The organism is Maritimibacter harenae (genome assembly GCF_009882975.1).
Taxonomy (GTDB): Bacteria; Pseudomonadota; Alphaproteobacteria; order Rhodobacterales; family Rhodobacteraceae; genus Maritimibacter; species Maritimibacter harenae.
Map to the genome: position 1 here is coordinate 1 of NZ_WTUX01000069.1, position 49,317 is coordinate 49,317.

Below are 49,317 nucleotides of genomic sequence, written 5' to 3' on the forward strand. Positions count from 1 at the left end.
CCGCCGTCAGCGTCGTCTTCCCGTGGTCAACGTGGCCGATGGTGCCGATGTTGACGTGCGGTTTGGAGCGTTCAAACTTTTCCTTAGCCATGATGGCCTCCTTTGTCTTTGGCGGTGCGTCCTGCGACGCACCCTACGGTGGGTAGGGTGCGGGGCCTCCCCCGCACCGCTGCTTATGCGTACTTGGCCTGGATCTCTTCCGAGATGTTCGACGGCACCGGTTCGTAGTGATCGAACTGCATCGTGAACTGCGCACGGCCCGAGGACATCGAGCGCAGCGTGTTGATGTAGCCGAACATGTTGGCCAGCGGCACGAAGGCCTGGATCGCCACGGCGTTGCCGCGGGGCGCCTGCCCCGACACCTGCCCGCGACGCGAGGTCAGGTCACCGATGATCGAGCCGGTGTATTCCTCCGGCGTGATCACCTCGACCTTCATCATCGGCTCCAGCAGCTTCGCGCCAGCCTTGCGAAGACCTTCGCGCATGCACATCCGCGAGGCGATCTCGAAGGCGAGAACCGAGGAGTCCACGTCGTGGTACTTGCCGTCCACGAGGGCCACCTTGAAGTCGATGACCGGGAAGCCGGCGAGCGGACCGGAGTCCATGACCGAGTTGATGCCCTTCTCGACGCCCGGAATGTATTCCTTGGGCACCGAGCCACCGACGATGCGGCTCTCGAACGAGTAGCCTTCGCCCGGCTCGGTCGGCGAGATGATCATCTTCACTTCGGCGAACTGACCCGAACCACCCGACTGCTTCTTGTGGGTGTAGGTGTGTTCGATCTCGTGACCGATGGTCTCACGATACGCAACCTGCGGCGCACCGATGTTCGCCTCGACCTTGAACTCCCGCTTGAGGCGGTCGACGAGGATGTCGAGGTGAAGTTCGCCCATGCCCTTCATGATCGTCTGACCGGACTCGAGGTCGGTCTCGACGCGGAAGGACGGGTCCTCGGCGGCCAGACGGGCCAGGCCCTGCGACATCTTTTCCTGGTCGGCCTTGGTCTTGGGCTCGACGGCGATCTCGATGACCGGATCGGGGAACGTCATGGTTTCGAGGACGACCTGCGCGTTGGAGGCGCAGAGCGTGTCACCGGTGGTGGTCTCTTTCAGACCGGCCAGCGCGATGATGTCACCCGCGAATGCCTCTTCGATCTCTTCCCGGTCGTTCGAGTGCATCATCATCATACGACCGATGCGCTCTTTCTTGCCCTTGGTCGAGTTCATGATGTTGTCGCCCTTGCGCAGGACGCCCGAGTAGATCCGGGTGAAGGTCAACGAGCCGACGAAGGGGTCGTTCATGATCTTGAACGCCAGCGCCGAGAACGCCATGTCGTCGTCCGCGCGGCGGGCGATGTTCCGGGTCTCGGTTTCGTCGTCCGGCGCGAAGCCCATGTAGTCGACCACGTCGAGCGGGCTCGGCAGGTAGTCGACGACCGCGTTGAGCAGCGGCTGAACGCCCTTGTTCTTGAACGCGGAGCCGCCCAGCACCGGCACGAAGCTCAGCGACAGGGTGCCTTTGCGGATCAGGCTGCGCAGGGTCGGAACGTCGGGCTCTTCGCCTTCGAGGTACGCCATCATCGCGTCGTCGTCTTGCTCGACGGCGTTCTCGATGAGGTGCGAGCGCCACTCTTCGGCGGTGTCCTTGAGCTCGTCACGGATCGGCTGACGGACCCAGGAGGCGCCCAGGTCTTCGCCCTGCCAGACCCACTCTTCCATGGTGACCAGGTCGACGATGCCTTCGAGCTTGTCCTCGGCACCGATCGGGAAGTTCACCGGAACCGGGGTCGCGCCCGTGCGGTCCTTGATCATCTGCACGCAGTTGAAGAAGTCGGCGCCGATCTTGTCCATCTTGTTGACGAACACGAGGCGCGGAACTTCGTAACGGTCGGCCTGACGCCACACCGTTTCGGTCTGCGGCTCGACACCGGCGTTGCCGTCGAGCAGCGCGACGGCGCCGTCGAGGACGGCCAGCGAACGCTCGACTTCGATGGTGAAGTCGACGTGGCCGGGGGTGTCGATGATGTTGTAGCGGAACTTGGTGTCATCCGTGCCTTCGGCGGTCGGATCTTCCTGCCACTGCCAGAAGGTGGTGGTCGCAGCCGAGGTGATGGTGATGCCCCGCTCCTGCTCCTGCTCCATCCAGTCCATCGTCGCGGCACCGTCATGCACCTCGCCGATCTTGTGCGACCGGCCGGTGTAATAAAGGATGCGCTCCGTGGTCGTGGTCTTGCCGGCATCGATGTGAGCCATGATGCCGAAGTTACGGTAGCGTTCGAGGGGATAGACGCGTGCCATTTGAATGGGCCTCTCGTGTCGAGTGTTACCAGCGGTAATGGCTGAACGCTTTGTTCGCGTCGGCCATCTTGTGGGTGTCTTCGCGCTTCTTCACGGCGGTGCCGCGACCGTTCACCGCGTCGAGCAGTTCACCGGCCAGGCGTTCTTCCATCGTGTTTTCGTTGCGGCCACGGCAGGCAGTGATCAGCCAGCGGATCGCAAGCGCTTCGCGGCGCTCGGGGCGCACTTCGACCGGCACCTGGTAGGTGGCGCCGCCAACCCGGCGGGAGCGGACCTCGACCGACGGTTTGATGTTGTCGAGCGCTTCGTGGAAGATTTCCACCGGCGCGCGCTTCACCTTGTCTTCGACGCGCGTCAGCGCGTTGTAGACGATCTTCTCGGCGGCGGATTTCTTGCCGTCGACCATGAGGTTGTTCATGAACTTGGTGAGAACCTTGTCGCCATACTTGGCGTCAGGCAGAATTTCGCGCTTCTCAGCAGCGTGACGACGGGACATTCCAGTCTCTCCTTACTTCGGACGCTTGGCGCCGTACTTCGAACGACGCTGCTTACGATCTTTGACGCCCTGGGTATCCAGAACACCGCGCAGGATGTGGTAGCGGACACCCGGAAGGTCTTTCACACGGCCGCCGCGGATGAGCACAACCGAGTGCTCCTGCAGGTTGTGGCTTTCACCGGGGATGTAGCTGATCACCTCGTAACCGTTCGTCAGGCGCACCTTGGCAACCTTACGCATGGCCGAGTTCGGCTTCTTCGGCGTCGTCGTGTAGACGCGCGTGCAGACGCCACGCTTCTGGGGGCAGGACTCCAGGTGCACCGACTTGGAGCGTTTCGTTTTCGGCTGACGCGGTTTGCGGATCAGCTGTTGGATCGTTGGCATTGGGCTCGTTTCCCCGTGTTGCAACACATTGTTGATGGGGCGCGCGCCCCGTTTCATCTCAATTTGCGCTTCGCGCGTCCGCAAAACGCAGAATACCGCACCCGCCCCAGTCAGCCGGGGCGACGCGGTGGTTATCTCAGAGGATCGGGGCGCTTGGCGCCCGGATCGTGGCCACTTCAGTTCTGTAAACGGACGCGCGGAGACAGTTCCCCTGTTGTCCGGGTGCGCGCCGTATATGGGGAGTCGTATGCCTTGTCAACGCTCATGGGCCAGAATCCAGCGGCCCACGGCGAAAAGCGCGCAAAGCTTGCACATGCGGGGATTTGCCCGGATAGTTTTACCCATTCGCGGGCCCGAGGCAAGCCGCCCGCGTCAGGACGAGGCACCCGGGCCATGACGGTCGTTTCCATCCCCCTCAGCGCCGTCCGCCGGGCTTGTCCGGGCGGGTTCCGCGGCTGATGGCACCGGTCGAGGACAGCGTCGCCATCCTGTCGCAGCGCAACGAGGGGCCGTTCCTGCTCGAATGGATCGCCTGGTACCGGATGCTGGGCTTCGACCGTATCGTGGTGATCCACAACGACTGCACCGATCATTCGCCCCAGCTCCTGCGACTACTGGAGCGCGAGGGCATCGTCTTCCAGAAGAAGCACGAGCCTGACCCGGACCGCCCGCCGCAGCCGCAGGCGCACCGCAAGGTCGCGCGCCTTCCGGTTGTGAAAAGTGCGCAGTGGGCCTTCGTCTGCGACGCCGACGAGTTCCTGGTGATTCACCCGGGCGACGGGCTGCTGGCCGACCTGATCGCGGCCTGGCCCGCGGGGGCCGAGGCGATGACGATCCATTGGAAGATCTACGGCACCGACGGGGCAGAGGCGTGGACCGATCAGCTCGTCCATCGCTCCACCACCCGCTGCGCGGCCCCGCAGGCGCAACAGAACACGCAGTTCAAGTCGCTCACCCGCCACCCGTCGCACTGGCACTGGCTGCGCTCGCATGGGCCCATCGGGTGGCGCGGACCGGGCCCCTGGGCCGAGGACGACCCGCGCGTGGTGCGCGCGGATGGCACGCCGTTTCCCGGCTACAATGCCGATGGTGCGCCCCTCAATGGGACCGGGCGGGAGGAGATCACCCATGCTCTTGCGCAGGTGAACCACTACGCGCTGCAATCACGCGAGCGCTTCGCCCTGAAGGAAGGCACCCGCAGCGCGGCGGCGCATCTGGACCGCTACTCCGAGGATTTCTTCCGGCGCTTCGATCACAACGGGGACGACGACCCGGTGGCGCTGAAATACGCTGCGCGCTTCGACGCGGAACATGCCGCGCTGAGGGCGATCCCGGGGGTCCTGCGGCTCCACCACCTGTGCTGCGCGGATTACCTTGCCGCCATCGCCGCCAAGCTCGGACGTCCGGAGGCGGCCTATCCGGCCATCGCCGTCCACCGCGAGACGGCGGCGGCACTTCCGCGCCACGCCACGCCCGCCGGGGATTAGTGGATGCGCGCGCCCTGCGCCTCGATGGCCGCCTGCACCCGGCCGATGTCGACATCCGCCAGCGCACAACCCGCCTTCACCGAGAGCGCGGCGGCGACGCCGGCCCCCTGCCCCGCCACGGCGCAGCAGGCCATGTTGCGCGTCGCGGCATGGGCGATGCGGTCGCCCCCGATGGCGCGACCCGCGACCAGCAGGTTCTCGACCTTCTTGGGCAGCATGGCCCGGTAGGGGATCTGCATGTAGCGCCCCGTGGTGGGCAGGATCAGCACGCCGTAGCCGTCGATGAATTCCGGGTAGATGCCGATCGTGTCGTCGAACCGGCCCTCGTGGCGCACGTCGGCCTCGGTCATGTTGTAGACCGCGTCGATCTTGCGGGTATCCCGGATGCCGATGGACATGCCGAAGTTGCGCAGGCGCACGCCCTCGCAGCCCGGCGTGTAGCGGCGCAGCGCGTCGATGGCCTGCATCGCCTGGCGCCGCCCCTCGATCTCGAACCGGGTCAGGCTGTCGGGGTCCGTCCCGTCGCAGCCGGCAAGGTGGACGAGGTTCATGTAGGTCATCTCACCGCTGTCGTGCACCGCGCCCCAGGTGCCGCCGATGGTGTTGAGATGCGCCGGGATATGTCCCTCGTCGATGGCCTGCGCGAAGGGCTTGCGCAGGAACGGCGAGAACATGGCGTCTTCCTTGCCGTCCGTCTCGACCTCCCACTCCCCGGTGGACCAGTCCTTGTAGGTCTGCGGGTCGGCCGCGACACCCGCCATGAAAGCGCGCTTGTCGACGCCGGCGAGGTGGAACATGACGCTTGCCGCCTGCATCTCTTCGACCGGGGTCTTGTGGGTGGGCGCACCCGCGCGGTGGGCCACGTCCGCATCGCCCGTGGCGTCGATCACCCGGCGCGCGAGGATCGCCTCGCGGCCCGCCTTGGATTCGACGACCACGCCCGCGATCGCGTCGCCGTCCATGATCGGGGCCACGAACTGCCGGTGGAGCATCGGGTGGATGCCCGCCTCCTCGACCAGCGCGTCGGCCACGAGCTTGAACCCTTCACTGTCGAGCTCGTAGCTCAGCGACTGGCTTTCTGGCACCGCCGCGCCCATCGCCTTGGCACGCTCTTCGAATTCCCAGCCGATCCCGCCGGACTCGACAGTCTTTTCATGCCGGTACCAGGCAAAGCCTTCGACGCCGACCACGGTGATGTTGCCGCCGAAACAGCCGAAGCGTTCGAGCAACGTGACCGAGACGCCCTCGCGCGCGGCGGCGAGCGCGGCGGCCAGCCCGCCGGGGCCCGAGCCGACGACGAGCACGTCGGTTTCGTGGATGACCGGGGTTTGCCGTGCGGGTTCATCCACCGTCTTCTGCGCCATCGCGTGTTGCCTCCCTGTCGTGCCGTGCGGCCACCCGGCCGCGATTGAGCCGGGTTTGCATCACGGCCCGACCCCATAGGCAAGCCGCGATTTCGCAACGTCAAGCCACGCAACGAAAAAGCCCCGCCGAGGGGCGGGGCTTTTCCTTGTCCTGTCAATGCGATCAGGGCTGCTCGTCGTCGCCCGTTTCCGGGGTTTCGACCAGGCCGCTGTCGCCGAACGGATCGGCTTCGGCTTCCGGACCCGCCAGAGCCGCCGCCGCTTCGGCCTCGGCCCGCGCTTCCTCGATGACCTTGCGGTCCCGCTCCTGCGCGATGTGGCGCACCTTCATGGTCGCGCCGCCGGTGCCCGCAGGGATCAACCGGCCGACGATGACGTTCTCTTTCAGGCCGACAAGCTTGTCGCGCTTGCCCTGCACCGAGGCTTCGGTGAGCACACGGGTCGTTTCCTGGAACGACGCCGCCGAGATGAACGACCGGGTCTGGAGCGAAGCCTTGGTGATCCCGAGCAGGATCGGCTGCCCCTCGGCCGGGCGTGCACCCTTGGCCAGAGCCTTCTCGTTCGCCGCGTCGAACTCGGCCTTGTCGACATGCTCGCCCTTGAGAAGGGTGGTCTCGCCCGAGTCCATGATCTCCCATTTCTGGAGCATCTGGCGCACGATGACCTCGATGTGCTTGTCGTTGATCTTCACGCCCTGCAGTCGATAGACGTCCTGCACCTCGTTGATCATGTACTCGGCCAGCGCCTCGACGCCCATGATGGCGAGAATGTCATGGGGGGCAGGGTTGCCGTCCATGATGTACTCGCCCTTCTGGATGAAGTCGCCCTCGGCCACCGGGATGTGTTTACCCTTCGGAACCATGTATTCCACGGTCTCCAGGTTCTCATCCGACGGCTCGATCGCGATACGGCGCTTGTTCTTGTAGTCGCGGCCGAAGCGCACGTAACCATCGACTTCGGCGATGATCGCGTGATCCTTCGGACGACGGGCTTCGAAGAGTTCGGCCACACGCGGCAGACCGCCGGTGATGTCCTTCGTCTTCGCCCCTTCACGCGGGATACGCGCGACCACGTCACCGGCCTGCACCTCGGCCCCGTCTTCGACCGACAGAATGGCGTCGACCGACATCGGGTAGGTGATCGGGTTGCCCTGATCGTTGCGCACAGGCTCACCGTCCTCACCCACGAGGATGAGTTCCGGCTTGAGGTCCGACCCTTTCGGGGCGGCGCGCCAGTCGGTCACGATCTTCTGGGTCATGCCGGTCGCGTCGTCGGTTTCGTCGCGCACCGAGATGCCCGAAACGAGGTCGACGAACTTCACCGTGCCACCCGCTTCCGCGATGATCGGCAGGGTGTAGGGGTCCCATTCGAACAGCTTGTCGCCGCGTGCGATCTTCTGCTTGTCCTCGACGAACAGCTTGGAGCCGTAGCCGGGCTTGTAGCTCGCACGTTCCACGCCGTTCTCATCCATGACCGCGACCTGCATGTTGCGGCCCATGATGATGAGCTCACCCGCCGCGTTGGTCAGGGTGTTGGCGTTGCGGAACTCGATCGTGCCTTCCTGACCGGCTTCCTGGAACGACTGCTGGCCACCCTGGGCAATGCCGCCGATGTGGAAGGTCCGCATCGTCAGCTGGGTGCCCGGTTCACCGATCGACTGCGCCGCGATGATGCCGACGGCTTCGCCGACGTTCACCTTGGTGCCACGCGCAAGGTCACGGCCATAGCAGTTGGCGCAGACGCCCTCTTCGGCTTCACAGGTCAGCGGGCTGCGGATCCGGATGGACGCGACGCCCGCCTCCTCGACCGCATCGGCCTTGCGCTCGTCGATCAGCTCGCCCTTCGCCAGGACGATCTCGCCGGTCGCCGGATCGGTCACGTCGTCGGCCGCGACACGGCCGAGGATACGCTCGGCCAGCGTGGCGACGACTTCACCGTCGTTGACCGCCGCGCTCGCGGTGATCGCGTTCTCGGTGCCGCAGTCGTTCTGACGCACGATGCAGTCCTGCGCCACGTCGACAAGACGACGGGTCAGGTACCCCGAGTTCGCGGTCTTCAGCGCGGTATCGGCCAGACCCTTACGGGCGCCGTGGGTCGAGTTGAAGTACTCGAGCACGGTGAGGCCTTCCTTGAAGTTCGAGATGATCGGCGTTTCGATGATCTCGCCCGACGGCTTGGCCATCAGGCCGCGCATCCCGCCCAGCTGCTTCATCTGGGCCGGCGAACCCCGCGCACCGGAGTGCGACATCATGTAGACCGAGTTCGGCTCCATCTCGGCGCCCGCGTCGTCGTAACGCACGGCCGAGATTTCGCCCATCATCGCGTCGGCGACCTGGTCGGAACACTTCGACCAGGCATCGACCACCTTGTTGTACTTCTCGCCAAGGGTGATGAGGCCGTCCATGTACTGCTGTTCGAATTCCTTCACTTGCTCGCGGACGCTGTCCACGATGGTCCACTTGGAATCCGGGATGACCATGTCGTCCTTGCCGAACGAGATGCCGGCCTTGAACGCTTCCTTGAAGCCCATCGACATGATCTGGTCACAGAAGATGACCGACTCCTTCTGACCGCAGTAGCGGTAGACGGTGTCGATGACCTGCTGCACCTCTTTCTTGCGGAGCAGGCGGTTGACCAGGTCGAACGGCGCCTTGGCGTTGAGCGGCAGAAGCGCGCCCAGGAGCATCCGGCCCGGCGTCGTGTCGTAGCGCTTGTAGATTTCCTGGCCGGTCTCGTCGATCTGCTTGATGCGGGCCTGGACCTTGGAGTGTAGGTGCACCTCGCCCGCGTCGAGCGCGTGACGCACTTCGTCCACGTCCGAGAAGATCATGCCTTCCCCGACCATGCCCTCGCGCTCCATCGTGATGTAGTAGAGGCCCAGGATCATGTCCTGCGACGGCACGATGATCGGCGCGCCGTTGGCGGGCGACAGCACGTTGTTGGTCGACATCATCAGCACACGCGCTTCAAGCTGGGCTTCCAGCGAGAGCGGCACGTGAACGGCCATCTGGTCACCGTCGAAGTCGGCGTTGAAGGCCGAGCAGACGAGCGGGTGAAGCTGGATGGCCTTGCCTTCGATGAGGATCGGCTCGAACGCCTGGATGCCAAGACGGTGCAGCGTGGGCGCGCGGTTCAGCAGAACCGGGTGCTCACGGATGACTTCGTCGAGGATGTCCCAGACCTCTGGGCGTTCCTTCTCGACCAGTTTCTTCGCCTGCTTCACGGTCGACGACAGGCCCTTGGCCTCCAGCCGCGAATAGATGAACGGCTTGAAGAGCTCGAGCGCCATCTTCTTGGGCAGGCCGCACTGGTGCAGCTTGAGCTCCGGGCCGGTCACGATGACCGAACGGCCCGAGAAGTCGACCCGCTTACCCAGAAGGTTCTGGCGGAAGCGGCCCTGCTTGCCCTTGAGCATGTCCGACAGCGACTTCAGCGGGCGCTTGTTGGCGCCGGTGATGACGCGGCCGCGGCGGCCGTTGTCGAAGAGCGCGTCGACGGATTCCTGGAGCATCCGCTTTTCGTTGCGCACGATGATGTCCGGCGCACGAAGCTCGATCAGGCGCTTCAGGCGGTTGTTCCGGTTGATGACGCGGCGATACAGGTCGTTGAGGTCCGACGTGGCGAACCGGCCGCCGTCCAGCGGGACGAGCGGGCGCAGTTCCGGCGGAATGACCGGGATCACGGTGAGGATCATCCACTCCGGGCGGTTGCCGGATTCGATGAAGTTCTCGACGACCTTGAGGCGCTTGATGATCTTCTTCGGCTTCAGCTCGCCGGTGGCCTCGGCCAGGTCGGCGCGCAGCTGCTCGGCCTCGCTCTCGAGGTCGATCATCGAGAGCATTTCGCGGATCGCTTCAGCGCCGATGTTGGCGGTGAAGGCGTCCATGCCGTAGGTGTCCTGCGCGTCGAGGAATTCCTCCTCGGTCATCAGCTGGCCGTACTGCAGGTCGGTCAGACCCGGCTCGATCACCACGTAGTTCTCGAAGTAGAGAATCCGCTCGAGATCGCGCAGCGTCATGTCCAGCATGAGGCCGATGCGGCTGGGCAGCGACTTCAGGAACCAGATGTGGGCGACGGGCGCGGCCAGCTCGATGTGGCCCATCCGTTCGCGGCGCACCTTCTGGAGCGTCACCTCGACACCGCATTTCTCGCAGACGACGCCGCGATACTTCATGCGCTTGTATTTGCCGCAAAGGCATTCGTAGTCCTTGATCGGCCCGAAGATACGGGCGCAGAACAGGCCGTCACGTTCCGGCTTGAACGTCCGGTAGTTGATCGTCTCGGGCTTCTTGATCTCGCCATACGACCACGACAGGATCCGTTCCGGCGACGCGAGGCTCACCTTGATCTCGTCGAAGATCTTCTGGGAAGCCAGCGGGTTGAACGGGTTGGTTGTGAGTTCCTGGTTCATTTTGAATCCTCAAATCTGTGCGGAAAGTGGGGTGGCGGGCCGAAGCCCGCCGGGTCCGTGGATCACTCCACGTCGTCCTCCCCTTCCACATCCAGGAGTTCCATGTTGAGGCCGAGACCCCGGACTTCCTTCACGAGCACGTTGAAGCTTTCCGGCACGCCGGCTTCGAAGTTGTCCTCGCCCTTGACGATCGACTCGTAGACCTTGGTGCGGCCCGCGACGTCGTCCGACTTGACGGTGAGCATCTCCTGCAGCGTGTAGGCGGCGCCGTAGGCTTCGAGCGCCCAGACTTCCATTTCCCCGAAGCGCTGACCGCCGAACTGGGCCTTGCCGCCCAGCGGCTGCTGGGTGACGAGGCTGTAGGGCCCGGTCGAACGCGCGTGGATCTTGTCGTCCACGAGGTGGTGAAGCTTGAGCAGGTACTTGACGCCCACGGTGACCGGACGCGCGAACTGCTCGCCGGTGCGGCCATCATAGAGAACCGACTGGCCGGACTGGTCGAAGCCGGCGCGCACGAGCGCGTCGTTGACCTCGGGCTCCTTCGCGCCGTCGAAGACCGGCGTCGCGATCGGAACACCACGGGTCACGTTCGACGCCGCCTCGACGAGGCGCTCTTCGTCCATGTCCGCGATCCCGTCCTCGTAGACGTCGTCGCCATAGGCCAGGCGCATCGCATCACGCACCGGGGTCAGGTCGCCGGAGCGGCGGTATTCACCGAGCGCTTCGTCGATCTGGATGCCCAGGCCGCGCGAGGCCCAACCCATGTGGGTCTCGAGGATCTGCCCGACGTTCATCCGCGACGGCACGCCGAGCGGGTTGAGGCAGAAGTCGACCGGGGTACCGTCCTGAAGGAACGGCATGTCTTCCATCGGCACGACGCGCGAGATGACACCCTTGTTGCCGTGACGGCCGGCCATCTTGTCGCCCGGCTGAAGCTTGCGCTTCACGGCGATGAAGACCTTGACCATCTTCATCACGCCCGGCGGCAGGTCGTCGCCACGACGGACCTTCTCGACCTTGTCCTCGAAGCGGTGCTCGAGGGCACGCTTCTGGGCCTCGTACTGGCTGTGCAGCGCCTCGACCTGCTGGGCGTCGGTCTCGTCCTCGAGGGCGAGCTGCCACCACTGGCCGCGGCTCAGGCTTTCCAGCAGGTCCGCGGTGATCTCGGACCCCGCCTTGACGCCTTTCGGCCCCTTCACGGCGGTCTTGCCTTCGATCATCGTGCGCAGGCGCGCAAAGATGTTGCGCTCGAGAATGGCAAGCTCGTCGTCCCGGTCACGGGCCAGACGCTCGACTTCCTCACGCTCGATCTGAAGTGCACGCTCGTCCTTCTCGACACCGTGACGATTGAAGACACGCACTTCCACGACGGTGCCGTAGTCGCCCGGCTTCACCCGCAGCGAGGTGTCGCGCACGTCGGAGGCCTTTTCACCGAAGATGGCGCGGAGCAGTTTCTCCTCCGGCGTCATCGGGCTTTCGCCCTTCGGGGTGATCTTGCCCACGAGAATGTCGCCCGGCTCCACGTCGGCGCCGATGTAGACGATGCCCGCCTCGTCGAGGTTGCGCAGGGCTTCCTCGCCGACGTTCGGGATGTCGCGGGTGATCTCTTCCGGCCCGAGCTTGGTGTCACGGGCGGCGACTTCGAATTCCTCGATGTGGATCGAGGTGAAGACGTCGTCACGCGCGATGCGCTCGGAGATCAGGATCGAGTCCTCGTAGTTGTAGCCGTTCCACGGCATGAACGCGACGACCACGTTCTTGCCGAGCGCCAGTTCCCCCATGTCGGTGGACGGACCATCGGCGATGACTTCGCCTTTCTCGACGGACTGGCCGACCTTCACCAGCGGACGCTGGTTGATGGCGGTGTTCTGGTTCGAACGCTGGAACTTGCGCATCCGGTAGATGTCGACGCCCGGGTCGCCGACCTCGAGGTCGGCGGTGGCGCGCACGACGATCCGGGTGGCGTCCACCTGGTCGATCACGCCGGCCCGCTTGGCCTGGATGGCCGCGCCGGAGTCGATGGCGACCTTGCCCTCGATGCCGGTGCCCACGAGCGGGGCTTCGGCACGCAGCAGCGGCACGGCCTGCTTCTGCATGTTCGAGCCCATCAGAGCGCGGTTCGCGTCGTCGTTTTCGAGGAACGGGATGAGCGAGGCCGCGACCGACACCAGCTGCTTCGGCGAGACGTCGATCAGGTCCACGTTCTCGACCGGGGCCAGGGTGTATTCACCGGACTGGCGGGTGTTGACCATCTCGTTGACGAACTTGCCCTCTTCATCGAGCTGCGCGTTCGCCTGCGCCACGGTGTGACGCATTTCCTCGGTCGCCGACATGTAGGTCACGTCGTCGGACACCTTGCCTCCCTCGACCTTGCGGTAGGGGGTTTCGATGAAGCCGTACTTGTTGACCCGCGCGAAGGAGGCGAGGTTGTTGATCAGGCCGATGTTCGGACCTTCCGGCGTCTCGATCGGGCACATCCGGCCGTAGTGGGTCGGGTGCACGTCGCGCACTTCGAAGCCCGCGCGTTCACGCGTCAGGCCGCCCGGCCCGAGCGCCGAGAGGCGCCGCTTGTGCGACACTTCCGAAAGCGGGTTGGTCTGGTCCATGAACTGCGACAGCTGCGAGGAGCCGAAGAATTCGCGCACCGCGGCCGCGGCCGGTTTCGCGTTGATCAGGTCCTGCGGCATGACGGTGTCGATCTCGACCGACGACATGCGCTCCTTGATCGCGCGCTCCATGCGCAGGAGGCCGACGCGGTACTGGTTCTCCATCAGTTCGCCGACCGAACGCACACGACGGTTGCCGAGGTGGTCGATGTCGTCCACTTCGCCCTTGCCGTCACGCAGTTCCACCAGCGCCTTCACACAGGCGACGATGTCTTCCTTGCGCAGCGTGCGCTGGGTGTCCTCGGCGTCGAGCGCGAGGCGCATGTTCATCTTCACCCGGCCCACGGCGGACAGGTCGTAACGCTCGCTGTCGAAGAAGAGCTGGTCGAACAGGGTCGACGCGGCTTCGACGGTGGGCGGTTCGCCCGGACGCATGACGCGGTAGATGTCCATGAGCGCGGTGTCGCGGTTCATGTTCTTGTCCGCGGCCATCGTGTTGCGGATGTAGGGGCCGACCGTGACGTTGTCGATGTCGAGCACCGGGATGTCGGTGATGCCCGCGTCGATCAGGTCCTTCACCGAACCGCCGATCAGGTCGCCGTCCTTGTCGTACTCGAGCGTCAGCTCGTCACCGGCCTCGACGTAGATCGCGCCGGTTTCCTCGTTGATGATGTCCTTGGCCACGTAGCGGCCCACGATCGCGTCGAAGGGAACGAGGATGTTCTCGACCTTGCCCTCGTCGATGAGCTTCTTGACCGCGCGCGGGGTGACCTTCTTGCCGGCTTCGAACAGGATCTCGCCGCTGTCGCCGTCGACGATGTCCATGTTCGGACGGGTGCCGCGGATGCGCTCGGGGAAGAACTTCGTCTTCCAGCCCTTGTTCTTCTCCAGCGTGTAGTCGACCGTGTTGTAATAGGCATCCATGATGCCTTCCTGGTCGAGACCCAGCGCATAGAGCAGGGTCGTCACCGGGAGCTTCCGGCGGCGGTCGATGCGCGCGAAGACGATGTCCTTGGCGTCGAATTCGAAGTCGAGCCACGAGCCGCGGTAGGGAATGATGCGGCAGGCGAAGAGCAGCTTGCCCGAAGCGTGCGTCTTGCCCTTGTCGTGGTCGAAGAACACGCCCGGCGAGCGGTGCATCTGGGAAACGATGACGCGCTCGGTGCCGTTCACCACGAAGGTGCCGTTCGGGGTCATCAGGGGCATGTCGCCCATGAAGACGTCCTGTTCCTTGATGTCCTTCACGGACTTGGCGCCGGTGTCCTCGTCCACGTCGAACACGATCAGGCGCAGGGTGACCTTCAGCGGCGCGCTGTAAGTCATGTCGCGCTGCTGGCACTCTTCCACGTCGTACTTGGGGTGCTCGAGTTCGTAGCGGACGAATTCCAGCGTCGCCGTCTCGTTGAAATCCGAGATCGGGAAGACCGACTGGAACACACCCTTGATGCCTTCGCCGTCCATCGGCTCGGGCTGGTCACCGGAATTGAGAAACAGGTCGTACGAGGCCTTCTGGACCTCGATCAGGTTCGGCATCTCCAGCACTTCGCGGATTTTGCCGTAGTATTTGCGAAGACGTTTCTGGCCGAGATAGGACGTCGCCATAAGGTATGCACCTTTTCAGTTTTCTCACTGACACGCAGGGCCGCCGGGGCACCGGCCTGCATGCCGCTCGAAACGGGGGTTCGGATCCATACCTGGAAACCCTCCCACAGGTTTCCGCCCGATCCGTGAACCGCGCCTTGGAGAGGGTCACCGGGCCGCGCCCGCGAATGGCCCTCGCCAAGACAGGTTCGGCTGGGCCCGGAAAATCCGGACCCAGCCTCGATATCACAGGGTGGGCATGCCCACCTGGACCTTAGGCCAGCTCGACTTCGGCGCCAGCGCCTTCCAGCTTGCCCTTGATGTCTTCGGCTTCCGCCTTGTCGACACCTTCCTTGATCTTGCCGCCGGCTTCGACCAGTTCCTTGGCTTCTTTCAGGCCAAGACCGGTGATGCCGCGAACTTCCTTGATGACGGCAATCTTGTTGCCACCAGCCGACTTGAGAACGACGTCGAATTCCGTCTTCTCTTCTTCGGCGGCGCCACCGGCGTCGCCGGCCGGGCCGGCCATCATGACGGCGCCGCCGGAGGCGGGCTCGATGCCGTATTCTTCTTTCAGGATTTCTTTCAGTTCCTGAGCTTCGAGAAGGGTCAGACCCACGATCTCTTCAGCAAGTTTCTTCAGATCAGCCATTGTACTGTTTCCGTTCTAGTCAGATGTGTTCCAACGTCTGCGTTTGCAACGCTACGTCGGCCTCTTGATTGCTTACGCAGCCTTGTCCTCGATCGTGGACAGGATGGATGCGATGTTCGAAGCAGGGGCGCCAATGGCACCGGCGATGTTCGACGCGGGCGCACCGATGCAGGACGCGATCTGAGCAAGCAGCTCTTCGCGCGACGGCATCTGTGCGACACGGCCGACACCAGCGGTGTCGAGTGCCTCCCCGCCCATAGCACCACCAAGGATCTTGAGTTTCTCATTACCCTTGGCGTACTTGTCCATGACCTTGGCCGCAGCCACGGGGTCTTCGGAATAGGCGAGTACGGTCATGCCCGTCAGGTAATCGGCGATCGAAGCCGCCTCTTTGCCTTCAAGGGCGATCTTGGCAAGCCTGTTCTTGGCAACACGCACCGAACCACCCGCTTCACGCATCTGCGCGCGGAGGTCCTGCATTTCAGCAACCGTGAGACCTTCGTAGTGGGCAACCACGACGACGCCAGAGCTTTCGAAGATCTGGCCGAGTTCGTCGACCACTTTCTCTTTCTGGGCTCTATCCACAGTTTCACTCCAAGTATGGAAGGTGTGACCCTTCCGGCTCATGTTTCACCGGATGCGAAGCACCCGATGGTCGGGTCCTTACGGGTCCATCCAAGATCACCCGAGGCGCCTGGCGGCGACCCGAAGAAATCTGGTCTTTTCCCGTCTCAGGCAGGATTTATGGATTGCTCCACCCACCGTCTCGGACGAATCGTCAGGCGCACTGACAGCATCAGCACACCGGACCGGGCGGGGTTTAGAGGGAAAAAGTCGGATTGTGAAGGGGGAAAATGCCACAGGCGCGTGATCAGCGATCACCCGCAGCCCGTCACCCCCGGAATGTTCGATCAGTATATCAGCTCGGGCGCGGCGCGGCGAGGAAAAACTGGGATGCCCCCTGCCCCGCGCCCGGGCATGGACGGGCCCGAAGGCCCGCCCGACGCATCTGCGGATTACAGTCCGAGACGCGAATTCAGCTCGGCCAGCGCCTCGGCCGACAGGGTCAGCGACCCCTCGCGCGTGGCAGCCAGCGCGGCATAGGCGTCGCCGAATTCTTCTTCGAGCTGGTCGACGATGGCGCGCGCCGCGTCGAGCTCTTCCTGGTAGGCCTCCTGCTCTTCTTCGCTGATCTCGCCATCGTCATCATCGTCAAAGAGTTCGAGCATGGCCTCTTCGGTGATGTCTTCGAGGGTGGCGACCTCCTGGCGGGCAACGTTGACGTCCTGGATGTCGTCGATCGTGAGGCCACCCGTCTGCTGGTAGGCGTAGAGACGGCCCGGCATGCTGTCGGGATCGGCGTTCTCGAGACCGTTCTGGCTGGCGTTCGAGGCATTGAGGCCTTTCAGCTCGGACGAAATCTCACCCCACTGGCCACCGCTGCGCGCGTCGGCCATCATTTGGCCGTGGCCGTTGCCGCCGGCGTTCGCATGCGCCGCAGCGGAAGCGCCGCCGCCATTGCCGTTTCCGTTGCCACCCGGCTCGGCCAGCAGCGCGGACGGGGCCGCGGCCATCGTGGTCGCTGCGGCGAGCGCGAAGATCTTTGTGAGAGAGTTGGTCATCTTTTCCTCCATTATCGCCCGGCGTCCGAAGCACGACCGAGCTCTTATTTGCGTGAGTGTGGATGCACCCGTAACGCGTTGGAGTCGCGAGGGTTCATCGTGACCGCATTGGCACGCAAAGATGGCAAAAAAACGCCCGTTCGGATGCCCTTCGTCGGAAGGTTCCCGCCGATCAAAAAGAAAGGCGCCCGAAGGCGCCTTCCATTTATTCGCAATGTGAGCAGGCTCAGTTGCCGGTCGCGCTTTCGACGCTGACCGAGACGCCCGGGCCCATCGTCGAAGAAAGCGAAACCTTCTTCATGTAGGAGCCCTTGGCACCGGCCGGCTTGGCCTTGGAGACGGCGTCCACGAAGGCGCGCACGTTCTCGACCAGCTTGCCCTCGTCGAACGAGGCCTTGCCGATACCGGCGTGGACGACGCCCGCCTTCTCGACCTTGAACTGGACCTCGCCGCCCTTGGCGGCTTCGACGGCTTCCTTGACGTCCATCGTCACCGTGCCGACCTTCGGGTTCGGCATCAGGTTGCGCGGGCCGAGCACTTTGCCCAGGCGGCCGACGATCGGCATCATGTCAGGGGTCGCGATGCAGCGGTCGAAGTTGATTTCGCCGTTCTGCACGGTTTCCATCAGGTCTTCGGCGCCGACGATATCGGCCCCGGCAGCCTTGGCTTCTTCCGCCTTGTCACCGCGGGCGAACACGGCGACGCGAACGTCCTTGCCGGTGCCGTTGGGCAGCGAAACCTTGCCACGGACCATCTGGTCGGCGTGGCGCGGGTCGACGCCGAGGTTCATCGCGATCTCGACCGATTCATCGAACTTCGCCGAGGCGTTGGACTTCACCAGCGCGACAGCTTCTTCGACGGTCAGGTTCTCTTTGCCGGCGAAAGCTTCGCGGGCGGCACGGGTGCGTTTTCCAAGCTTTGCCATCTTACTTCACCTCGATGCCCATGGAGCGGGCGGAGCCCAGGATGATCTGCATCGCCGACTCGACGTCGTTCGCGTTCAGGTCCTTCATCTTCGCTTCCGCGATTTCCTTGACCTGCGCGGCGGTCACGGTGCCCACGGTCTCACGACCCGGGGTGTTCGCGCCCGACTTCAGCTTGGCGGCCTTCTTCAGGAAATAAGACGCGGGGGGCGTCTTGATGTCCATCGTGAAGGACTTGTCCTGGTAGTAGGTGATCTCGGTGGGGCAAGGCGCACCCTGCTCCATCTCCTGCGTCTTGGCGTTGAACGCCTTGCAGAATTCCATGATGTTGATGCCGCGCTGACCCAGGGCGGGGCCCACGGGCGGCGACGGGTTGGCTTGACCTGCAGGGATCTGCAGCTTCATCTTGCCAGCAAGTTTCTTGGCCATCGGCCATCTCCTTTTCCAACAGCTTCCGGACGCGTCCGTCAGCTTTTGTTGCCGTGGTCCGGTCCGGACGTCGCGACGCCCTCGCCTCCCACATAGAACAGACAGGGCGAACCTGTCGGTTGCCCTGCGTGGCGCGCTCTTAAAGCGTCAGGCGCGGCTTGGCAAGGGATTCGGACCGATCGTCACCGCGCGGCGAGCCGGTCCCAGGCCCAGTCGGTATCGCCGTCCTCCCGGGCCACCAGCATGATCGCGACATCGCCCGACGCCGGGTCCATCCGCACGTCCGCGGCGAAGCCGTAGTCGCCGCCGGAATGGCCGACGATCCCCGCCTCGACCTCGATCCCCATGCCGTAACCCTGGCCCATTGGATCCGTCAGCAGCACATCCAGCATATCGGCCGACAGCACGCGCCCGGCGAAGAGCGCGGTATAGAACCGGGCAAGGTCCCGGGCCGACGAGATCACGCCGCCGTCGCCGAACCCCTGCCCCTCGTAATACGCGCGCACATGGGTGCGCCCGGCGTGGCCCGTCACAACGTCGTCCGGCAGCGGACGTGAGCCGAAGACGAAGCTGTCGGTCATCCCGGCAGGCCGGAACACCCGGTCGGCGAGCACCCGGGCATAGGGCTGGCCGGTCACGGCCTCGAGGATCAGGCCCAGCATCACGTAGTTGGTGTTGGAATAGTCGAAGCCCTCCCTCGGCGCGAAAAGCGGCCCGTCGTCCGTCGCGTAGTGAAGCGCGGCCTCCGTGCGCTGCACGCCGTCGCGGTCGTCCAGCGCGTCGGACAGGTAATCGTCGGTGTAGTAATCCGGCAGGCCGCTCGTCATGGTGAGGAGATGACGGATCGTCACCCCGCGCATTCCGCCGAAGCCGTCCACGATCCCGCCGACCAGATGCCGCGCGGCCGTGGTGTCGAGGTCGAGGCGCCCCTCCTCCACCAATCGCAGCACCGCGCAGGCCGTGAAGATCTTGCCGACGGAGGCCACGGGAAAGCGGGTCGCCGCGTCCATGCCGTCGCCCCGCACCTCGGTCCTGGCCACCCCGTCGATCACGGCGTGGCGCACCATCGCGGCTTCGTGCGCGATGAGCGGCATGGGCAGGAACGCGAGGATCAGGACAAGGACGGCACGCAAGGCAGGGCTCCGGGGATTCGACACCCGGTCAGGATACAGAGGCGCGGCCGGCCCGGGCCCGGAAAACAGACGCCCGAAACGAAAAAAGCGCCGGGACCCCGGCGCTTTCCGTGATGTTCGCAGCCTGACGGCTACAATTACGCCTGCTTGGAAACCTGCGTGTATTCCAGCTCGACCGGCGTGGCGCGGCCGAAGATTGATACCGACACCTTGAGGCGCTGGTTGTCCTCGTCGACGCCCTCGACCATCCCGTCGAAGCCCTCGAACGGTCCGTCGGTGACGTTGACCTTCTCGCCGATCTCGAAAGTGATGAGCGTGCGCGGTGCCTCGACCCCTTCCTCGACGCGGCCCAGGATCGCCTCGACCTCGGCATCACGCATCGGCATCGGCCGGCCCTGCGGACCCAGGAAGCCGGTGACGCGGTTGATGCCATTGATGAGGTGATAGCCCTCGTCGGACATCTCCATGTGGACGAGCACGTAGCCCGGCATGAAGCGGCGCTCGGTCGAGACCTTCTTGCCCCGGCGGACCTCGATCACTTCCTCGGTCGGGACCAGGACCTCGTCGATCTCTTCCTCGAGACCGGCCTCGGCCACGGAGGTCTTGATCTGCTCGGCGATCTTCTTCTCGAAGTTCGAGAGAACGCTCACCGAATACCACCGTTTCGCCATTTTGCATGTCCTGTTCTTGTGGGGGCCAGGGCCGCCAATTTCGCAAACCGCCCCCGAGATAAAAAAACCGGCGTGCAACTCGAATCATTGCACGCCTTGGGGGAATGGCGCTTCGTCTACCCCCGCGCGCACGGTTTTTCAAGCCCGCCGCATCGGACCGCGTGATGCTGGAAGCCGATGCCGGGGTCGGACCCTGCGGGCGCGTCCGCCGGCGGTCGTGCGGATCAGCCGAAGAAGCCGAGGATTCCGGTCAGGCCCGAGCGGATCCCGAGATCCACGAGCGAGAAGAACAGCGCGACAAGCGCGGTCAGCGCGATCACCATGCCGGAAGTCACCAGCACCTCGCGGCGCGTCGGCCAGGTGACCTTGGACACCTCCGAGCGGACCTGCTGGATGAACTGAAGCGGGTTGGTCTTTGCCATGGATCTGCCTTCTCGCGGAACAGGGGGCAGATACGCCAAGCCCGGCGCCTTTTCAACCCGTCTCGTCCCGCGAGCCTCCGATCAGCGGCGGAAGCGCGTCTGCTGGGCGAGCCGGTCGTAGGGATCGGCACGCATCCGGTCGCGCATGTCGCAGTTCACCGCGTGGGGCGCGTTGAAGTCACCCGCGTCGGTGGAGCGCGCCCAGGGGCGGCCGGCCGACAGGTGCCGGGCGATTCCCTCACCGGGGTGCAGGACGGGTTCGGCCTGCAGCGGGGGCTCCACGCGGGCGCCGTCCGCAGCCGGGGCGCGGCGCGACAGGGCGAAGATCACGGCAAGGACGCCGAAGAGGACGGACAGGCCGATGAGCGCACGGGCGCTGTCGATCACCATGCCGTCCACGAACGGCACCGGGATCACGGCGGCGCTGTTCTCGGCAAAGACCGCGTTGACGGCGAAGCCTGCGGCCAGCCCGAGGGCGAGGATGCAGCGGTTGCTGGAGAAGCGGCCCGCCGGCGGCTCGGTACGCGTTTGGGCGCGCGCCATGACGGGGGCAACGGGTGTTTCATCTTCCACCACCGGGGCGGGAGCGGCGGCCGGAGCAGTGCGCGCCGCAAGCCGGCCCAGCGGACTGTCGGGCGCAATGGTGCGCGACAGCGGCGCATCGGGGGTTTCGGTCGTGAGCATGTCTTCGGTGTCCATCTTCTTGTTCGCACCTCCCTGGACTTGGATCCGGGCCCTGGTTTTTCTGGATGCCGTTGCGGCACGGCCCGGTTTGGTGAACTTCTTGGTCAGGCCGAGCAGCGCGAGCGCGGCGGCGACGAGCCAGACCTGCATGCGCTGTTTTTCGGCCGCGCCGTCGGCGGCCAGGGCGACGGCGCGCCCTTCGAGAAACGGGGACAGGTAGAAGAACCCGTCGGCCTTGGTCAGCCCCTGCTCCGCGATCGCCTGGGACACCAGGCCCGACATGAAATCGCCGGACTTGGCGAAACCGCCGAGACTCAGCACCGGGTCGGTGCCGCGAAAGCTCAGGACCCGGTCCGACATCGTCGCGACGAAGCGGTCCTTTTCTTCCTGGGTGAGCACGATGGCGGCCCGCACCGCACGCGACCCGGCGTCGTCCCCGAGGCCGAACAGCATGTAGAGGTAACGCGGCGCACCCGGCACGCCGTCGGCGTGGGACAGGAGTTCGTAGTTGTAGTCGGTGTTGATCCAGCCGGTGAGGCTCACTTCGTCGGCCGGGCCGACGTGACGGGCGGGATCGAAGGCCGAGAGGTCGACCCGGTCGGGCGCCCCGATGGTCAGCGCGGCCTCGCGCGCCGCCTGCACTTCGAGCGCATCGGTGTAAAGGGCATGCCCGAGATAGCCCACGCCACCCGCCATCGGGACGTAGGCCCACCAGGGCAAGAAAAAGAACAGCACGATCAATCTTTTCACGACTGACCCCGTAAGCAAGCAGAACCAGGGTCAGTTGAGCGCGCAACTGGGGCGCGAATGGGGCAAGGTCTGGGAATTACCGGGGGGAGATCGTCGGAAAAGGTAAGGTTTTCCGGAAGGTTTTGGCAGGGGCAGCAGGGTTCGAACCCGCGACCTACGGTTTTGGAGACCGTCGCTCTACCAGCTGAGCTATACCCCTATGGCCGGGCTTGGGGAATAAGCCAAGCCGTCATGGCTTTCAAGGGGGTTTTCGACACGCTTGGCGGATCATGGGGCCCATGCTAATCGCCATGCGATGAGCGCATGCGATTTCTCGGTTTTCGACACGGGGCCCTGGCTGCCCGGCGGGCCCGAACGGCTGGGCCCGGCCCGCCATGTGCCCACCATGCTGGGCTACGAGGAAGAGCTGCTTCTGCACTGGCTGGGGGCCGAATGGGTACGCGGCGAGGGCGCGGTCGTGGACCTGGGCCCGTTCGCCGGTGGATCGACAGCGCGGTTGGCCGAGGGGCTGCGGGCCTCGGGGCGACGGGTGGAGATTCACGCCTACGACCGCTTCGGCGCGGACGACCGGCTGAAACGCACCATGCTCTACCCTGCGGGAATCGCCCCCTTCGAGGGGCGCGACATCCTTCCGGCGTTCAAGATGCTGCTGGCGGACTGGATGGACGGGATCACGCTGCACCGGGGCGATCTGCGCGAGGCCGGCTGGACCGGAGAGCCGATCGAGGTGTTGGTGGTCGACGCGTCGAAATCCACCGAAACGCTCGATGCCATCGCGCGGGTCTTCTACCCGGCGCTGCGGCCGGGGTCGGTCGTCGTGCAGTGCGGCGCGCTGCATTGGCGGGAACCGTGGGTCATGGCGCAGATGGTCCTTCTGCGCGACTGGCTCGTGCCGCTGGCCCATGTGCATGACACCACGATGGTCTTCGGCTGCACCGCGTCCCTCACAGCGGCCGCGTTGGAGCAGGCGCGCACCGATACGCTGTCCGATGCCGCCCTCGCCGCGATCCTGAAGTCGGGCCGTGCCTGGTACGAGGCCTTCGGCCTGTCCGACCGGCTGGAAGACGCGCTAGCGGCCATCGACCGCGCCCCCGGCGTGCGGGAGGCGTGGAAGATGGTGCCGCCCGCCTGAGCCTCAGAACAGGCCCAGCGCCATCATCACGAGCCCGACGACCGCCACGACCCAGGCAAGCGTGCGCAGGCCGGGGATGCCGGTGAGGTAGAGCGGAAGGTAGGCGAGCCGCGCGATCACGAAGACCGCCGCACCGGTCGCGACGTCCACGTCGCGCACCACGGCGAGGAGCGCGAGCAGAATGAAGATCGGCAGGCTTTCCTGCCAGTTCGCAAGCGCCCGGCGGGCCCGCCCGACCAGCGGCGGCGCCGGCGGCAGGTCATCCCGCCCTCCCATGTGACGCGACACCCCCTCGGTCGGGAAATACAGAAGGGTGGGGGTGAAGACATAGATCGCGTGCAGCACGATGGCCGCGAGTATCCAGCTCAACATGGGAATTCCTCCGATACGTTTGTGCGGTCAGGCTAACGCGGATCGGTCAGGAGGGAACCCGGTAATCCCGGAGTGTCGCGCCGAAACGGCCGACACGGGGCGCGCGGCCTAGAAGGCCAGCTTGAAGTAGAGCGCTTCGAAATTGTTCTCCATCCCGGCGCCGCCGCAGAACGCCATGACGCCGTCCGTCGTCCCGTCCACGCGCCCGCCCGAGATGATCGAAGCGCCCTCGATCCCGTCGGCGTCGGAGGTGAAGCTCACGTCGCCGGACGCGATGATCTGGCCGCCGTACATCTTCAGGTACTGCGGAAAATTGACGCCGCCCTTGGTGACGATCTGCGCCCCGCCGCCCGGCGCGCAATTGTCGTTCTTGCCGATCTGGACGCCGGAGGCGCCGGAAATCGAGGATGTGTCGGTATTGGTGTTCACGATGGTGGTGTTCTCCAGAACGACATTCTCGCCGAACTGGAGTTTGCAGTTGGTCCAGATCACCACGTCCTTCAGGACGGTCGCCGCATGGATCTTGGCGCTCTGGGACGAGGTCGAACACGCGATGACATGCGTGCGGTGCGGAGTGAACTGGGTGTCGTCGAGCTTGGCGGTGCGGTCCACGTCGAGCGACAGCAGCCCCGAGTCGATCCAGCTCCGGAAATAGGGCGACGTGGGATTCAGCACCCCGCTGATGATGTCGTCGATCCGTCCCAGGATACGGAGCTGGTAGGACCCGTCGCGCAGCGCCGCGGACAGGCCGGGGTTCGAAGAAAGCCCGTCGCTGGGCAGCACGACGTCGCGCCGGTCGGGCATGGACACGATCGATTTGGTCTCGAATTCGTTGCCGGTGTTGAAGGACGCGGCCGTGTTGGAGTGGATGCAGAAGCCGGACTTGAAGACGTTGTTCGACGTGAACTCGACGATGTCGTCGCCCACGACCCCTTCCCGGAAACAGGTCGGAATGTATGTCTCGAAGACGGCCGGACGCCGGATGTTCCAGTCGTCCTGTCCCACGAGCCGCAGGAGCACGGTGTTCAGGCTGTTGCCGCGCTCGGCGAGGCGGCCGGTGTCCACGAGCACCGCGTCACGCGACCCGGCGTCGATGTCGAACGACTGGGTGTCGGCGTCCCAATGACCGAAGTAGATGTCCTCCGCGCGCAGCACGTCGCCATAGCGCTCGGGCGGCATCGCGGTGTTGGCGACCGAAAGAGCCACGGATTTCGCGGTGCTGACGTCTTCCGTTTCACGGGTCACGAGCGCGGCATGGGCGGCCGAGTCCGCCGCGACCTGCAGGTGCGTGTTCATGCGGTAGGCGTTCGCCACGTCCAGCGCGATCGCCCCGACCGCGACCGTTGCCATGAACAGGTACAGTCCGAAGACGGTCACCGACCCGTGGTCACGTCGCCAGAACGATGTGATCCGCGGTGACATGATCAGGTCCAGTCTTCGATGACGTGACCTGCACTCGCCGACAATGTCAGGTCCGTGATCTGCTTGAAGAGGTTGAAGAAGATGAGGTCGCTGGCCGGGTACGACACCGACGTCGTCACCACGCCCGCCGTGATTGCGGAGTCGACCACCGCGTTGGGCAGCTTCCCGGAAATGCGCTGCATGACGTAGTTTTCCGCGTCGACCTCGGAGCTGAGCCGGCCGATCGACAGGTTGCGGTTGGCATCCTGGATGGCGCGCAGCACCTCGTTCTGGCTGAAATAGAGCACCGTGACGTTCACGATCAGGCAGAACATCGCCACCACGACCGGCACCCAGAGGATGAACTCGACTGTCGCGCTTCCCCGCGTGTCACGCGCGAAGGACCGAAGCCCGAGCGCACCTTTCGCACGAAACTTACTGAACATTGTCGTCTCTTCTTCTTGGCCGCGACCCATGCCCCCGAACCGCGTTCCGAGAGGTCGATGCGGCGCCTGATCAATAGTGGTTGCATGACATTGCGGCAGGAACTTGGCCGCTTCACATCAATGCCGCACTTGGCGACACATTGTCGCCCCACCTTAATTCCATTTATTTCAATGCTTTGCGCAGGAACGCCCCGAACTTGCCCAAATTACGCCAAGCTTCCTTCATGATCCGGATCGGCGAAACATAATTGAGACGCAAAATGCGCCGCCACACCGATTCCCGCTTGTCCAGTATCCTTGCGGAGGTCGGCGCCGGATCTCGCTCGGCCGGTCGGCATTCCTCGCCCTGAAAGCAAGAAGGCCGGAGCGTTCGCCCCGGCCTTCCCGACTGTCCCATGTTCCGCGCTTACTGCCCGGCGATCAACCCCATGCTTTCGAGCTTGAGGATCACCTGGTGGGCGCAGTTGTCCACGTCGACGTTCTCCGTCTCGACGCGCAGCTCGGGGGTCTGCGGTTCGTCGTAGGGGTCGGAGATGCCGGTGAACTCCTTGATCTTGCCTTCGCGGGCGAGCTTGTAGAGCCCCTTGCGGTCGCGCCGTTCGCACTCTTCCAGTGAGGTGGCCACGTGGACCTCGACGAAGGCGCCGTATTGCTCGATCTCCTCGCGCACGTGGCGGCGGGTGGCCGCGTAGGGCGCGATGGGGGCGCAGATGGCGATGCCGCCGTTCTTGGTGATCTCGCTCGCCACGTAACCGATCCGCTTGATGTTCAGGTCCCGGTGCTCTTTCGAGAAGCCCAGCTCGGAGCTGAGGTTCTTGCGCACGATATCACCGTCCAGGAGCGTCACGGGGCGCCCGCCCATCTCCATCAGCTTGACCATGAGCGCGTTGGCGATGGTCGACTTGCCGGAGCCCGACAGGCCAGTGAAGAACACGGTGAAACCCTGCTGCGAGCGCGGGGGCTTCGTGCGGCGCAATTCGCGGACCACCTCGGGGAACGAGAACCACTCGGGGATCTCGAGGCCTTCCTGGAGACGGCGGCGCAGCTCGGTGCCCGAGATGTTGAGGATGGTGACGTCGTCCTTGTCCTCGATCTCGTCGGCCGGTTCGTACTGCGCGCGTTCCTGCACGTAGACCATGTGTTTGAAATCGACCATCTCGATGCCGATCTCGTCCTGGTGCTCGCGGAACAGGTCCTGCGCGTCGTAGGGGCCGTAGAAATCCTCGCCGGCCGAGTTCTTGCCGGGGCCCGCGTGGTCGCGGCCCACGATCATGTGGGTGCAGCCGTGGTTGCGGCGGATGAGCCCGTGCCAGACCGCCTCGCGCGGGCCGGCCATGCGCATGGCGAGGTTGAGAAGGCTCATCGAGGTGGTCGAGGCCGGGTACTTGTCCAGCACCGCCTCGTAGCAGCGCACGCGGGTGAAGTGGTCGACGTCGCCCGGCTTGGTCATGCCCACGACCGGGTGGATGAGCAGGTTTGCCTGCGCTTCCTTGGCGGCGCGGAAAGTCAGCTCCTGGTGCGCGCGGTGGAGCGGGTTGCGCGTCTGGAAGGCCACGACGCGGCGCCAGCCCACCTTGCGGAAGTAGGCGCGCAGTTCGTTGGGCGTGTCGCGGCGGGCGCGGAAGTCGTAATGCACCGGCTGCTGGATGCCGGTCACGGGGCCGCCGAGATAGACCTTGCCGGCCGCGTTGTGCAGGTAGTTCACCGCCGGGTGCGCCTCGTCATCCGCGCCGAAAACCTTCTCGGCCTCGCGCGCCTTGTTGGGCACCCAGTTGTCGGTGACGGTCATGGTGGCGAGGATCACGCCCTCCTGGTCGCGCAGCGCGATGTCCTGCCCTTCCTCGAGCGAGGCTGCGAAATCCTCGGACACGTCGAGCGTGATCGGCATCGGCCAGAGCGTGCCGTCGGCAAGACGCATGTTCTCGACCACGCCGTCGTAGTCGGCTTCGGACAGGAACCCCTTCAGCGGATTGAAGCCCCCGTTCATCAGGAGTTCCAGATCGCAGATCTGGCGCGGGGTCAGGTCCCAGCTCACGAGATCGCCGGCCTCCACCTTCAGCTTCTGGGCGGATTCGTAGGAGACGTAGAGTTCGGGAATGGGGGCCAGGTTGGGCAACATCGTCAAATGCCTTTTTGCTTGATCGGATCGAAGGCGGTGCTTGGATTTTCGGGGGCATCTACTCCCCCGCTTTCCCCGAAAGCAAGGGCCCGCCATGAAAGAGGGACGCCATTGCCACATTACCGCCGCTCGCGTGATGTCATCCTTCGCAGGACGCGCCGCGAAGGACCGCAAGGCGCGCGCAGGGCGGCCGCCAAGGAACGCGGTTCCGCACCCGCGCGGCCGGGACCGCCTATTGGACGTGGCCGGAGAGGCGCGGGACGGCTTTGAGCGCGGGCGCCGGGGTGCTACCGATGGCCATGACGCGGCCGGGGGACGCCGCGGACCGGAAGGCAAGGGGACCGGGAATGAAGATCGCAGTGGCCGGGATCGGCTATGTCGGACTGTCCGTCGCCGTCCTCCTGGCGCAGCGGCACAGCGTCGTCGCGCTCGACATCGACGCCGACCGGGTGGCGCAGGTGAACCGGCGCGAAAGCCCGATTTCCGACGAAGAGATCGGCGCCTACCTGCGCGACAAGCCGCTAGACCTCACCGCGACCACGGATGCCGAGACCGCGATGGCGGATGCCGCGTTCATCGTCGTCTCCACCCCCACCGACTACGACCCGGTGACGAACAACTTCGACACGCGGTCGGTCGAGGCGGTGATCGCGGATGCCCGGCGCATCAATCCGACGGCCACCATCGTCATCAAGTCGACCGTCCCCGTGGGCTACACCGCCGGGCTGCGCGACAGCATGGACGTGGGGAACATCATCTTCTCGCCCGAATTCCTGCGCGAAGGCCGCGCGCTTCACGACAACCTGCACCCCTCGCGCATCGTGGTCGGAGGGGGCGCACCCATCGCGCAGGACTTCGCGGACCTCCTGAAGGCGGGCGCGCTCGACCCGGACGTCCCCGTCCTCATCACCGGCAGCACCGAGGCCGAGGCGATCAAGCTTTTCGCGAACACCTATCTCGCAATGCGCGTCGCGTTCTTCAACGAACTGGACAGCTACGCGCTGGCCAACGGCATCGACCCGCGCGTGATCATCGAAGGCGTCGGGCTCGATGCGCGCATCGGCACGCATTACAACAACCCCTCGTTCGGCTATGGCGGCTACTGCCTGCCCAAGGACACCAAGCAACTCCTGGCCAACTACACCGCCGTGCCGCAGAACCTGATCCGCGCCATCGTGGACGCCAACACCACGCGCAAGGATTTCCTGGCCGAGCGTATTCAGGCCCTGGGGCCGCAGGTGGTCGGCATCTACCGGCTGGTGATGAAATCGGGCTCGGACAATTTCCGGCAAAGCTCGATCCAGGGCATCATGAAGCGGCTCAAGGCAAAGGGGATCGAGGTCATCGTCTACGAGCCGGAGCTGCCCGGGCCCACCTTCTTCAATTCGCGCGTCGAGCCGGACCTTGCGGCCTTCAAGCAAGCCGCGGACGTGATCGTCGCGAACCGGCTTCACCCGGACATTTCGGACGTGCCGGACAAGGTGTTCACGCGCGACCTGTTCGGAGGCGACACATGATGCGTGGCGTTGATGCTTGCGGGCGGGGTCCGCTTCGTTGCACACTCCCCATACAACTTTAACGGGAAAAGGACTTTTCAGCACATGCCCCCCAAATTCGGCACGAGCGGTCTTCGCGGCCTCGTCACCGAGCTGACACCGGAGCTGGTCGGCGACCATGTCCGCGCCTTCCTCGCGGCTTGTCCGCATGGCGGGGCGGTGCACGTGGGCCGCGACCTGCGCGCGTCCTCGCCGGACATCGCGGACGTGGTGATCGACGCGGTGCGCGCGACCGGGCTGGAAGCGGTCGATTGCGGAGCCGTGCCGACCCCCGCGCTGGCGCTGGAGGCGATGGCGCAGGGGCATGGGGCCGTGATGATCACCGGGTCGCACATTCCGGCGGATCGCAACGGGCTGAAGTTCTACGTGCCGACGGGCGAGATCGGGAAGGACGACGAGTCGGCGATCCAGGCCAACCTCGGCGCGACACCTACAAGGGGGCCGCGTGGAGGGCTGGCCCGGTCGTCCGACACGATGGCCGCCTACGTTGCGCGCTACGAACGGGCCTTCGGGCCAGGAGCGCTGTCGGGGCTCAGGATCGGGATCTACGAACACAGCTCGGTCGCGCGTGACGCCATGCGCGACGTCGTCGCCGCCCTTGGCGCGACCCCGGTGCCGCTGGCGCGGTCCGAAACCTTCATTCCCGTGGACACCGAAGCGGTCGACCCGGAGGTGCGCGCGCAGATCGTGGCATGGTGCGCCGAGCACGCGCTGGATGCCGTCATCTCCACCGACGGGGATGCGGACCGTCCGCTGGTCGCGGATGCCGCGGGGCGCGTGGTGCCCGGGGATGTCCTTGGCGCGCTGACCGCGCGGGCGCTCGGCGCGGAGGTGATCTGCACGCCGGTCTCCTCCAATTCGATGATCGACCGGATGCCGGAGTTCGCCCGGATCGAAAAGACCCGCATCGGATCGCCTTTCGTCATCGCGGCGATGGAGACGGTGCGCGCCGCGAATCCAGACGCACGGGTCGTGGGGTACGAGGCGAATGGCGGCTTCCTTCTGGGTTTCACGGCTTCGCTTGACGAAGGCACCCTCGCGCCGCTGATGACGCGCGACTGTTTGCTCCCGATCCTGGCCCCGCTGGCCGCCGCGCGCGGACGGGGGGTGACGCTCGCCGATCTCGTGGCGGACCTGCCCGGCGTGTTCACCGCCGCGGACCGGGTGAAAGAGGTGCCCACGGAGGCCTCACGCGCGCTGATCGACCGGCTGGCGCGGGACGCGGCGGCGCGTCGGACGTTCTTCGAGGGAATGGGGGCGGAGGCGGAGATCGACCTTACCGACGGGCTGCGGGTACGCTTCGATGGCGGACGCACCGTCCACCTGCGCCCCTCGGGCAATGCCCCCGAATGCCGATGCTACGCGGAAGCGGACACGGCAGAAGACGCGCAGGAACTGGTCGAGCGCCACCTTGCGAAACTGAAGGCGGAACTGGTGGAGGGCGCAGGCCCCTCTTCTTGACAGACACAGGCGCGCGGCATCCGATGCACTTGAACGAAAAAGGAATTTCCAAATGGTGACACGCATTGTTCCGGTGCTCCTGTGCGGCGGCTCCGGCACCCGGCTCTGGCCCTTGTCGCGAAAAAGCTATCCCAAGCAATTCGTGCCGCTCGTCGGCGAGGAAACCCTGTTCCAGGCTTCGGCCCGCCGGCTGTCGGGCCGGACGGACGTGCTCGACTTCGCCGCGCCGGTGGTCGTGACCCACTCGGACTTCCGCTTCATCGTGACCGAGCAATTGCAGGGCATCGGGATCGACCCCGGCGCGATCCTGATCGAGCCGGAGGGGCGCAACACCGCCCCCGCAGTGCTGGCCGCCGCACTTCACGCCGTGCGAGAGGATCCCGAGGCCGTGCTGCTGGTCGCACCCTCCGACCACGTGGTGCCCGAGACCGAGACGTTCCAGGCCGCCGTGGCCAAGGGTCTGACGGCCGTCGAGGAAGGCGAGCTCGTCACCTTCGGCATCCGCCCGACGCGGCCCGAGACGGGCTATGGTTACCTCGAGCTTACGGGAGAGCCCGACTGGGAAGGCGAGCCGGTGAAGCTGTCGCGCTTCGTCGAGAAACCGGACGCGGAGACCGCCGACCGTATGGTCGAGGCGGGGCACTACCTGTGGAACGCCGGGATCTTCCTTTTCGCCGCCAAGGACATCATCGCGGGCTTCGACACGCATTGTCCCGACCTCGTCGCGCCGGTGACCCGGTCGGTCGACGCCGCCAACCCCGACCTCGGCTTCCTGCGCCTCGATCCCGAGGCCTGGAGCGAAGCCGGGTCGATCTCGATCGACTATGCCGTCATGGAGAAGGCCCCGAACCTCAGCGTGGTGCCCTTCGCCGGCGGATGGTCCGACCTGGGGGGCTGGGACGCCGTCTGGCGCGAGGCGGGGCCTGACGAGAACGGGGTCGTCCTTTCGGGCGAGGCGACGGCGATCGACTGCAACAACACGCTGCTGCGCTCGGACAGCGACCGGCTCGAGGTCGTGGGGATCGGACTCGACAACATCATGGCCGTCGCGATGAACGACGCGGTGCTCGTGGCCGACATGACCCGCGCGCAGGAGGTCAAGCAGGCCGTCGACGCGCTGAAGGCCAAGGGGGCAAGCCAGGCCACCCACTTCCCGCTCGATCACCGTCCCTGGGGCTGGTTCGAAAGCCTCGTGGTGGGCGACCGGTTCCAGGTGAAGCGTATTCTCGTCCACCCGGGCGCGTCGCTGTCGCTGCAAAGCCACTTCCACCGCTCCGAGCACTGGATCGTTGTCGAAGGCACCGCCAAGGTCACCGTGGACGACGAGGTGAAGCTCGTTTCGGAGAACGAGTCGATCTACGTGCCGCTGGGCGCGGTCCACCGGATGGAAAACCCCGGAAAGGTGCCGATGGTGCTCATCGAGGTGCAGACCGGGGCCTACGTGGGCGAAGACGACATCGTGCGTTACGAAGACGTCTACGCCCGTGGGCAAGGCGAAAAGGGCTGAAGTGCCGGGGACGCCGACCACCCCGAGCCGCGCTGCACGCGCCCTGCCGACGCCGGGTGGGCGCTGATCCGTGCGGGTGTTGATCGTCGGCATAAACTACAGGCCCGAAGTCATTTCCTGTGCCGTCTACACGACCGGGCTGGCCGAGGACCTGGCCCGCCAGGGCGCGCGCGTCGAGGTGGTGAGCGCCCTGCCCTACTTCCCCGACTGGCGCGTGTTCGATGGCTGGCGTGGCCCGGTCTGGCGCCGCGCGCGCGGGCCTGACGGGATACGGGTCGTGCATTGCCCGCTCTACGTGCCACGCAAACCCACCGGCGCCCGCCGGGTCCTGCACCACGCAAGCTTTGCATTGAGCGCCCTGCCCGTCGCCCTGTGGAAGGCGCTGCGGTTCCGGCCCGACATCGTGTTCGCCGTGGCCCCGGGCCTGCTCTCCGCTCCCACCGCGTGGCTCGCCGCACGGGCGGCCGGGGCGCGTACCTGGCTCCACGTGCAGGATTATGAGGTCGAGGCGGCCTTCGCCACCGGCCTCTTGTCACGCGGCAGCGCGGCGGGACGCCTGGCCCTGGCGTTCGAGCGGTGGGTGCTGCGCCGGTTCGACCGGGTCAGCACGATCTCCGCGCCGATGCTGGCCAAGCTCCCCGAAAAGGGCGTCGCACGCGCGCGCACCTACGAGCTGCGCAACTGGGCCGACATCGCGCGGGTCACGCCGATGCCGGAAGGTCGGTCCCCGCTCAAGGCCGAGCTGGGGATCGAGACCCGCTTCGTCGCGCTCTACTCCGGCGCGCTGGCCAACAAGCAGGGGCTCGAGATCCTGCCCGCGATCGCCCGCGCGCTGGCCCATAGGGGCGACGTGACCGTCGTCGTCTGCGGCGAGGGACCGCTGCGCGACGCCTTGATGGAAAGCGCCGAAGGCGTGGCCAACATGCGGTTCCTGCCCTTGCAACCGATCGAGCGGTTGAGCGACCTTCTGGGCATGGCCGACGTGCATCTTCTTCCCCAGATCGCGGGGGCCGCGGACCTTGTCCTGCCCTCGAAACTGACCAACATGCTCGCCTCCGGCCGCCCGGTGGTGGCCACCGCGGAGGCGGGCACGACCCTTGGCCGCGAGGTCGAAGGCGCGGGCCTCCTCGCAGCACCCGGCGATGGCGCGGCGGCAGCGCGGGCGGTGGAGCGGCTCCTGGATGATCCCGCCCTGCGCTATAGTCTTGGCGAAGAAGCCCGGCGCCGCGCGCTCGAACGGTGGGACAAGACGGCGATTCTTGCGCGCTTTCACGCCGAACTCGGACGCCTCGCAGACGCGCCGCACAAGATGGCCGACACACACGTCACCAAGAAGGAAAACGCATGACGACCGCATTGATCACCGGGGTGACCGGGCAGGACGGTTCCTACCTGGCAGAGTTCCTGCTGGAGAAGGGCTACGAGGTCCACGGGATCAAGCGCCGGGCCTCGCTGTTCAACACGCAGCGGGTGGACCACATCTACGAAGACCCGCACACCGAGGGGCAGAGTTTCAAGCTGCATTACGGCGATCTCACCGACACGTCGAACCTGACGCGCATCCTGCAGGAAGTGCAGCCCGACGAGGTCTACAACCTCGGGGCCCAGAGCCACGTCGCGGTGTCCTTCGAGGCGCCGGAATACACAGCCGACGTGGACGGGATCGGAACGCTGAGGCTCCTGGAGGCGATCCGGTTCCTCGGGATGGAAAAGAAGACGCGCTTCTACCAGGCGTCGACCTCCGAGCTCTACGGGCTGGTGCAGGAGACCCCGCAGCGCGAAACGACGCCATTTCACCCGCGCTCGCCCTACGCCGTGGCGAAGCTCTATGCCTACTGGATCACGGTGAACTACCGCGAGGCCTATGGCATGTATGCCTGCAACGGGATTCTCTTCAATCACGAGAGCCCACGGCGCGGCGAAACCTTCGTGACGCGCAAGATCACCCGCGGGCTCGCCAACATCGCGCTCGGGATCGAGCCTTGCCTCTACATGGGCAACATCGACAGCCTGCGCGACTGGGGGCACGCGAAGGACTACGTGCGGATGCAGTGGATGATGCTGCAGCAGGACGAAGCGGAGGATTTCGTGATCGCGACCGGCAAGCAGTACGCCGTGCGCGAATTCATCGACTGGGCCGCGCGCGAGCTGTCGATGGAGCTCGAGTTTCGCGGCGACGGCGTGGACGAGGTCGCGGTGGTCAAGTCGGTCGACAACAACGTGGCACCCGCCGTGAAGCCCGGCGACGTGGTGATGCGGATCGACCCGGGATATTTCCGGCCCGCCGAGGTCGAGACGCTGCTGGGCGACGCGGCAAGGGCCAAGGCCCGACTCGGATGGGAGCCCGAGATCACGGCGCAGGAAATGTGTGCCGAGATGGTCGCGGAAGACCTCAAGGCCGCGCGCCGCCACGCGCTTCTGGACCAGCACGGGCTGACCGTGCCGATTTCGACGGAGGGCCGTTCATGAGCTATGATGTCACCGGAAAACGCATTTGGGTCGCGGGCCATCGCGGGATGGTCGGGGGCGCGGTCGTGCGGCGCCTGGCCTCGGAAGACTGCGAGGTGGTCACGGCAGGGCGCGAGGTGATGGACCTGACCCGGCAGGCCGAGGTCGACGACTGGATGGCCGAGACGCGGCCCGATGTCATCGTCATGGCCGCGGCGCGCGTCGGGGGCATCCTTGCCAACGACACGCATCCGGTCGATTTCCTTCAGGACAACCTGCTGATCGAAACCAACATCGCACGCGCCGCCCATGCCGCGGACGTCGAGCGGTTCCTGTTCCTCGGCTCCTCCTGCATCTACCCGAAGATGGCACCGCAGCCCATGGCAGAGGACAGCCTGCTCACCGGTCCGCTGGAGCCGACAAACGAATGGTACGCCATCGCCAAGATCGCAGGCATCAAGCTGATGCAGGCCTATCGCAAGCAGTACGGGCGCGACTGGATCTCGGCGATGCCGACGAACCTCTACGGCCCCGGCGACAACTACGACCTTGAATCGAGCCACGTGCTCCCCGCCCTTCTGCGCAAGTTCCACGAGGCGAAGGAAAGCGGGGCCGAGCGGGTCGAGGTCTGGGGCTCGGGCACGCCGCTGCGCGAGTTCCTGCACTGCGACGACCTGGCCGATGCGCTGGTCTTCCTGCTCAAGGAATACTCCGGGGCCGAGCACGTGAACGTCGGTTCCGGCGTCGAGGTGTCGATCCGCGAACTGGCGGAGACCATCGCGCGGGTCGTGGGCTACGAGGCCGAGCTGGTCTTCGATGCGACCAAGCCGGACGGGACGCCGCGCAAGCTGATGGACAGCGGGCGGCTGCACGCGATGGGCTGGAACCGCGCGCGGCCCCTGGAAGAGGGCATTCGCGACGCCTACGCCCATTTCCTCGCGGGCGAAGCACGGGGCTGAGATGACGGCGGGCGCCATACCGCAGGGGACCCCCACCCTGTCGATCGTGATCGCGACCTACAACTGCGCCGACACGCTTCAGGCCTGTCTGGACAGCATCCATGCCCAGAGCTGGCCGGGGATCGAGATCGTCGTCGCCGATGGTGGGTCCACCGACGGCACGGTCGAGCTGATCCGGGCCAACGCGGACAGGCTGGGCCCGTGGGTCAGCGAACCGGACCGGGGAATCTATGACGCCTGGAACAAGGCGCTGGAGCTGGCCGGCGGTGACTGGATCCATTTCCTGGGCGGGGACGACCGGCTCCATGCCCGCGACAGCATCGCCCGCGCCATGACACGGATCGCGGACCTGCCCGATGCGGTGACACTTGCTTATGGCCAGGTGCGTTTCGTGCGCGCTGACGGGAGCAGCCGCATGATGGGCGCGCCGTGGGAAACGCTGGCCCCCAGGATGCAATCCGAGATGAGCCTGCCGCATCAGGGCATCTTCCATGCCCGGAGGCTCTTCGACAGGCACGGCGGTTTCGACGACGGGTTCCGGATCGCGGGGGATTACAACCTGATCATGCGGGCCGTGGCAGAGCATCCGCCCGCCTATCTTGGCGACGTGGTGATCGCGGATCAGCATGCCGGCGGCACCTCGGGCCTGCGACGCAGCCGGATCGCGACCTTGCGCGAATTTCGGCGGGTGCAGCGTGCGCTCGGATTGCCGGTGCGGCCACGCTGGGTCTGGGCCTACGCAAAGGGGCTGGGCTGGCGGGCGCTGTCGCGGTTCATCGACGTGGGGGCCGGGGCTTGAGCGTTCTTTTCATCGCCCCGTTCCCGCCCGACTTCACGGGCCAGTCGATCTCGTCGGCCTTCCTGGCCTGGCGGCTGGAGCAGGACGGCGTGCGGCTTCGACGCATGAACACCAACGGCACGCGGCCGGGGCAACGCGCGCGGCGTCTGGCGTGGTCCCTTCTGGCCTGCCTGCTCACACGTCACCGCACCGTCTATCTCTCCGTGAACGCCAATCGGGGGATGTGGGTCACGGCTTTCCAGGCGGCCCTCGCGCGGCTGCGGGGCAAGCGAGTCGTGTTGCATCATCACACCAACGCGCACCTGCGCCACGAACGGCCCGCCGCGCGGACACTGGTGCGCGCGGCAGGGAGCGGGGCGGTCCACATCGTGATCTGTGACGTGATGGCCGAGGATCTGCGCGCGCTCTACGCACCCGTGGGCAGCTGCCTGTCCCTGAGCAACGTGGGCGTGGTGGCGGGCGAGGCCGTCTCGGACCCAAGCCCAGCCCGCGGCTTCCGACAGGGCGGCGTCACGCTGGGTCACCTGAGCAACCTGACGGTCGAGAAGGGCTGCCTGCGCGCGATCGACGCGTTCAAGGCGGCGCACGCAAAGGGCCTCGCCGCCCGCCTGGTGCTGGCCGGGCCGATCCGGGAGCGCAAGCTGCAACGCCGGGTCGCCGCCGAGGTGCGCGCCTCCGGCGGGGCGATCACCTATGTCGGCCCGGTCTACGGCGCCGCAAAGCGGGACTTCTTCACCGAGATCGACGTGTTCCTGTTCCCCTCGCTCTACCCGAACGAGACGCAGGGGATCGTGAACCTCGAAGCCCTGGCGGCGGGATGCCCGGTCATCGCCTTCGGGCAATGCTGCATCGCGAGCGACCTCGACGACCCGAGTTCGCGCACGGTGCCGATGGACGCGGATTTTTCCGAGGCGACCATCGCCTTCCTCGAAACGATGGACCTTCACGCCATGTCGGTGCAGGCGCGGGCGCACTACGAGACGCTAGTGGCGGACAGCCACGCGCAATACGAGGCGGTGCGCGATCTTCTGGCCGACGCGGCCCCGGGTTAACGCGCCCGCGCGCCCGGATTGCGTTTCCTTGACCCCTCCCGGGGATGGTGGGCCCAGCTCTCACCAGACCTTGGAGATCCGCATGGCCTTTTCGGTTCCGCCCCTTCCCATGAGCGGCAGCCAGCTCAAATCCGTTCTCGACGCGATCCGGACGCGCGAACCGCTGTCGATGTCCGTACCCGAGATGATCGCGTCCCCGGACCTGGTCGACGGGGACCTCTGCGTCACGGCGGCCGGGATGTTCACCGTCCGCGCGGCGGGGGCAATCGCCAACGCCACCAGCGTGATCGACCTGACCGGCAGCGGGCTGCAGGCCCATCTGCTCGCCCGCATGCCACTGGGCACGGTGGCCGTGCTCCTGGCCGACACGCGCCCGGCGGCTGATTTCGCGGCCGGTGACATCCTGTTCGCGCAGGGCTTCGCCTACCGCGTCGCCCCAGCGGGGGCGAGCGATCATGACCTCACCACGGCCGGGGGCACGAAGCTCTACGTCGTCGGTCAACCGGACGACCCGGCCGCCTATGGCGCAGAGCGGGATGGCGCGACCGACGACGCGGCCCCGGTGCAACGGATGCTCGGGGACACGGCGGACCCGGCGCGCATCGCCTCGCTCGTCTCCATCGGGTCGCGCGCCACGCTGCGCGATGGCGCCTTCGTCAACGAAGCGGCGACCCCGATGCTCGACTTCGCCACAGGCAGCCAGAACGCGAGGGTCGAAGGCGTCGTCATCGACAGCACCGCGGGGGCGACCGTGATCAACGCCAACGCGGCAGGCATCCGCAACGGACGGGTGATGAACGCCACGGTGGACGCCGATGCCTACGGCGTGCTGGTCAACTACGCTGCCGCCGACATCGAGGGGTTCTGGACCACCTTCAGCGACATCCACTCCGACGACGCCGACGCGATCGAGATCAACCTGCCGGACCAGGGGACCGGCAAGTACATCTGGTCGCTGGGCAACCTTCTCTCCGCCGGGCAGGGTTCAACCGTGACGACCGCCGGCTTCGCCGTGGGCCTCGCCGGGCCCCAGGGTCACATCACCGCGCTGAACCAGATCCGCGAAAGCCGGCTCGAGGCGATCCATGTCGAGGACGGGCAGAAGCGCGGGATCGTTGCGCTGAACACGGGCGCGGGCCTCCAGCACGACGGCATCCGCGTGCTGAACCGCGAAAGCACGGATCCGGAGGCGGACGGGCTCGTGCTCCTGGGCAACCACCTGCGCCACGACGGCGCGGGGAGCGGCGTCTACGGCGTGCGCTTCCTGCACGATGGCAACGGCACCCTGCGCCACAACATCACGCTCGCGAATTACCTGGCCGGGTTCGACATCGGTGTGTCGGCCGGGTCGTCGGACCAGGTCGTCGGCGCCAACGTGATCGAGGGCGCGACAATCGGGCTCCAGCTGCTCAACGGCAGCGGGCGGATCACCGACGGCATCCTTTTCAAGGACGGCCCCGACGTGCTCGCCGAGGCGAAGGACCGTTCGCGCATCGACACGCGGCTTGTCTCGGATACGACACCCGCGCAAGTGCTCAATCACACCGGCGCGGGACAATTCCCGGGGGCCTACGTGAAATCCTTCGCCTACCCCGTCTACGGCAGTCACACCGGGTCGGAAACGTTGGAGGATTTCGCGGAGATCTTCCCGATGGGGGCGAACGAACGCATCGCCGGGCGCATCACGCTGATGGCCCATGCGCAGCGCCACTGTTTCTTTTCGGCCGATATCCTGTGGGACGGGGCCACGCTGACCGTGCAGAACATGGTCGAGATGAACCGGCTCGGCTGGCAGACCGAACTGGCGGCGAGCGCGGGAAAGCTGATGCTTCGGGTGAGCATCGCGGCGGCCTATACCGACGTGCGCGTCGACGTGGATTTCGACGGGGTCTACTACAGCCGCGGCTGAGGTCAGGCGGTGCCGTAGGTGTCGCCGTAGCCGTAGCCGTATCCCGGCCCGCGCGGCGGTTTGACCATGTTGAGGACCAGCCCCGTCGCGGGGCTGCCCTTCACGCTTTCGAAAGCATGCAGCGCGTCCTCGATCTGGCGGCGCGGGGTGCGGTCCCAGGCGACCACGAAGAGCACCGCATCGGCCAGCGATCCGGCGATGCGGGCATCGGGCACGACCAGCACCGGCGGCGTGTCGATCAGGACCACGTCGTAGCGCGCCCGGGCCGCTTCCACGAGGTCCGCGAAGCCTTGCGAAGTGAACAGGTCCGCGGCGTTCACGGCACTTTCCCCGGCAAAGAGCATGTCGACGTCCATCAGCGGATCGCGCGTCACCGCGTGCTCCAACTTCACTTCGCCCGACAGGACCGGGACAAGGCCCGCGCCTTGCGTCTCGGTCGCGTAGTGACGAAAAACCCGGCGGCGCAGGTCGCCCTCGATCACCAGCACCGACTTGTTCATACCCCGCAGGTTCTGCGCGAGCGCGAGCGACAGGGTCGTCTTGCCCTCTTCCGGCACGCAGGACGTGACGCAGATCACCCGCGGCGCGGCGTCCCGCACGGTCAGGAGAAGCGACGTGCGCAGGTTGCGCACCGCTTCGGCGGCGGGCGAGCTCGGGTTCCGGGCGAGGTACTCCATCGTCTCGCGCCGGCCGCGCGCGGGCACGTGCGGGACCTGGCCAAGCACCCGGTGACCGGTCGCCCGCTCCAGGTCGCGCGCGGTACGGAACGTGTTGCGCATGCCCTCGCGCAGGAGCGTCAGGACGCCGCCCGCGAAGAGCCCGACGAGCCCGGCCATGACTAGGACCAGCGGCGCGCGCGGCGCGGACGGGGCATCGGGCACCACGGCATGCGACAGAATCCGGCTGTCGGGTTGCTGGACGCCGCGCTTCACGGTGGTCTCCTTCAGCCGGGTGAGGAACGTCTCGTAGAGAACGCGCGTCGCGTCGGCTTCGCGTTCCAGCTGTTGCAACGTGATGAGATCGGCGTTCTGGCTGTCGATCTCGGCCTGAAGCGAGGCAAGCGACCCGCGCAGGGCGGTGAGCTGCCGGTCCACGCGGGCCTGCGCCGTGCGCGCCTCTGCCAGAAGCTGTGCAAACGTGGAGTCGAAGCGGGCGGCGACCTCCGGGTCGTTCACGTCCGGCACGAGCGCGCGCAACGCCGAAGCGTCGGCCACCCGCGCCTGTGCGACCCGGCCCTCGGCCGCCACAAGGTTGGCCACGCGCAGGCGCCGGGTTTCGGCTTGCTGTTCTGCCGCCCGGACCCGCGCGCGCAGGTCCTTGAGCTGGCGTGCGCGGGCGGCCAGCACATCCGGGTTGATCAGGTCGGTGCCGCCACCGAACGCCTGCACCCGGACCTGTGCCTGCTCGAGTTCGTGCTGAAGCGCGGCGACCCGCTCCGACAGCCAGCCGCTGGCCCGATCGGTCGCTTCGAATTTTGCCTGCAGGGTATCCTCGACATAGCGCGCGGCGATCGCATCGGCGATGCGGGCGGACTTGTCCGGGTCGCCGGTCGTGACCGTGATCTCGATCACCGAGGTGCGCGGCACGATCTCGATCGACAGGGCATACAGTAGCCGCGTCACCACCGCGTCCCGCTGTCGCCCGGCAGGGGGCGTGTCGGAGGGCGCACCCCCCAGCCAGCCGCGCAAGCGCTGCAGCGGGCCCGGCGGCGCGAGGGCCGCGTTGAACTCGGGATCATCGGCAAGGGTCAGCGTATCGGCCACCTGGGTCAGAAGATTGCGGCTGCGTAGCACCTCGACCTGCGAATTGACGTCCGTGGTGGCGTCTTCGCGTGCCAGCGTCGCGACGGCGCTGTCCAGGTCGACGATGGTTTCCGGGCGCGCGTTCATCAGGAGGACGGTGGTCGCGCGATACTCCGGACTCGCCAAAACGAAGACGTGGAGTGCGCCCATGAGAAGCGCGGCCAACGTCGTGACGAGGATGATCGGAAGCCCCCGGCGCAGCGTGTCGAAGAGCGCAGCCACCTCGATGGCCGCCGGTTCCCCCTGCCCGCGCGCGGCCCGTATCGGCCCGAAGGAGCGCCCCGCCTCCGTCACGCCCGCCACACGAGCCGGGGGCGCCACTGCAGGCGCGGGGTTGTCGCGGGCCGGACCGGCGCGCGTCTGAGCATCTGGCCCGCCTGCGCGATCAGTGCGAGCACGATGAACTCCGTCAGGAAATGATTCGAGGCGGGCGTCGCCGTGACCAACGTGGCGAGCGGGAAGAGGACGCAGAAGACCGTGAAGGGCGCCGGGGCGGCAAGCATCATCGCACGCAGGACATGTAAGAGACTGGTCAGCAGGACGAGGGCGAGGAAGACGAGCCCCAGCGCCCCGTTGCGCAGGTAGAGCGCGTGGGGAAGGCTGTGGATGTTGTGCACATGCGCCGCGCCGATCGTGGCCGAACTCAGCACCGCGTCGTCCTGCGAGGCGGTCATGTCGACCGTGCGCCCGAACCCGGCCCCCAGAAGCTGTTGCAAGGGCCCGGCATCCGCCATCGCCTGGTTCACCAGCCGGATTTCGTAGAGCCGCTGCGCGAGCGCCGTGATCTCGTCCAGCGCGCGGGTGCCCGTCATCAGGGTCTGAAGCTCGATCAGCCGGCGGTTCAGGCTCGTCCCCGGCTCGGCGAGCGCCCCGATCTCGAGCGCCGTGAAGCTTGCGACGATCCCGGCGACTGCGGCCAGGAAGACACCAAGGAAGAGCCAACGGCGGTAGATGACCGCCCCCAGCGCGACGCAGACGGCCAGGGTGACGAGCCCCGCGCGGTTCAGCCCGCCGGAGTTCAGCACGAAAGGCAGAATGCAGAGCAGTGCCCAGCCGATCCGCCGCTCGCCCAGTGCGAAGATGACCGCGAGGCAGATGAGCATGTTGGCGATCGCGATGTCCGGTCCGATCCCGGCGAAAGCAAATAGGGCGAAGAGAGCCGCGACCCACTTTCCGAAGCGCAGGATGTCCGTGCGCCCGCAGTCCAGCGTGGAGACGTAGAGCGTGAAGAGCAGCACGTTCAGCCAGTAGATCGTCGTCGACACGAGATAGAGCGGCGCGTTGCCCGCCACGGTGCCGATCGCCGCCCCGGACACGATCATCAGGCACAACACGACGACATGGGGCAGTACCGACCGCTCGACCTGGAGGCGCGGGCCGTCCGGCATGCGCACATGGGCCATGAGCCAGAGGAAGAGGGCCCCGAACACGACGAGCGCCAGCGCGCCGTTGAGGAAGGCGTCCAGACCGAAGCCGCCCCCCATGAGGCGCCCGGTCACCGACACCGCGACCACCAGGGTGAAATACCCCGAAATCGCCGTCTGAGCCTCGATCCGCATCCGTGTTCGCCTTCCGCTGGCGCGTTTTGAAATTCTTATCGCTAAAGTGGTAATTTTTGTGATAACACAACTTAAAGGATATTTGGAGCCCGCATTTTGCCGGCCGTTTTCTCGGCGTAGGCGGCACACCGCGGGGCGGCGTTCGGCAGGTGACGTGACCCGACCATGAGACTTCCCGTGGACCTCCTGGGCCAATCCGGCCTCCGCCTCTCGTTTCCCGGGGCCACGGTCTATGTCGATCCCTACCTCTCCAATTCCGTGGGCGAGCACGAAGGCCCCGCCTTCGACCGGCTGGTCCCGATCCCCGTGAACCCGGCCGATGTTGATGACGCGGATGTCATTCTGATCACACACGACCACCTCGACCATTGCGACCCGCAGACGCTGCTCGCGATCGCCCGAACCTCGCCGAACGCGCGTTTCGTCGGCCCGCGTCCCGTGCTCGACCGGTTATCGGATTGGGGGATCGCGGACGCGCGGCTGGGCCTTGCCGCCGAGGGTTGGACGCTGCTGGCCGACGACCTTCACCTCCGGGCTGTTCCCGCGGCACATCCGGAGGTCACGCGCGACAGGGACGGCAATCTCGCCTGCGTGGGCTACCTGCTGCGCGCAGCGGGGCGCACGCTCTACATCTCCGGCGACACCGGTGCAGATCCGGAGGTCGTGCGCGCGGTGCGGGACGAGGGGCCGATCCACGCCGCCATCCTCCCGGTGAACGAACGCAACCATTACCGCGACCGGCAGGGCATCCTCGGCAACATGTCGGTACGCGAAGCCTTCGCCTTCGCCGCCGAGATCGGCGCCGACCAGGTCGTGCCGGTCCACTGGGACATGTTCGCCCCCGACAGCGTGGACCCCGACGAGATCCGCCTGCTGCACGACCGGCTCTCTCCGCCCTTTCGCCTGTCGCTGTCGCCGTCGCACCTGAGCCTCGGCGACACGGATGTGAGCATCGTCATCCGCACCTTCAACGAGGCGCGTCACCTGGATGACTTGCTCACCGCGATCGACCGTCAGGAGACGCATGATCTCTCGGTCGAGGTGGTGGTCGTCGATTCCGGGTCCACGGATGGAACGCTCGACATCGCGCGGCGCCACGATTGCCGGGTGGTGGGGATCGACCAGTCCGAGTTTTCCTTCGGCCGCTCGCTCAACCTGGGCTGCGCGCGGGCGCGGGGTGATATCCTCGTCGCGATCTCGGGCCATTGCGTGCCGGTCGCCGCGCATTGGCTGCAACGGCTCTGCGATCCGCTGATCTCGGGCACGGCGCACTACGCCTACGGCCGCCAGACCGGCGGGCCGGACAGCAACTTCAGCGAGTGCCGGCTCTTCGCCATGACCTACCCGCCCGAGAGCCGGCTGCCGCAGGACGGGTTCTTCTGCAACAACGCCAACGCGGCGATCCTGCGCGAGACGTGGGACCACTACCGTTTCGACGAAGAGGTGCCGGGGCTCGAGGACATGGAGCTCGCCCGCCGGCTCGTCGCGGACGGCGGCAAGGTCGCCTATGTCGCCGAGGCGGGCGTCCATCACTACCATTACGAGACCTGGCCGCAGGTCCGCCGACGGTTCGAGCGCGAGGCGATCGCCCTTCGCAAGGTCATGCCGCAGGTGCGCTTCGGCCTGTGGGACATGCTCCGCTATGCCGGCGTGGGCACGTTGCGCGACTGGCTCGCCGACCAGGCCGCGACCGGCACGGCCACCCCCCGCCTCGCCATGCTGCGATACCGCTGGAACCAGTATCTGGGCGCCTGGCGGGGCGGGCGCGAGCACCGGAAACTGTCCGAGGCCGAGAAGGAAAAGTATTTCTTCCCGCGCTGAGGCGGGCCCTGTCCAAGACGAAGGAACGCATCATGTCAAACGCCCCCCGCATCGTCGCGCTGCTGCCCATGAAGGCGCACAGTCAGCGCGTGCCGGCCAAGAATTTCCGCGACTTCTGCGGACGGCCCCTGTTTCGTTGGGTGCTGGACATGCTGCTCTCGATCGAGGCAATCGACGAGGTGGTGATCAACACCGACGCGCGTGCCGAGCTTGCCCGCCACGGGCTGACCGAAGGCGGCCGGGTGCGTATCCGCGACCGGCGGGCCGACCTGTGCGGCGACACTGTGTCGATGAACCGGATCCTCGCCGACGATGTCGCCCGGGTGCCGGCCGATCTCTACTTGATGACGCACACCACGAACCCGCTTCTGCGGCGCGAGACGGTGACCGGCGCGTTGGCCGCGTACGGCCGGGCCCGGGCGCGCGGCACGGCAGATTCACTGTTCACCGTGACGAAGGTCCAGACCCGGTTCTACCGCGCGGACGCGAGCCCGGTGAACCACGACCCGGCAAACCTGGTGCAGACCCAGGACTTGGAACCATGGTTCGAGGAAAACTCGAACCTCTACCTCTTCACGCCCGAAAGCTTCGCGGCCACCGGCGCACGGATCGGGGCCGCGCCGATGCTTCACGAGACGGACCCGGCCCACAGCATCGACATCGACACGCCCGGCGACTGGGACCTCGCGGAAATCGCGGCCCGGGCGCGCCGGCTGCGGGAGGCCGTCGGGGCATGAAGATCCTCGTCACCTGTCCCCCGATGCTGGGCATGATCGACCGCTTCCGGGACCGTTTCACCGCGCTCGGCGCCACGCTCACCGCGCCGGAGGTGGTGCAGACCCTCTCGGTCGACGAACTCATCGCGCTGGTGCCGCACCATGACGGCTGGATCATCGGCGACGATCCGGCGACGCGGGCCGTCTTCGAAGCGGGCATGGCCGGACGGCTGCGCGCCGCCGTGAAATGGGGGATCGGGACGGACAACGTGGCCCTTGACGCCTGCGCGGCGCTGGGTCTGCCGATCACCAACACGCCGGACATGTTCGGGGGCGAAGTCGCCGACATCGCGGTCGGCTACGTCATCGCGCTGGCGCGCGAGACCTTCGGGATCGACCGGGGTGTGCGGGCCGGGGGCTGGCCGAAGCCCTGCGGCATTTCTCTTGCCGGCCGGACGGTCGCGCTCGTGGGCTATGGCGACGTGGGCCGCAACATCGCGCGGCGACTGATGGCGGCGGACATGCGTGTCGTGGCCTACGATCCCGGCGCGGCGTTGGAGCCCGCCGACCCGGTGATCCGCCGCAGTTGGCCCGAGAGGCTGGAAGAGGCCGATTTCCTCGTCATGTGCTGCGCGCTCACCCCGTCGAGCCGGCACATGCTGAACCCGGGAACACTGGCGCGGGCGAAGCCGGGGCTGCGCGTCGTGAACGTGGCGCGGGGGCCGGTGATCGACGAGGCCGCACTGATCGCTGCATTGGAGAGCGGCCACGTCCACTCCGCCGCGCTCGACGTGTTCGAGGTCGAGCCCCTGCCCGCGACCAGTGCCCTGCGCGCGCACCCGCGCTGCGTCTTCGGATCGCACAACGCCTCGAACACCGCCGACGCCGTGGAACGGACGAGCCACATGGCCATCGACCGGCTGGCGGAATTTCTCGCACGCGAGGCCAGTCCGTCATGAAACGCGTCGTGGTGGCGGGCGGCAGCAGTGGGCAATCGGACGATTCGCGAATGGGAGTGAGCCAATGAAGGACACGCATGCAGCGGATGACCCGCTTCTTGCCACCCGGGCGCAGGTGAACCCCTACCTGCGGGCCCTGTCGCTCATCTCGCACCAACTGGCCTGGGACCTGCGTCCCGCCGCCTGGTCGTCGCGGCGGCGGCTGAAGGCGCTGCGGGACACGAAGACCGGCAAGGCGGTGATCCTGTGCAACGGGCCCTCTCTCAACAAGGTGGATTTCGACCATCTCGCGGGCCGCGCGTTCACCTTCGGGCTGAACAAGATCAATCTCCTGTTCGACCGCACGCCGTTTCGCCCCGATGCCATCGTCGCTGTGAACGAGCTGGTCCTCGAACAGAACAGCGCGTTCTTCGAGGACACCGACATCCCCCTGTTCCTCGACAGCGCGGCCTGCCTCGACGGGCTCGTCTCGCCCGCGCCCCGGCGGTATTTCCTGCGCAGCGCGGATATCCCGAAGTTCGCCCGTGACTGTTCGATGGCCGTCCACCAGGGGGCGACGGTGACTTACGTGGCCCTTCAGCTCGCCTTTCACATGGGGTTTCGGGAGGTGGCTCTCGTCGGCGCCGATCACAGCTTCGCGGCGAAAGGACCGGCCAACAAGGCCGTGCGCGCCGGGGCGACGGACGTGGACCACTTCGACCCGAACTATTTCGCGCGGGGCGTCCAATGGCAGTTGCCGGACCTTTTCGAAAGCGAAGTCTCCTACATGCGCGCGCGCAACATGTACGAGGCGGCCGGACGGCGGATCGTGAATTGCACCGAGGGCGGCAAGCTCGAAATCTTCGAGCGCCAGCCCCTCGCGCAATTCCTCGACCCCTGACCCGGCCGGCCGCCCGTGTCACTCGATCAGGGTCTCGCCCTCGATCATCGTCTCGGCCTCGATCAGCCCGATGGTCTCGAGCAAGGCTCCAAGCCCCGGCACCACGCGCGCCGCGGCTGTCAGGGACACTCCCAGCGACAGCATCAGTGCAGCCCCACGATCTGCGCCGCGGTGGTCCCGCTCGCCCAGACGCGGCGTGCGCGAAGCGGCAGAATGATCCCCGCCGCGATGGTGAGCGTCACATCGGAGCCGTTCGCGAGCGTGACGTGCAGCGTGCCCGCCGCCCCGCAATTGATCGCGCGGGTCACGAAGGGCAGGTCGGTGCCGTCATCCGGCGTAATCGCGAAACCGCCCTGGGGCGGGGACTCCAGCCCGATGGCAAAGGACTCGAACTCGTCTTTCATGGCGTGCCTCATGTCTGTCGCGGTGGCCTGCGCCCGATGAGGGGACGCAGGCCGGGCACGTTAGGAACAAGCCATGAACGACCCGTGACCGCAGCGCACGGCAGGGGTCAGAGCCCCCGCTCCGCCAGCGCCGCGTCGAGCGCGGCGAGGTCTGCCGAGGCGAGGACCGGCACCAGGGCGCGGATGTCCGCGAGATCTCGGTCCCACCAGGCCAGCCGGTCGAGCCGATCGCAGACGTCATCGGGGAACCGCCGCCGGACGACCCTGCCGGGGTTGCCCGCCACGATCGACCAGCTCGGCACGTCACGAGTAACGATTGCGCCGGCGCCCACGATGACCCCGTCGCCCAGCGTCACCCCCGGCATGATGCGGGCGCCGTCGCCGACCCAGACGTCATTTCCGATCACCGTGTCGGCGCCCTTGGCGAACTCCTCGTCGAAGTACGGAAAGAGCGCTTGGTCGAAGACCGCGAAGGGATAGCTCGTGAACCATCGCTTCGGGTGGTCCGCCGATGACGTGATGAACCGGGTGCCGTTCGCGAACTGGCAGAACTTGCCGATGATCAGCCGCTCCGGCGCGCCGGGGTGCAGGTAGGGCGCGATCCGCGCGGCATAGTCGGTGACCGGCTCGAAGTCGTTGTAATAGGTGAAATCGCCCACCTCGATATTCGGGTGGTCGATCACGGACCCGAGCCAGACGGTATTGGTGTAGGGCGTGCCATCGGGCAACGTGATGGGGTGACGCTGGTCCGCGTCGAGAAAAGGGACAGCCATGCTGAACGCTCCGTTTTCGGTTGCGAAAAGGGTTATGCGGTCAGCGTCTTGTCCATTTCATCCTCCATCGGTGATGCCCCTGTCATACAGGAGCGCCGCGACCTGTCAACGTCGGCGGCGCGGCAGCCGGATCCATCGCACACGCCACAGGAACAGCACCAGCCCCACGACGAGCAACGCAAGCCAGCCCACGAGCCAATAGAACGCGTCGTTGTCGTTCACCCCCGGCATGCCGCCCACGTTCACGCCGAACAGGCCGGTGAGAAAGCCCAGCGGCAGGAAGATCACCGACACGACGGACATGACGAACATGTTCTGGTTCAGCCGGTCGGAGAGCTGGCCGGAGAGCTCTTCGCGCAGGACCATCGCCTGGTCGCGCAGCTCGTCGAGGTCCTCGACCACCCGTGTCATCTTCTGCGCTTCTTCCTCGATCTCGCGATGCGTCTCTTCGTCCACCACGGGGCTGCGGGCGTCCGCGATGCCGTGGATCACGTCGCGCTGGGGCGCAATGAAACGGCGGGCGGCGATGACCTTGAGCCGCAGGTCCACCACCGCGCCGCGCAGGTTGTCGCCCTCCTCGCGCACGATCTGGTCCTCGAGCGCCTCCATCTGCGCGTCGAGATCGGACTGGAAATCGGCGATCCTGCCGGTGATGTCCTCGATCAGGAGCGTGAGGAACGCCCCGGCCGTCGTGGGCCCCTCACCTTTCGCCAGCAATGCGTCCATGCGCTCCACGGCCCGCACCCGGCGCAGGGCGACCGTGACGATGCGGTGCGCGTCGACCCAGATGCGCAGGCTGATCATGTCCTCGGGGTCTTCGCCCTCGTTGAAGTTGATCGCGCGCAGGATGATCATCAGCCCCTCGCCCAGACGCATCATGCGCGGGCGCGAGGCCGGGTCGACCAGCGCCTCGATCGCCTGCGGGTCGAGGTAGTCGAGATGCTCCGTGATCCACGGGCCCGCGTCCGGGTGGGTGCCGTCGAGATGGACCCAGCCCAGCGTTTCGGCCTTCAGGACATGGCGCAGCGTCTCGTCATCGAGCGCCCGCCCCCGGTCCGGGCCGTCGAGCACGTGGGCGTATCTTATGTGGGCATCGAACATGGCGAAAAGTCTGGCCGAGCATCGCGGGATTGAAAAGCAAAACCCGCGCCGGGCACACCGCCCAAAGAGAAGGGCCGCCCGAAGGCGGCCCTGTCCATGTCGTCACGCGTGTCGGGCGCAGTGCGCCCGGTCGCGATCACTCGATGATTTTCGACACGACGCCGGAGCCGACGGTGCGGCCGCCTTCGCGGATGGCGAAGCGGAGGCCGTCTTCCATGGCGATCGGCGC

The 49,317-nt window shown here is 66.3% G+C and carries 42 protein-coding genes and 1 tRNA gene; 15 read left to right on the forward strand and 28 right to left on the reverse strand.

Annotation, left to right across the window (positions count from 1 at the left end; genetic code table 11):
• From GQE99_RS20755 to rpsL, 4 genes are all read right to left on the reverse strand, one after another.
• The coding region (locus GQE99_RS20755) for a GTP-binding protein (RefSeq protein WP_202530955.1) at positions 1-91 on the reverse strand (91 nt) is incomplete at its 3' end.
• 82 nt (positions 92-173) lie between these two features.
• Positions 174-2,297 carry an elongation factor G gene (gene fusA, locus GQE99_RS20760; RefSeq protein ID WP_161353842.1) on the reverse strand — a complete coding sequence of 708 codons (2,124 nt, stop codon included), beginning with the start codon at positions 2,295-2,297 and terminating at the stop codon, positions 174-176.
• A 25-nt stretch (positions 2,298-2,322) separates the two neighbouring features.
• Positions 2,323-2,793 (reverse strand): 30S ribosomal protein S7, encoded by a 471-nt coding sequence (gene rpsG, locus GQE99_RS20765; protein ID WP_161353843.1) that lies wholly within the window; start codon positions 2,791-2,793, stop codon positions 2,323-2,325.
• 12 nt (positions 2,794-2,805) lie between these two features.
• Positions 2,806-3,177 carry a 30S ribosomal protein S12 gene (rpsL, locus tag GQE99_RS20770; RefSeq protein WP_161353844.1) on the reverse strand — a complete coding sequence of 124 codons (372 nt, stop codon included), beginning with the start codon at positions 3,175-3,177 and terminating at the stop codon, positions 2,806-2,808.
• 458 nt (positions 3,178-3,635) lie between these two features.
• Between rpsL and GQE99_RS20775 the strand changes: the two genes are divergently transcribed.
• Positions 3,636-4,664, forward strand: coding sequence for a glycosyltransferase family 2 protein (locus GQE99_RS20775; protein WP_161353845.1), 1,029 nt, complete (start codon positions 3,636-3,638; stop codon positions 4,662-4,664).
• On the opposite strand, the gene GQE99_RS20780 is transcribed toward GQE99_RS20775, so the two are convergent.
• The 13 genes from GQE99_RS20780 to GQE99_RS20840 form a co-directional block, all read right to left on the reverse strand.
• Positions 4,661-6,028, reverse strand: a complete 1,368-nt coding sequence (locus tag GQE99_RS20780; RefSeq protein WP_161353846.1) for an FAD-dependent oxidoreductase — start codon at positions 6,026-6,028, stop codon at positions 4,661-4,663. The genes GQE99_RS20775 and GQE99_RS20780 overlap by 4 nt on opposite strands.
• A 163-nt stretch (positions 6,029-6,191) precedes the next feature.
• Positions 6,192-10,439 carry a DNA-directed RNA polymerase subunit beta' gene (gene rpoC, locus GQE99_RS20785; protein ID WP_161353847.1) on the reverse strand — a complete coding sequence of 1,416 codons (4,248 nt, stop codon included), beginning with the start codon at positions 10,437-10,439 and terminating at the stop codon, positions 6,192-6,194.
• 62 nt (positions 10,440-10,501) lie between these two features.
• The gene (gene rpoB / locus GQE99_RS20790; RefSeq protein ID WP_161353848.1) at positions 10,502-14,647 is read right to left on the reverse strand and encodes a DNA-directed RNA polymerase subunit beta; all 4,146 of its coding nucleotides are present in this window, start codon (positions 14,645-14,647) and stop codon (positions 10,502-10,504) included.
• A 253-nt stretch (positions 14,648-14,900) separates the two neighbouring features.
• Positions 14,901-15,278 (reverse strand): 50S ribosomal protein L7/L12, encoded by a 378-nt coding sequence (gene rplL, locus GQE99_RS20795; protein WP_161353849.1) that lies wholly within the window; start codon positions 15,276-15,278, stop codon positions 14,901-14,903.
• A 72-nt stretch (positions 15,279-15,350) separates the two neighbouring features.
• A complete protein-coding gene (rplJ, locus tag GQE99_RS20800; protein ID WP_161353879.1) occupies positions 15,351-15,863 on the reverse strand; it encodes a 50S ribosomal protein L10 in 513 nt (170 codons plus the stop codon).
• Between the two features lie 431 nt (positions 15,864-16,294).
• The gene (locus GQE99_RS20805) at positions 16,295-16,900 is read right to left on the reverse strand and encodes a hypothetical protein (RefSeq protein WP_161353850.1); all 606 of its coding nucleotides are present in this window, start codon (positions 16,898-16,900) and stop codon (positions 16,295-16,297) included.
• A gap of 226 nt (positions 16,901-17,126) precedes the next feature.
• The gene (gene rplA / locus GQE99_RS20810) at positions 17,127-17,825 is read right to left on the reverse strand and encodes a 50S ribosomal protein L1 (RefSeq protein ID WP_161353851.1); all 699 of its coding nucleotides are present in this window, start codon (positions 17,823-17,825) and stop codon (positions 17,127-17,129) included.
• Between the two features lies 1 nt (position 17,826).
• Positions 17,827-18,252, reverse strand: coding sequence for a 50S ribosomal protein L11 (gene rplK, locus GQE99_RS20815; RefSeq protein ID WP_161353852.1), 426 nt, complete (start codon positions 18,250-18,252; stop codon positions 17,827-17,829).
• 182 nt (positions 18,253-18,434) lie between these two features.
• Complete coding sequence (locus GQE99_RS20820) at positions 18,435-19,385, reverse strand: serine hydrolase domain-containing protein (RefSeq protein ID WP_161353853.1); 951 nt, start codon at positions 19,383-19,385, stop codon at positions 18,435-18,437.
• Positions 19,386-19,522: 137 nt separating this feature from the next.
• Positions 19,523-20,056, reverse strand: coding sequence for a transcription termination/antitermination protein NusG (gene nusG / locus GQE99_RS20825; protein WP_161353854.1), 534 nt, complete (start codon positions 20,054-20,056; stop codon positions 19,523-19,525).
• Between the two features lie 224 nt (positions 20,057-20,280).
• Positions 20,281-20,478, reverse strand: a complete 198-nt coding sequence (secE, locus tag GQE99_RS20830; RefSeq protein ID WP_161353855.1) for a preprotein translocase subunit SecE — start codon at positions 20,476-20,478, stop codon at positions 20,281-20,283.
• 81 nt (positions 20,479-20,559) lie between these two features.
• Positions 20,560-21,897 carry a hypothetical protein gene (locus GQE99_RS20835; RefSeq protein ID WP_161353856.1) on the reverse strand — a complete coding sequence of 446 codons (1,338 nt, stop codon included), beginning with the start codon at positions 21,895-21,897 and terminating at the stop codon, positions 20,560-20,562.
• Positions 21,898-22,035: 138 nt separating this feature from the next.
• Positions 22,036-22,111, reverse strand: a tRNA-Trp gene (locus GQE99_RS20840).
• Positions 22,112-22,207: 96 nt separating this feature from the next.
• On the opposite strand from GQE99_RS20840, the gene GQE99_RS20845 reads away from it, so the two are divergent.
• Positions 22,208-23,044, forward strand: a complete 837-nt coding sequence (locus GQE99_RS20845; protein WP_161353857.1) for a class I SAM-dependent methyltransferase — start codon at positions 22,208-22,210, stop codon at positions 23,042-23,044.
• 3 nt (positions 23,045-23,047) lie between these two features.
• On the opposite strand, the gene GQE99_RS20850 is transcribed toward GQE99_RS20845, so the two are convergent.
• The 4 genes from GQE99_RS20850 to GQE99_RS20865 all read right to left on the reverse strand — a co-directional run bounded on the left by GQE99_RS20850 (position 23,048) and on the right by GQE99_RS20865 (position 27,388).
• Positions 23,048-23,416, reverse strand: a complete 369-nt coding sequence (locus GQE99_RS20850) for an MAPEG family protein (protein ID WP_161353858.1) — start codon at positions 23,414-23,416, stop codon at positions 23,048-23,050.
• A 108-nt stretch (positions 23,417-23,524) separates the two neighbouring features.
• On the reverse strand, positions 23,525-24,838 hold the full coding sequence (locus GQE99_RS20855; RefSeq protein WP_161353859.1) for a pilus assembly protein TadG-related protein: 1,314 nt from the start codon (positions 24,836-24,838) through the stop codon (positions 23,525-23,527).
• A 2-nt stretch (positions 24,839-24,840) separates the two neighbouring features.
• A complete protein-coding gene (locus tag GQE99_RS20860; RefSeq protein ID WP_161353860.1) occupies positions 24,841-25,263 on the reverse strand; it encodes a TadE/TadG family type IV pilus assembly protein in 423 nt (140 codons plus the stop codon).
• Between the two features lie 406 nt (positions 25,264-25,669).
• Positions 25,670-27,388 carry a bifunctional sulfate adenylyltransferase/adenylylsulfate kinase gene (locus GQE99_RS20865; protein ID WP_161353861.1) on the reverse strand — a complete coding sequence of 573 codons (1,719 nt, stop codon included), beginning with the start codon at positions 27,386-27,388 and terminating at the stop codon, positions 25,670-25,672.
• 341 nt (positions 27,389-27,729) lie between these two features.
• Between GQE99_RS20865 and GQE99_RS20870 the strand changes: the two genes are divergently transcribed.
• The 9 genes from GQE99_RS20870 to GQE99_RS20910 all read left to right on the forward strand — a co-directional run bounded on the left by GQE99_RS20870 (position 27,730) and on the right by GQE99_RS20910 (position 39,073).
• Positions 27,730-28,899 (forward strand): nucleotide sugar dehydrogenase, encoded by a 1,170-nt coding sequence (locus GQE99_RS20870; RefSeq protein WP_161353862.1) that lies wholly within the window; start codon positions 27,730-27,732, stop codon positions 28,897-28,899.
• Positions 28,900-28,983: 84 nt separating this feature from the next.
• Positions 28,984-30,399 carry a phosphomannomutase gene (locus tag GQE99_RS20875; protein WP_161353863.1) on the forward strand — a complete coding sequence of 472 codons (1,416 nt, stop codon included), beginning with the start codon at positions 28,984-28,986 and terminating at the stop codon, positions 30,397-30,399.
• A 52-nt stretch (positions 30,400-30,451) separates the two neighbouring features.
• On the forward strand, positions 30,452-31,906 hold the full coding sequence (locus tag GQE99_RS20880; RefSeq protein ID WP_161353864.1) for a mannose-1-phosphate guanylyltransferase/mannose-6-phosphate isomerase: 1,455 nt from the start codon (positions 30,452-30,454) through the stop codon (positions 31,904-31,906).
• Positions 31,907-31,982: 76 nt separating this feature from the next.
• Positions 31,983-33,254, forward strand: a complete 1,272-nt coding sequence (locus GQE99_RS20885; RefSeq protein ID WP_328794253.1) for a WcaI family glycosyltransferase — start codon at positions 31,983-31,985, stop codon at positions 33,252-33,254.
• Positions 33,251-34,375 carry a GDP-mannose 4,6-dehydratase gene (gmd, locus tag GQE99_RS20890; RefSeq protein WP_161353866.1) on the forward strand — a complete coding sequence of 375 codons (1,125 nt, stop codon included), beginning with the start codon at positions 33,251-33,253 and terminating at the stop codon, positions 34,373-34,375. The genes GQE99_RS20885 and gmd overlap by 4 nt, the downstream gene beginning before the upstream one ends.
• A complete protein-coding gene (fcl, locus tag GQE99_RS20895) occupies positions 34,372-35,313 on the forward strand; it encodes a GDP-L-fucose synthase (protein ID WP_161353867.1) in 942 nt (313 codons plus the stop codon). The genes gmd and fcl overlap by 4 nt, the downstream gene beginning before the upstream one ends.
• Before the next feature lies 1 nt (position 35,314).
• Positions 35,315-36,112: a glycosyltransferase family 2 protein gene (locus tag GQE99_RS20900; protein ID WP_161353868.1), complete on the forward strand. Its 798-nt coding sequence runs from the start codon at positions 35,315-35,317 to the stop codon at positions 36,110-36,112.
• The gene (locus GQE99_RS20905; protein WP_161353869.1) at positions 36,109-37,164 is read left to right on the forward strand and encodes a glycosyltransferase family 4 protein; all 1,056 of its coding nucleotides are present in this window, start codon (positions 36,109-36,111) and stop codon (positions 37,162-37,164) included. The genes GQE99_RS20900 and GQE99_RS20905 overlap by 4 nt, the downstream gene beginning before the upstream one ends.
• An 82-nt stretch (positions 37,165-37,246) precedes the next feature.
• The gene (locus GQE99_RS20910; protein WP_161353870.1) at positions 37,247-39,073 is read left to right on the forward strand and encodes a hypothetical protein; all 1,827 of its coding nucleotides are present in this window, start codon (positions 37,247-37,249) and stop codon (positions 39,071-39,073) included.
• Between the two features lie 2 nt (positions 39,074-39,075).
• Here the strand turns inward: GQE99_RS20910 and GQE99_RS21930 are convergent, their stop codons facing one another.
• Complete coding sequence (locus GQE99_RS21930) at positions 39,076-41,169, reverse strand: polysaccharide biosynthesis tyrosine autokinase (protein ID WP_161353871.1); 2,094 nt, start codon at positions 41,167-41,169, stop codon at positions 39,076-39,078.
• Positions 41,166-42,434, reverse strand: a complete 1,269-nt coding sequence (locus GQE99_RS20920) for a hypothetical protein (protein ID WP_161353872.1) — start codon at positions 42,432-42,434, stop codon at positions 41,166-41,168. Before GQE99_RS20920 ends, GQE99_RS21930 begins: the two co-directional genes overlap by 4 nt.
• Positions 42,435-42,599: 165 nt before the next feature.
• Here GQE99_RS20920 and GQE99_RS20925 point away from each other — a divergent pair, with 165 nt between their 5' ends.
• The 4 genes from GQE99_RS20925 (at position 42,600) to GQE99_RS20940 (ending at position 46,810) form a co-directional block, all read left to right on the forward strand.
• Entirely contained in the window at positions 42,600-44,255 is a 1,656-nt protein-coding gene (locus tag GQE99_RS20925) for an MBL fold metallo-hydrolase (RefSeq protein ID WP_161353873.1), read from the forward strand.
• A gap of 32 nt (positions 44,256-44,287) precedes the next feature.
• Positions 44,288-44,992 carry an acylneuraminate cytidylyltransferase family protein gene (locus GQE99_RS20930; protein ID WP_235917323.1) on the forward strand — a complete coding sequence of 235 codons (705 nt, stop codon included), beginning with the start codon at positions 44,288-44,290 and terminating at the stop codon, positions 44,990-44,992.
• Positions 44,989-45,930 carry a phosphoglycerate dehydrogenase gene (locus GQE99_RS20935; protein ID WP_161353874.1) on the forward strand — a complete coding sequence of 314 codons (942 nt, stop codon included), beginning with the start codon at positions 44,989-44,991 and terminating at the stop codon, positions 45,928-45,930. The genes GQE99_RS20930 and GQE99_RS20935 overlap by 4 nt, the downstream gene beginning before the upstream one ends.
• A 64-nt stretch (positions 45,931-45,994) precedes the next feature.
• Positions 45,995-46,810, forward strand: a complete 816-nt coding sequence (locus GQE99_RS20940) for a 6-hydroxymethylpterin diphosphokinase MptE-like protein (RefSeq protein WP_161353875.1) — start codon at positions 45,995-45,997, stop codon at positions 46,808-46,810.
• Between the two features lie 18 nt (positions 46,811-46,828).
• Here the strand turns inward: GQE99_RS20940 and GQE99_RS21800 are convergent, their stop codons facing one another.
• The 5 genes from GQE99_RS21800 to GQE99_RS21805 all read right to left on the reverse strand — a co-directional run.
• A complete protein-coding gene (locus GQE99_RS21800; protein WP_268892768.1) occupies positions 46,829-46,954 on the reverse strand; it encodes a hypothetical protein in 126 nt (41 codons plus the stop codon).
• A complete protein-coding gene (locus GQE99_RS20945) occupies positions 46,954-47,214 on the reverse strand; it encodes a spike base protein, RCAP_Rcc01079 family (protein ID WP_161353876.1) in 261 nt (86 codons plus the stop codon). Before GQE99_RS20945 ends, GQE99_RS21800 begins: the two co-directional genes overlap by 1 nt.
• A gap of 107 nt (positions 47,215-47,321) precedes the next feature.
• Positions 47,322-47,987: a CatB-related O-acetyltransferase gene (locus tag GQE99_RS21935; RefSeq protein WP_161353877.1), complete on the reverse strand. Its 666-nt coding sequence runs from the start codon at positions 47,985-47,987 to the stop codon at positions 47,322-47,324.
• Between the two features lie 105 nt (positions 47,988-48,092).
• A complete protein-coding gene (locus tag GQE99_RS20955; RefSeq protein WP_161353878.1) occupies positions 48,093-49,088 on the reverse strand; it encodes a zinc transporter ZntB in 996 nt (331 codons plus the stop codon).
• A 136-nt stretch (positions 49,089-49,224) separates the two neighbouring features.
• Positions 49,225-49,317, reverse strand: a 93-nt coding sequence (locus GQE99_RS21805; RefSeq protein WP_202530580.1) for an EF-Tu C-terminal domain-related protein, incomplete at its 5' end; no start/stop codon positions are given.

What these genes read in the sequence shown, in the direction of transcription:
- fusA (WP_161353842.1), bottom strand. Translation starts at nt 2,297, where the DNA reads ATGGCACGCGTCTATCCCCTCGAACGCTACCGTAACTTCGGCATCATG.
- rpsG (WP_161353843.1), bottom strand. Translation starts at nt 2,793, where the DNA reads ATGTCCCGTCGTCACGCTGCTGAGAAGCGCGAAATTCTGCCTGACGCC.
- rpsL (WP_161353844.1), bottom strand. Translation starts at nt 3,177, where the DNA reads ATGCCAACGATCCAACAGCTGATCCGCAAACCGCGTCAGCCGAAAACG.
- GQE99_RS20775 (WP_161353845.1), top strand. Translation starts at nt 3,636, where the DNA reads ATGGCACCGGTCGAGGACAGCGTCGCCATCCTGTCGCAGCGCAACGAG.
- GQE99_RS20780 (WP_161353846.1), bottom strand. Translation starts at nt 6,028, where the DNA reads ATGGCGCAGAAGACGGTGGATGAACCCGCACGGCAAACCCCGGTCATC.
- rpoC (WP_161353847.1), bottom strand. Translation starts at nt 10,439, where the DNA reads ATGAACCAGGAACTCACAACCAACCCGTTCAACCCGCTGGCTTCCCAG.
- rpoB (WP_161353848.1), bottom strand. Translation starts at nt 14,647, where the DNA reads ATGGCGACGTCCTATCTCGGCCAGAAACGTCTTCGCAAATACTACGGC.
- rplL (WP_161353849.1), bottom strand. Translation starts at nt 15,278, where the DNA reads ATGGCTGATCTGAAGAAACTTGCTGAAGAGATCGTGGGTCTGACCCTT.
- GQE99_RS20805 (WP_161353850.1), bottom strand. Translation starts at nt 16,900, where the DNA reads ATGACCAACTCTCTCACAAAGATCTTCGCGCTCGCCGCAGCGACCACG.
- rplA (WP_161353851.1), bottom strand. Translation starts at nt 17,825, where the DNA reads ATGGCAAAGCTTGGAAAACGCACCCGTGCCGCCCGCGAAGCTTTCGCC.
- rplK (WP_161353852.1), bottom strand. Translation starts at nt 18,252, where the DNA reads ATGGCCAAGAAACTTGCTGGCAAGATGAAGCTGCAGATCCCTGCAGGT.
- nusG (WP_161353854.1), bottom strand. Translation starts at nt 20,056, where the DNA reads ATGGCGAAACGGTGGTATTCGGTGAGCGTTCTCTCGAACTTCGAGAAG.
- secE (WP_161353855.1), bottom strand. Translation starts at nt 20,478, where the DNA reads ATGGCAAAGACCAACCCGCTTCAGTTCATCCAGCAGGTCCGCTCGGAG.
- GQE99_RS20845 (WP_161353857.1), top strand. Translation starts at nt 22,208, where the DNA reads ATGAGCGCATGCGATTTCTCGGTTTTCGACACGGGGCCCTGGCTGCCC.
- GQE99_RS20850 (WP_161353858.1), bottom strand. Translation starts at nt 23,416, where the DNA reads ATGTTGAGCTGGATACTCGCGGCCATCGTGCTGCACGCGATCTATGTC.
- GQE99_RS20855 (WP_161353859.1), bottom strand. Translation starts at nt 24,838, where the DNA reads ATGTCACCGCGGATCACATCGTTCTGGCGACGTGACCACGGGTCGGTG.
- GQE99_RS20860 (WP_161353860.1), bottom strand. Translation starts at nt 25,263, where the DNA reads ATGTTCAGTAAGTTTCGTGCGAAAGGTGCGCTCGGGCTTCGGTCCTTC.
- GQE99_RS20870 (WP_161353862.1), top strand. Translation starts at nt 27,730, where the DNA reads ATGAAGATCGCAGTGGCCGGGATCGGCTATGTCGGACTGTCCGTCGCC.
- GQE99_RS20875 (WP_161353863.1), top strand. Translation starts at nt 28,984, where the DNA reads ATGCCCCCCAAATTCGGCACGAGCGGTCTTCGCGGCCTCGTCACCGAG.
- GQE99_RS20880 (WP_161353864.1), top strand. Translation starts at nt 30,452, where the DNA reads ATGGTGACACGCATTGTTCCGGTGCTCCTGTGCGGCGGCTCCGGCACC.
- gmd (WP_161353866.1), top strand. Translation starts at nt 33,251, where the DNA reads ATGACGACCGCATTGATCACCGGGGTGACCGGGCAGGACGGTTCCTAC.
- fcl (WP_161353867.1), top strand. Translation starts at nt 34,372, where the DNA reads ATGAGCTATGATGTCACCGGAAAACGCATTTGGGTCGCGGGCCATCGC.
- GQE99_RS20900 (WP_161353868.1), top strand. Translation starts at nt 35,315, where the DNA reads ATGACGGCGGGCGCCATACCGCAGGGGACCCCCACCCTGTCGATCGTG.
- GQE99_RS20910 (WP_161353870.1), top strand. Translation starts at nt 37,247, where the DNA reads ATGGCCTTTTCGGTTCCGCCCCTTCCCATGAGCGGCAGCCAGCTCAAA.
- GQE99_RS20920 (WP_161353872.1), bottom strand. Translation starts at nt 42,434, where the DNA reads ATGCGGATCGAGGCTCAGACGGCGATTTCGGGGTATTTCACCCTGGTG.
- GQE99_RS20925 (WP_161353873.1), top strand. Translation starts at nt 42,600, where the DNA reads ATGAGACTTCCCGTGGACCTCCTGGGCCAATCCGGCCTCCGCCTCTCG.
- GQE99_RS20930 (WP_235917323.1), top strand. Translation starts at nt 44,288, where the DNA reads ATGTCAAACGCCCCCCGCATCGTCGCGCTGCTGCCCATGAAGGCGCAC.
- GQE99_RS20935 (WP_161353874.1), top strand. Translation starts at nt 44,989, where the DNA reads ATGAAGATCCTCGTCACCTGTCCCCCGATGCTGGGCATGATCGACCGC.
- GQE99_RS20940 (WP_161353875.1), top strand. Translation starts at nt 45,995, where the DNA reads ATGAAGGACACGCATGCAGCGGATGACCCGCTTCTTGCCACCCGGGCG.
- GQE99_RS21800 (WP_268892768.1), bottom strand. Translation starts at nt 46,954, where the DNA reads ATGCTGTCGCTGGGAGTGTCCCTGACAGCCGCGGCGCGCGTGGTGCCG.
- GQE99_RS20945 (WP_161353876.1), bottom strand. Translation starts at nt 47,214, where the DNA reads ATGAAAGACGAGTTCGAGTCCTTTGCCATCGGGCTGGAGTCCCCGCCC.
- GQE99_RS21935 (WP_161353877.1), bottom strand. Translation starts at nt 47,987, where the DNA reads ATGGCTGTCCCTTTTCTCGACGCGGACCAGCGTCACCCCATCACGTTG.
- GQE99_RS20955 (WP_161353878.1), bottom strand. Translation starts at nt 49,088, where the DNA reads ATGTTCGATGCCCACATAAGATACGCCCACGTGCTCGACGGCCCGGAC.